Raw genomic sequence first — 57,671 nt, 5'->3', positions numbered from 1 at the left:
GCCGTTATTAGGCTTCTTTGCATTGAGCTGGTGGCTGGATTTTGCCGCGACTTACTGGGGCGGTGTAAGTGATTATTGCCTGACCCCGGCTTATATATTTCTGTTACCAGCTTACGTTTCTTTATGGTTCGCTGGCCGCTGGTACGAAGAACGCCATCAATTCACATGGAGTACTCTACTGCCACTCTCTATCAGTGCCATGGCCGGCTTAACCTTATGCCAATTATTTTCGAGTGGTGGTTTCTATTTCTTTTCCGGTCGCATCGCTGAAGCAAATTTCAATGAATTTGGTGAGCAACTCATCAAATACTTCCCCCTCTATGCTGAGACATTTGTGTTTTATCTGGGTATAACCATTGTAATTCACATGTTCCTAATATTCATTTCTCAGCAATTCAATTCAAACAATGCCGCAGGATAGCAGTATGATTGAATCCGGTCGTGCGGAGCGCTACCGTGCACGCATGCAGCGTAAAAAGGAAGTCATTGATGAAGCAATAGCACGCGCGGATCGTGAACAAGGTTTACTTCTGATTCTTACAGGTAACGGTAAAGGTAAATCGAGTTCGGCTTTTGGCATGCTTGCGCGAGCACTCGGACATGATATGCGTGTAGGGGTGGCGCAATTTATTAAAGGTCGCTCAGACACAGGCGAGGAAGCATTCTTCCGGAAACAGAACAATGTCGTCTGGCATGTATTGGGAGAAGGCTTCACCTGGGATACGCAAAATCTTCAGAGAGATACCGAGACAGCGCAACGTGGCTGGATTATCGTACAGAAAATGCTGCGTGATCCGTCGATAAATTTGATTGTGCTGGATGAATTGACTTATCCACTAAAATTTGGCTGGTTGAATTTAACTGCTGTGCTAAACGATTTAAAAAATCGCCCGACTATGCAGCATGTTGTTGTTACCGGACGCGGTGCGCCTGCTGCCCTATGCGAAATAGCCGATACAGTTACTGAAATGACCGACGTTAAGCATGCTTTTCGTAACGGTATCCAGGCACAAAAGGGCATTGATCTATAGTAAGTACTACGAACACACAAGGACTAAAGATAGAGAACTATAAAAACATGCGGGGAAGACATGTTATCCCGCACCACTTGCTTTCAGTATACAAAGCTAAGTATAGATTCTAATGTGATGTCAATTACTGCTGAATGTATTAATAAAATTTAGAACCTCTTGCACGTGCCCAGGTACTTTAACTCCGCGCCATTCTTTCCTCAGAATACCTTGTGTATCAATTACAAAAGTACTACGCTCAATACCGCGAACTTGTTTTCCATACATATTCTTCATTTTCATTACACTAAACAAATTACACACTTTCTCATCTTCATCACTCAGCAATTCAAACGGAAACTGCATTTTCGCTTTAAAATTTTCATGTGATTTGATGCTATCGCGAGACACGCCAGCAATAATACAATTCATCTCGGTAAACAAATGCCAATTATCACGAAAATCTTGACCCTCTGTTGTGCATCCGGGCGTATCATCTTTGGGATAAAAATAGATAATCACATTTCTGTCAATGCAATCAGACAATAAGAATTCCTTGTTACCGGTTGAAGGTAGCTTGAAATTTTCTACCGCATGATTAATTTCCAGCATTTTCTATGGTATTTGCTTATCGATCACTATTGCAATATTTTCGCTGCCAAGCTTAACTGGTTTGCTAAATCCTTGCAAATCGCCACTCGAAGGAACTGCCTGCCCAGATTTAGAAATTCTTGCTTCAATAACAATTTCTGGGAAGCTGGACATTTTCATTGTAGGCATCATCGCCATATCGTCTGTCAGTGTAAAAGTTGCCGGAAGATCGCTGGCTTTCAAGCGCAGAATTGCTAACGGCATCTTAGGCCCGGTGCTCGCACGGGCATAAATAAACAAAGTATCACTAGGTGTTACTTTCGAAGCCAATTCAGGTTGAATGTTCACCTGTCCTGATACTGAAAGTGCGATTGTTTCTGTGGTATCAGTTGCTGAAGTATTATTAACAGGCTGAATATCAGTTTCCACTGTTGATTCATCCGCCACAACATGCTGATCCGAAACATTCCCTTTATCGCTTGACGCCAATAACTTGGCTTCGGCAATACTATCCTTGACAGATTTCGCCAACGGAGAATCGGAAGGTATCGTCGTCAGTAATTTCTCCCAATGTACCGAGGCTTCATTATATTTTTCTTGCTCAAATTCTGCATGGCCCGCAAGCGCTAGTGCCGGTGGATATTCCGGATCAATCCTAAGTGCTTCATAAAGCAGTTCGGTTGGTTTTCCAGCCAGGGTTCCTTGATTTTTCAGTCCCAATACACGTGCATAATCGCTCAAAATTTGAGGGTTATTAGGTATCAATTCCACCAGTTTTGCGTAGGTATTACTCGCTTCCGTATAGCGCTCCATTGCTGTGTAGGTGCGACCTAGCATTATCCAGCCCTCAATATCTTCTGGATTATTACTCAATCTAGCAATCAAGGCTTCCAATGCAGCTGAGAAATCATGCCCTGCGAGATCATCGCCACTGCTACCTCGATTCATTTGTGTTGCACTGGCAAGTTGTTCTTGCGGTAATAATCCGCGCGTATCACCAATGTTCAAATACAAAAAAACTGCACCTAGCGGGAACATCAGTGCAATCATTACTGAAAGTACAATATTGTGATTTTTTTTATTTTTTTGAAGAACGACTTCGTCATGTTCAGTAACGTCCTGCAACATACGTTGCTGGAGTTCCTGCTTGCTCTTACTATATTGTTCTTGACTTAGGATGTCATTTTCCAAGTCTTTATCGAGCTCAGCAAGCTGATCACGATACACTGTGATGTTAATCGCATCATGTTCCAGGTTTTTAAGCTGGATGTCCTTATTTCGTAATAAGGTTGGAATAATAAATAATAGTGCTGTAACAATAAAAATTCCGGAAATAACCCAAAAAGCCGTCATACGTTCTTACCTTTTTTATCCTCATTCAGTAGTGCTTCCGCTTCATTAATCTGCTCTGGTGAAAGCGCTACATCCTCTATTTGTAACCGTCGACGCCTTAAATAAACAACCAACGAACCTAATCCGATCATAAACAAAATAACCGGGCCAAACCATAAAAGGATTGTCGTGGGTTTCATAGGGGGATTATAAAGAACAAAATCCCCGTATCGATCAACCAGAAACTGCACAATCTCTTTATCCGTTTTGTTGGCTTTTATCTGCTCGCGAATTTCACGGCGAATATCATTGGAAAACTCCGCTCTGGAATCTGCAATGGATTCATTCTGACAAACCAGACAACGCAAATCCACCGTCAATGCCAGCATTCTTTTTTCAATCTCTGGATCCTCAGCGACGGGTATAGCTTCTTTTGCCCATGTGTTAAATGGAGAAACTAAGAATAGTACCAAAGTAAAGATGATAGCTCTTACTACATTACAGAACTGACATATCATGAAAATAGACCCTTCTTACATTTAACTTAAAAATTTTTATGCTTGATTCTGTAATTCTTTAATTAAAGGAAGAATTGTCTTTTCAAGTGAATCTACTGTTACCGGCCCAATTTGCTTGTGTCTGATGATTCCTTTTTTATCGATTACATAAGTTTCCGGAACACCATAAACGCCATAATCAATCCCAACCTTTCCATCGACATCTACAATACTTATGGCATAAGGATCGCCATAGCGTTTTAACCATTGCAATGCTGTATTGCGTTCATCTTTGTAATTGAGACCATAAATTGGAATAATCCCCGAATTTGCCAATTGCACCAACAAAGGATGCTCATCTCGACATGCAACACACCAAGACGCCCACACGTTGAGCATCCAGACTTTGCCGAGATTATCATCTGAAGACATTATTTTTTCTGGTTCATGCAATTGATTGAGCTGAAACTTTGGTGCCGGTTTATCAATCAGTGGTGAAGGCACTTGCCGGGGATTTAATGTCAATCCAACCAGCAAAAAGACTGCCAACACCATGAAAATAGCTAGAGGCATCAAATACCGCATCATAACTTTGTGATCTCCGTAGCCAATTCAGCTTTAGCTGTTGCAGATGCAACCGTTGCGGGCGTACCTTCTGTTTGCTTCTCCGATTCAATATCGCTCGTAGTAGCAGATTTCTTTTTAGTAATCTTCAGACGATAACGCCGATCGGTAATTGAGGTGATACCTCCCATTGCCATCAATATACACCCAAACCATATCCAATCCACGAACGGTTTATGGTAAGCACGAACCACCCAGGCACCATTCGATAACGGTTCTCCTAAAGCAACATAAAGATCACGAAAAAAACCCGTATCGATCGCCGCTTCAGTCATTGCCATACCTGAGGCATTATAAGTACGCTTTTCCGGATATAAAGTACGAATAAATCGATCATCTTTGAAAACAGAGATATCGCCTTTCACTGCTTTATAGTTTGGGCCAACGACATCACTGGTGCCATTAAACTGAAAAACATAGCCACCAACCGTTACTTTACTGCCAATTTCCATACGTACATCTTTTTCAGTTTCATAACTGTTTACTAACGTTACACCGATAATAAATACCGCCACTCCGATATGCGCGCAATGCATTCCGTAATAGCTTCTTGACTGCTTAGATAGTTTAGTAAGCAAACTACCTTTTCCGGAGTTATTCAGTCGATGCTTTAAATTAACAAATGCACACACAATAATCCAGAATGCAAGCAGCAAACCGAAACTCACCATCGGTTTCCATTCGCCCATAAAAAATGGTGTTATCAGGGCAGAAACCACACTTACTCCAAACGCCCAGCGTAAACGAACTGCTAGTGCTGGCAAACTCATTTGTTTCCAACGTGAAATAGGTCCAACACCGATCAAGAAAATTGCCGGTGTCATGATAGGCACAAAAACTGCTTCAAAGAATGGAGGGCCTACCGATAATTTACCCAAACCAAGAGCATCGATGATCAATGGATAAAGTGTTCCCAGTAATACACTTGCTGCAGCGACCAGCAACAATATATTATTAGCTAACAACATCGATTCGCGCGAGAGCAAATCAAATTTTCCTCCTAAACCAACCTTTGGCGCACGCCATGCAAACAATAATAATGCACAACTAATCACGATCACAAGAAAAGCAAGAATAAATACACCCCGGGCAGGATCGGTCGCAAATGCATGAACAGAAGTTAAAACGCCTGAACGCACTAAAAATGTTCCCAGCAAACTCAACGCAAATGTGCTAATTGCCAATAAAACTGTCCAGCTTTTGAAACTACCACGTTTCTCAGTAACCGCCAGCGAATGAACTAAAGCCGTACCAACGAGCCACGGCAGGAACGATGCGTTCTCTACCGGATCCCAGAACCACCAGCCACCCCAGCCTAATTCATAATATGCCCACCAACTACCGAGCATAATTCCAATTGTCAGAAATACCCAGGCAATAATCGTCCACGGACGTGACCAGCGCGCCCACGTCGCATCCAGCTTCCCGCTCAATAACGCGGCGATAGCAAAAGCAAAAGCAACAGAAAACCCTACATATCCCATATAGAGCATAGGCGGATGCACTACCATACCAAAATCTTGCAACAGAGGATTCAAATCACTCCCTTCCATTGCAGCAGGTAATAAACGATCAAATGGATTTGAAGTAAACAACATAAATACCAAAAAACCGATACTAACAAGGCCTAAAACCCCAATTACTCTTGCAACAACATCATCTGGCAACTGCTTACTAAAGACACTGACCGCAACGGACCAACTGGCAAGCATCAAAACCCATAACAATAAAGAACCCTCATGAGATCCCCACGTTGCTGCCAATCGAAAATGGAAGGGTAATTCTGTATTCGAATTGTTAGCCACATTTAGAACAGAAAAGTCGCTACTGACAAAGGAATATGCCAAACAAAAGAATGCAATCAGTACAAATACAAATTGCCCCTGAACTATAGGTCTCGCCAATGCTATCCAAGAAGGAATACCACGCGCTGCGCCAATAATAGGCAATGTTCCTTGTAAAGTAGCCAATAGGAGAGCAAGTATTAAAGAAAAATTACCAATTTCTGGAATCATGATTTTATTTAAGAATTAAAATTATTCAGGATTAAAAAACTGAACTTCCCTGAGAAGTATTAGCTTTTCAGGGAAAATCTTATTGCACCAGAGATGCTTTCTGTGCTTTAGCAGCTTTCTCTAGAGCTTCGGCAGCTTCAGGAGGCATATAGTTTTCATCGTGCTTGGCAAGAACTTCATCAGCCAAAAAAACACCTTCAGCAGATATTTTTCCTTGTGCAACAACGCCCTTACCTTCCCGAAACAAGTCAGGCAGAATGCCCGTATACACAACAGGTATTGTTTCCGCTGTATCTGTCACCGAAAAATGTACCGTAGTCGACCCATCATCACGCTTAACGCTGCCATCTGCAACTAATCCGCCAATGCGAAAACTTTTACCGATTGGCGCTTCGTTCGCGATAACTTGAGACGGACTAAAGAAAAACACCAGATTACTTTGAAAAGCGTTTAATACCAAAATAGCGGCGACTCCCAATGCAGTAACTCCAGAGGCTATCATTACAAGCTTCTTATGACGTGGTTTCATTTTTTGTCTCATTATTATCTAAGTCTTCGATGTGACTATATTGCTTTTCTAAAGTTCGTCGACGATTTGAAATTAACAGAATTTCACCAGCTATACACATAAAAGTTACAATGTATGATCCCCAGACATAGAGTCCGTATCCTCCCATTGAGAAAAACTCTGACCAACTTGACCAAATCACAATATAGCTCCTTTCTTTTGTAGCTCTGCCACCCAGGCCGTATGACTTTCTCGCTCAAGAATAATAACGCGTGTACGCTTTAATATTACTGCAATGGAGTACATCCAGCTAGCGAGTACCATAATCAGCATACCGGTCAACATGGTCGTCGCCATCGCAGGTGCTTGATTAATGCTTACCGATGCACCTTGATGCAGAGTATTCCACCACTGTACTGAAAAATAAATAATCGGTATATTGATAACGCCAACCAACGCAATGATTGCACCAGCTTTATCAGCGCGTCGTGGATCATCAATCGCTGCCTGTAAAGACATAAAACCAATATAGAGAAAAAACAAGATTAATTCAGAAGTTAATCGCGCATCCCATACCCACCATGTTCCCCACATGGGTTTCCCCCATAACGCACCCGTCCATAACGCGATAAAAGTGAACATGGCACCGGTTGGTGCAATTGCAGTTGCAAGCATAGAGGACAATCGTGTATTAAAAGCCAATCCGATACCCGCCCAGAATGCCATCACGACATATAGAAACATTGACATCCAGGCTGCGGGTACGTGTATGAAAATAATCCGATAAGCCTCACCTTGTTGAAAATCGGTGGGCGCAACAAAAAAACCGACATAAAGCCCTGCCACCAGCAATACCACAGAAACAAAAACAAATACCGGAATCATTTTTCCCGCCAATGAGTAAAAGCTGGCAGGAGAAGAGTACTTAAACCAATTAATTGCCATATTTAATATCAATAAAATTCTTCATGTTAATTTTTATCTCTCGACTATCCTAACTTGCATAGCGTGCAATTTTATACCAAAAAATCAGAAATTATATAAAAGGCATAATAAATTGCCCTTAATTGATCTCGTGAGATTGAAACAAATTTAAAAACAACGCTTCGATTATTCTAAAGAAACTCGCAAGGATGCAGCCGCAGCCCAAGGCGCTAATACAATCGAAGCCAGTAAAAATGCACCAATCAATGATAAATGCGCGTCAAAATCCATCCCTGCCATATTGGCTTCAACCGCACCAGCTCCAAAAATCAGTACAGGAATATAAAGAGGCAGTACTAATAACGAAACCAATACCCCACCTCCTCGCAAGCCCAGAGTCAATGCTGCGCCAATTGCTCCGATCAAACTTAAAACCGGCGTCCCCAATAATAAAGCAGCCGTTAAAACAAATAGCGCATCAGCTGGCAAATCGTACTGAATCCCCAATACCGGCGCCATTAAAACAAGCGGCACCCCGGTCACCAGCCAATGCGCAAAAGCCTTACCAAGCACTAACAGTGATAGCGATTGAGGCGATAACAACATCTGCTCCAACGTGCCATCAACATAATCATTTGCAAACATTCTTCCTAAAGATAACATCGAAGCCAACAAAGCTGCGACCCAAACAACACCGGGTGCCATCGTTCGTAGCATATTCATTTCAGGCCCAACACTTAGAGGAAACAAGCTCACCACGATGATAAAAAAAAATAACGTAGTCAATACATCGGATTGGCGCCTCATTGCCAATAATAAATCGCGTTTAATTATCCACATAAACATATTAAGCCAGATACAATTGCATAATTGATGCTGCGGCCACCTCAATTTCCTGATGCGTTGTCATCACAATCACACCACCTCGCTGCAAATGTTGCTCCAGCAATCCTTGAATCAATTTAACGGCCATGACGTCCAGTGCAACTAATGGCTCATCGAGTATCCATAAAGTAGTACTGCAGACCAGCAATCTCGCCAAAGCAACACGACGGCGCTGTCCTTGCGATAGAACCTTGACGGGCAATGCTTCTCTGCCTTTCAGTCCCATATGTTTCAGCGCTTCACCCGCCTGGTTAGCGCTAATTTCAAAACCGGCCAGCGCACTTGAGATCCGCAAATTCTCGATAACCGTCAAATCATCTTTGGTGCCACTCAAATGGCCAATATAAGTGACATCCGCAAAATAATCTCCATCTAGCGATCGGATCGCAGTACCGTTCCAGAAAATCTCACCTGCAGCGGGATTTGATAAGCCGCATAACATGCGTAATAAGCTGGTCTTGCCACTGCCATTTGGGCCGCGCACTTGCAGCAAGCTACCAGTCTCGAGAGAAAAATTGATATCCTTGAAAAGCTCGCGATCACCACGAACACAAGCAAGATTAACACCCTGCAACATTATTTGAACCTTTCAGCCGCATAAACATGAAATTATAGCGTATCGAGGCTGAGTCCGCTTAATCAAAAGAATCGATATAACTTCAAATATGCCTGGCTTTGCAAAGTAGTAGCTTAATTATGCAGTATGTGAACAAATTTCCTGAAAATCCTGCTTAAAACTTTATTTAAAGGTAACTTGCAAAGTCTAATTGCATATCAGTAAACTTTCAATCACGCATAAAGAATCTGTGTCACTTACAAAAAATATTCTAATAAACGATAATAACTTACTGAATATTAATAATCCCTATAACCAAAAACTTATAACGTGAATTCACACAACTAATATTAGGAGTCAGCCATGATAGAAAAACACGATTTACACCACGAATTTCCTGAATATTACGATCGCATTCATGAATTAAAAACTCACGATAGTCACTTTGCTCGCCTGTTTGAGGAATACCATGACCTCAACCGCGAAATACTCAGGATTGAAGAAGGTATCGAAAACACCACTGACGAATATCTGGAAGAATTGAAAAAGAAGCGCTTGTTACATAAAGATAAGCTCTACAGTATGATTACCAATAATTAACAACCTTTTTGTAGTCAACATGCTATCGGAGCAAAAATGAAAGCAGTTTATTTTAACGCAGGCGGTGCAGCAGATATTCTGTGTTTTGGAGATATCGCACTATCCGATCATTGTAATGAAGGTCAAGTTCTAGTGCGCATCAAGGCAATCGGCATCAACCCGATTGACTGCAAAATTCGCACCAATCCGGAACGATTTCCTGTCACTTTCCCGGTGATTCCGGGATGTGACGGAGCCGGCATTATAGAAGCCGTAGGCGCGCAAGTCGATAATTTCAAGCCGGGCGATGAAGTTTATTTTTCGCAACCCGCTTTTAACAATCGCCAAGGCACTTATGCCGAATATGTAAAGGTCGACGCCAGCTTACTCGCTTTAAAACCCCGCTCATTATCCTTCGAACAGGCGGCCGCTGTCCCACTGGTTTTTATTACCGCATGGGAAGCATTGCATGATCGCGCGCGCATCGCTCAAGACCACATTGTATTGATCCACGCCGGTGCCGGTGGCGTTGGCCATGCCGCTATTCAACTGGCCAAACTGGCCGGATCCCGCGTCATCACTACAGTGAGCACAGAAGCTAAAGCAAATTTTGTAAAGCGCCTGGGCACGGATCTAATCATCAATTACCGCTCGCAGGATGTCGTCGCAGAGGTATTACGCTGGACAAACGATAACGGCGTCGATATTGTGTTTGATACTGTGGGGCCGGAAATATTGCAAAGCTGTTTTCGCTGCGTCAAACCCTACGGGGATGTCGTAACCATTCTGCAATCCGCGCCAGATACTGACTGGAGCGAGGCTCGCAAACGCAATGTCCGTTTCAGCCTTGAATTAATGCTGACGCCGGTTTTACTCGAACTGGAAAACGCCAAGCATCATCAAGGTGAAATACTGCAACAATGCGCGGCATTGTTCGATACTCATAAACTACAGGTGGAAATTGCGCGTACTTTTACGCTAAGAGATGCCGCTGCAGCGCAAAATTTTCTTGAACAGAACCATCCCACTGGAAAACTTGTACTGACAGTGGATTCATAGTGCAAATAAAGTTTTTCTCAAAATCAGGGTAAACGGTCAGGTTCTGAGATCGCGTTAAAGTGGAGCTATGGAATGCATAAAAATATCAGCAAGAATAATATCTTAATCGATTCAAAGCAGTATCTAATACTGAATTACGCGCCCAGAATAACATAATCCAAGGGAACTCATATCGTCAACAACCGCAAGGCCTTCTGATATTTCTCCATCGTCTGCCGTAAAATATCATCCGGCAGTTCCGGCGCAGGTGCTTTTTTATTCCAATCCTGTTTTTCCAGCCAGTCGCGCACGAATTGCTTGTCAAAACTGGGTGGATCCTGTCCTGCCCGGTATTGATCCGCAGGCCAGAAGCGGGACGAGTCGGGCGTCAATACTTCATCGATCAGATACAATTCACCGGCATCGTCCAGGCCGAATTCAAATTTGGTATCGGCGATGATGATGCCACGCTGCAGCGCATAATCTGCGGCTTCGCTGTAAAGTTGAATGGCCTTTGCGCTGACCTTCTCGGTGAGTGCTTTGCCCAATTGCTGCTCCACTTCCGTTAAGGCAATATTTTCATCATGCGCACCGGCTGGAGCCTTGGTGGAGGGCGTAAAAATTGCGCCACCAGGCAATTTTTCGGCGAGCTTCAGTCCGCGAGGAAGGGGGATACCACAAATCGCCCCGGTTTGCTGATAATCCTTCCAGCCGGAGCCAGCCACATAGCCGCGCACAATGGCTTCGATTGGCAATGGCTTTAAACGTTGAATAACAAATGCGTGGTCGCGTACTTGTTCACGTTCACTCTCAGCCACCACCGACTCCGGTGCGATACCAGTCAGGTGATTGGGTAAGATATGCGCGAGTTTCTGAAACCAGAAACGAGATAACGCGGTGAGGATTTTCCCCTTGCCGGGCACAGCGGTTGGCAGAATCACGTCGAAAGCGGATAAGCGGTCAGTTTGCACGATCAGCAGTTTATCGTTACCGACGACGTAAATATCCCTGACTTTGCCGCGATGTAAAAAAGGCAAGCTTTTGATCGTCGTTTCAAATAAAGCGGATGATTGCGTCATAATAAGTATAAGTAGCGAATTCAGTGATGCTCAAGTTGTTTTTTGATGTGCCTCGCTTCTCGTAATGCGTTGTCAATATCATTACTCAACACAGTGTAGTGCCCCATTTTACGACCCGGCCGTGCTGCAGTTTTGCCGTATAAGTGTAATTTAACCGATGAATGTTGCAGAACCCGTTGCCAGTCGGGTTTTCCATTGCGCCATAAATCGCCGAGCAAATTAACCATCACCGCAGCACTGTGTTGCGTGGTGGCTCCCAACGGAAGTCCGCACAAAGTTCGCACTTGTTGCTCAAATTGCGACGTGATGCAGGCATTGATGGAATAATGCCCGCTATTATGCGGACGCGGTGCGATTTCATTGATTAATAATGTATCATCCTGCAGCACAAAAAACTCGACACACAATACTCCCTGGTAGTTCAGCTTCTCAACCAACCGGCAAGCCAGGTCTTGTGCCTGCGTTGCAAGTTGCGGCGCGATCCTGGCCGGCACAATGCTGATATCGAGAATACCGTTGACATGCTGATTCTCGGACACCGGAAAGATCTGCACTTCCCCACCGCTGCTCCGCGCCACTACGACCGATAATTCTCTTTTGAGCGGCACGAATTTTTCCAGCACGCACACCGCATGATCGAGTTGATCATAAGCAATCGCCAATTCGTCAAAGCTGGCAACCGGCATCTGCCCTTTGCCATCGTAACCAAACTGACTGATTTTCAGAATACCGGGAAGTAATTGCGCAATATCCGGAGTAACCAAATCCTGTTGATGAGCGATGCTGGCAAACGGTGCGACGGAAAAACCATTGTCCGTCAAAAATTGCTTTTCCAGCACGCGATTCTGTGCAATGGCTACACTGTATGTATCCGGTCTGACGATACAGGATTCAGCGAGCTTTTGCAGCGATTCTACAGGGATATTTTCGAATTCGGTGGTAATCGCCGCGCATTGATTGCCGAGTTTCTCCAATGCAGCATGATCGGCATAATCCGCACAAACAAAATCATCCGCCACTTGTCCGGCAGGGCTGTCCATTGCCGGATCCAGCACGGTTACCCGATACCCCATCTGTTGTGCCACTTGGACGAACATGCGCCCGAGCTGTCCGCCCCCGAGGACACCGAGCATGGCTCCAGGCATGATGCGCATTATCCTGGCAACTCGGAAGTCAGTACAGATTCAGTCTGCTTCTGCCGGTATTGGTTTAGCTGATCACTCAATTCACTGTCATAAACCGCCAGTATTTCAACCGCAAATAACCCGGCATTGGCCGCACCCGCTTCACCGATGGCAAACGTAGCGACAGGAACTCCTTTGGGCATCTGCACAATCGAAAGCAATGAATCCAGTCCTTGTAAGTGCTTGGAATTGACCGGAACACCCAGAACCGGCAAGGTGGTTTTTGCCGCAATCATGCCGGGCAGATGCGCCGCGCCCCCTGCTCCTGCGATGATGCACCGGATGCCGCGCGCTTTGGCTTCTGCAGCAAATTGAAACATCAAATCCGGCGTGCGGTGCGCTGAAACCACTTTGGCTTCATGTGCGATATGGAATTCATCCAGGATGACTACCGCATGCCGCATCACGTCCCAATCGCTTTTACTGCCCATGACAATGCTCACTAATGGTTTAATCATATAACTTCAATCTAGTCTAAGGTTTCCTAATAGCACGTTACACAATGATGTTTTGAAACACGGCTGGCTATTTTATAAGCCTATACAATAATCGTGTAATCTATTTTGATCGCTTCAATAAAAATTATAACTGGTATTATACTAAGCATATTTACAGTTGCACTTTTACATTGATGTCACTATTCAATGTATTAAGCTTGGAACATTACTTTTTCTTAATGACGGCTTGACCCTGAATGAATTTTCAACGCAGAAAACATAGCGACGAACCGGAAATCAATCTGGTACCCATGATCGACGTGCTGCTGGTAATTTTGATCTTTCTGGTGGTAACGACAACCTATTCGAAATTCGCCGAACTTGAAATCAGCCTCCCGCAAGCCAGTGCTGAAGAAGTCGACAAAAATATCAATAAGCCAAATAGTATAGACATAACCGTCAACGCACTGGGAGATTACACCATCAATCTGATTCCCATCAAGTTTTCCAGTATTGAGAGCTTGCGTGATGCTTTGCAGTTCGCAGCCAAGGACCGTCCCGATCCATTTATCATCATCAGTGCGGACGCCAAGGCTACGCATCAATCGGTGATTACTGTAATGGAAGCCGCCCGCTTGGCAGGTTACAATAAAATCACTTTCACCACGGAAACGAATAATGCAAACTGATCATCATTCCGGATCGTGATTGAATTCGGTAACAATTATTACCATAAACCCTGATATCCCATTTAATAAGGAGAGCACTATGACGAATGTCAATCTTGACAACTTTTCCCAAGCGGCACAATCCGGGTCGCAGTATGTTCTGGCCCCATTACCTTATTCGGATACCGCGCTGCAACCCGTGATATCTTCAAATACACTGAGTTTTCACTATGGCAAACACCACAAAACCTATGTCGACAACTTGAATAATCTGTTGGCAAACAGCGATCTGGCAGGGCAATCCTTGGAGCAAATCATCAAAGCAACCGCCGGGCAAGCGGAAAAAGCCGCGATTTTTAATAATGCTGCACAAGTCTGGAACCATATGTTCTATTGGCATAGTTTGAAACCCAATGGCGGCGGGGAACCATCATCGACACTGAAACAAAAGATTGAGGCTTCATTCGGCAGTCTGGAAGCTTGCAAAAAAGAGTTTGCTCAAGCTGCATTGACTCAGTTTGGAAGTGGTTGGGCATGGCTGGTTCAGGATGGCGATAAAATCGCCTTAGTCAAAACCGGCAACGCCGAAACCCCGCTGACAAAAAATGTCCGGCCATTGTTAACGATCGACGTTTGGGAGCATGCTTACTATCTGGATTATCAGAATCGCCGTGCCGATTATGCGAACGCAATTCTGGAGAAACTGATCAATTGGGATTTTGCTGCAGCCAATCTCGGATAATTCCACTTTTTATGACTGATATCACCATCGCCCTGTCAAAAGGGCGAATCTTTGATGACACCGCACCTATACTTAATGCCGCAGGGATTAAGGCGCTGGATAATCCGGAAACATCGCGCAAACTAATTCTCTCCACCAATCGGGCAAATGTACGCTTGATCATAGTGCGCGCATCGGATGTGCCGACATATGTGCAATATGGCGCTGCCGATCTTGGCATCGCCGGTAAGGATGTACTGCTGGAGCATGGAGGCGCAGGGCTTTATCAGCCGCTGGATCTGAATATTGCGCGGTGCCGCATGATGGTAGCCGCACCTGAAGATTTCGATTACGACTCTGCGGTTCGGCAAGGCGCGCGGTTACGCATTGCCACCAAATATGTACAAACTGCGCGCGAACATTTTGCTGCCAAAGGTGTGCATGTCGATCTGATCAAATTGTATGGTTCGATGGAATTAGCCCCTTTAGTGGGCCTGGCGGATGCCATCGTCGATCTCGTCTCAAGCGGCAGTACCTTGAAAGCTAATCATCTGAAAGCGGTGGAAGAAATCATGGCCATTTCGTCAAGATTGATTATTAATCAGGCAGCCTTAAAACTGAAGAGAGATGCCATTCAACCGGTATTGGATGCATTTTCTGCAGCTGTCAAACCATAATTTTCCGGCATTCATTCTTCTTAACCATGATAGAAATAAAACGATTTAATTCAAAAGACTCTGATTTTGACTCCAATCTGGAGAAACTCCTAGCATTCGAGAATGCTCAGGACGATGCAGTCGAATTAACCGTAGCCAGGATTCTTGCAGATATCAAGCAGCGCAAAGATGCTGCCTTGATCGAGTATACCAATCGGTTTGATAGATTGTCAGCAGTTTCCGGTAGAGATCTTGAGCTTACGCAGGATCATTTACAGCAATCGTTGACCGCTTTGCCATCAAACCAGCGAACTGCCCTGGAACAGGCAGCCGAGCGGGTTCGCAGCTACCATGAAAGACAGTTGATGCATTCATGGCAATATACCGACTCGGAAGGTACGTTGTTAGGTCAGAAAATAACGCCGCTGGATCGTGCCGGGCTCTATGTTCCCGGTGGGAAAGCCTCTTACCCCTCTTCGGTTCTAATGAACGCCATTCCGGCTAAAGTTGCGGGCGTAAAAGAATTGATCATGGTCGTTCCGACACCGAATGGCGAAAGGAATCATATGGTTCTGGCGGCGGCGGCCATCAGCCGGGTGGACCGTGTATTCACTATCGGTGGTGCCCAGGCTGTCGGTGCATTGACGTATGGTACTGAAACCGTACCATCCGTGGATAAAATTGTCGGCCCGGGCAATGCTTATGTTGCAGCCGCCAAACGCAGGGTGTTCGGTATCGTCGGCATCGACATGGTCGCCGGACCATCTGAAATTTTAATCATTTGCGATGGCCGCACCAATCCGGATTGGATTGCCATGGATTTGTTTTCCCAAGCCGAGCACGATGAACTAGCCCAATCGATATTATTATCGCCTGATGCTGCTTTTCTCGACCAGGTAATGCACAGCTTGAATTGTTTGCTGACAGAAATGCCCCGCAGAGATGTCATTCGTGCTTCGCTGGAAAATCGCGGCGCTTTGATTCAAGTGCACGATCTGGATGAAGCCTGTGCAATCGCCAACCGCATTGCACCTGAACATCTTGAGTTATCCATCGAGCAACCAGAAAACTGGGTTGATAAAATCCGCCATGCCGGCGCTATTTTCATGGGCCGCAATGCTTGCGAAGCATTAGGGGATTATTGCGCCGGCCCTAATCATGTGTTGCCGACATCAAGAACCGCACGCTTCTCTTCTCCGCTGGGCGTGTATGATTTTCAAAAACGCAGCAGCTTGATCCAGGTTTCGCAGCAAGGAGCGGCAAAATTAGGGGAAATTGCATCGGTGCTCGCGATGGGAGAAGGGCTACAAGCACATGCTTTATCGGCGGAATACCGCTACAAAAATCAATAATTGCGAAGTCTTGCTGCAATAGCTTCGATACTTGCGGGATTTATTTATGCCAGTTATCACTTCACGTGATCATCCGCTTATCAAACGACTGATCAAGCTGGAAGAATCATCGCAGTATCGCAAGAGAACCGGTCTGACACTCCTTGACGGCATTCATCTCATTCAGATTCATTGTTCGATATTAGGCAAACCCGAGAATCTGATCGTTAGCGAATCTTATTTTTCAGATACCGATAATAAACATTTTATGGACATAATTTTTGGATATAAACCTCCAAAAATAACTATTGTCGATGACTCGTTATTTCGCGCAATATCTCCAGTTAAGACACCTACGGGCATTCTCGCACTTATCTCAAAACCTGCATTGCAAGAAAAAACTCACGCCAGGAAAGAAGTCCTTAGCGTTCTGCTGGAAACGATCCAGGATCCTGGAAATCTTGGCTCGATATTGCGCTCGGCAGCCGCCGCCAATGCCAGTCATATCTATCTGTCAAAACATTGCGCGGATGCCTGGTCACCCAAAACATTACGGGCTGCCATGGGAGCGCATTTTTTTTGCATATTTATGAAAATAGCGATTTAAAACAGATTGCACAACAGTTTCCGGGAACTGTCATTGCCACATCGATACAAGCCACGAAGAATCTGTTTGAGATTTCCTTGGCTGGACCGACAGCTTTTCTATTTGGCAATGAAGGTGCAGGATTATCCGCAGAAATGATACAGGCCGCACACGTGAATATTGCCATCACCATGCCCGGCAAAACTGAATCTCTGAATGTCGCGGCGGCTGCCGCTATTTGCTTTTTTGAAAAAGTACGTCAAGATAAGTACTCATCATTATCTTCCACTATTGGCACTAAATAATACCGAGGTGTATCATACTGCCACCGAACAACATCTTCACTATGGAGCGTCATGAAAATTTCATTTTTATCCCTCATCATCCTTCTCGGATGTTCGTTATTCAATTCTGCCAATGTCATGGCTTTACACCACGAGCCGCAGAACGCACAAGAATCCAAAGAAAAGATGCCTGACGATGAAGGAATTGTTGTCGATACGATGGATGCCGCCGGTTATACCTATATGGAACTGGAGAATAGCGGACATAAGTTCTGGATTGCCGCGCCCACGACCAAGGTGAGTAAAGGAGATCACATCCGCTACTCTGGAAGCATGGTCATGAGCAACTTTACCAGCAAGACTTTGAACCGCACATTCAGCACGATTGTGTTTGTGACCTCTACGCAGATTAAAAAATAACGAGGTTATGTCATACCGGAATAACCGATCAGCAGTTTATTCTTCAGACTTTTCAGTTCATCCCGATAAAGTGTTGCTTGTTCAAATTCCAAGTTCTTTGCAGCGTTGAGCATTTTCTTTTCAACCCGCTGAATCTCCTTGGCCAGTTGCGATTCACTCATGGCATCATAGCGCGCCTGCGCCTGTGCTGCCTTGAGGTTTTGCTGCGATGACTCATAGCTATAAACGCCATCAATGAGATCTTTAATTCTTTTATGCACCGATCGGGGAATAATTTGATGTTGCACGTTATGGTCTATCTGCTTCTGACGCCGGCGATCAGTCTCATCAATCGCAACACGAATGGATCTGGTCATGGTATCAGCATACAGAATGGCCGTGCCGTTGATATGACGGGCAGCACGGCCAATAGTTTGAATCAGTGACCTTTCCGAGCGTAGAAAGCCTTCCTTATCAGCATCCAGTATCGCGACCAGTGAAACTTCAGGAATATCCAAGCCTTCACGTAACAAATTAATCCCAACCAGCACATCAAATTGCCCCAAACGCAAATCGCGAATAATTTCAACGCGTTCTACCGTATCGATATCAGAATGCAAATACCGTACCTTGATTTTGTGATCCGAAAAATAATCGGTTAAATCTTCCGCCATGCGCTTAGTGAGTGTAGTAACCAGTACACGCTCATTCTTGGCAGTGCGCAAGTGAACTTCAGACATTAAATCATCGACCTGAGTCGTTACCGGACGTACCTCAATTATCGGATCAACCAATCCTGTAGGCCGTACCACTTGCTCGACGACCTGTCCGCTGTGCTGATGCTCATAATTCGCTGGTGTTGCCGATACGAACACAGTCTGCGGCATTCTCTTTTCAAATTCTTCAAAGCGCAATGGACGATTATCCAGAGCAGACGGCAGGCGAAAACCATAATTCACCAGATTTTCCTTGCGTGAACGATCACCTTTATACATTCCCCCGATCTGCGGCACAGTGACATGGCTCTCGTCAATGATCATCAATGCATTGGATGGCAAGTAGTCCAACAGGGTCGGTGGCGGCTCACCTGGCTTCTTGCCGGAAAGATGACGTGAATAATTTTCAATTCCTTTGCAAAATCCCAATTCATTAAGCATTTCCAGATCAAACCGGGTTCGCTGCTCAAGACGCTGAGCTTCAACCAGACGATGCTCCTGATAGTAATATTCCAGCCGTTCACGCAGTTCATCCTTGATGGTTTCCATTGCGCGCAATGTGGTGCTGCGCGGCGTAACATAGTGACTGGAAGGATAAACGGTAAATCGCGATAACTTTTGCAGCATGCGGCCGGTCAGCGGATCAAATAGAGACAGGCTATCCACTTCATCATCGAATAATGACACCCTTACTGCAGCCTCGGAATTTTCCGCCGGGAAAATATCCACCACATCACCCCGGACGCGAAATACCCCGCGCTTGAATTCCAATTCATTGCGTTCGTATTGCATCTCGGTCAAACGCTTTATGACATCACGCTGAGAAATCTTCTCACCGCCACGCAGATGCAGAATCATGCCATGATAATCTACCGGATCACCGATACCGTAGATACAGGACACCGTAGCCACGATAATTGCATCATCGCGCTCCAGCAAGGATTTTGTCGCAGACAGGCGCATCTGTTCGATATGCTCATTGATGCTTGAATCTTTTTCGATAAACAGATCCCGTGCAGGCACATAGGCTTCCGGTTGATAGTAGTCGTAATAAGACACAAAGTACTCAATGGCATTCTCCGGGAAGAATTCGCGCATCTCGGCATAAAGTTGTGCGGCCAGAGTTTTGTTTGGCGCAATAAGAATTGCCGGACGCCCTGAGTGGGCGATCATATTGGCGATCGTGTAGGTTTTCCCCGAACCGGTAACACCCAGCAATGTTTGAAACGCAAGACCATCGTTTATCCCCTCAATCAGCTGCGCAATAGCTGCAGGCTGGTCGCCTGCGGGTGCAAATGCTTGATGTAATTTGAATGGACTATTGGGGAAGGTTACGATCACAGGTATAATTCCGGCTGAACATTATGTTTTTGTACCATTCTAGCATGCCGGTCTATTTATTTTAGTGCGAGGATTTTTTGTGGAACTCTCTAGTCGCGTTCAAGCTATCAAGCCATCTCCCACTCTTGCTGTTACTGCCCGTGCCGCCAGGCTTAAATCCGAAGGTAAGGATATTATCGGATTGGGTGCGGGCGAGCCTGATTTTGATACGCCCCAGCATATCAAAGATGCTGCGATTACTGCAATTAATAAAGGCCAGACGAAATACACCGCCGTCGGTGGCACACCCGGACTAAAAAATGCGATTGTCGCCAAGTTTAAACGCGAGAATAATTTTGATTTTGACACTAAGCAAATCTTGGTTTCCTGCGGAGGCAAACAAAGCTTTTTTAACCTGGTATTGTCTGTAATCAATCCGGAGGATGAGGTGATTATTCCGGCGCCTTACTGGGTTTCCTATCCTGACATTGTGTTAATCGCTGAAGGTAAACCCGTGTTTATCAGTACCGGTATCGAACAGAATTTCAAGATTTCCGCACAGCAACTGGAAGCGGCCATTACGTCCAAAACAAAAATGTTTGTTATCAACAGCCCCAGCAATCCCTCCGGAGCAGTCTATACTTTGGATGAACTCAAGGCATTGGGTGAGGTTTTACGCAAATACCCCAAAATTCTCATTGCCACCGACGACATGTACGAGCATATTATGCTTACGGGGCAACGATTTGGGAATATTGCCAATGCCTGTCCGGACTTATTTCCCCAAACCATTGTTCTCAATGGCGTTTCCAAGGCTTATTCAATGACAGGATGGAGAATCGGCTATTGCGGCGGACCTGCATACATCATTTCAGCGATGGAAAACATTCAGTCACAAAGTACATCGAGCCCCAGTTCCATTTCACAAGCAGCTGCTGAGGCGGCATTAAATGGGGATCAATCGTGTATCCACCCAATGGTAACAGCGTTCAAAGAACGTAATATTTTTATAACCGAACAATTAAATCAAGTAAACGGCGTGCAGTGTTTATCTTCGCAAGGTGCATTCTATGCATTTGCGGATGCCCGTCAATCAATCAATACGTTATATGAGAAAAATCTGATAAGTACACAAAATGACATCGCGTTTAGCGAATATCTACTGGAGAAAGCCGGTGTTGCCGTGGTTCCAGGCTCTGCGTTTGGATGCGAGGGGTATATGCGGCTATCTTTTGCCACTTCGATGGAAAATCTTAAACAAGCATTAAGCCGGATGAAGAATCTGCTGAAATAAACTCACCTGATTCAGCAGATTTATATTTTTTATCTTAATGAAGCGCGGCCATTGCTGCTTTTTTAGTTTTTCCTGCCCGTGAAGGTATATTACACAAACCGCATACGTGATTCGAGTGAATTTCCAGTGAATGCACCACATATTTGCCATGGCAATTTACACAAGGCGCAATGCACAACACACCACTTTCAACAAAACGCGCTAAGGTCCACGCACGCGTTAAGCTTAAGACCTTTTCTAATTGATTGACTTTAACATGCTCATCATAGAGCCTATAACTTTTAATTAATGCATCAATGCCTTTAATCCCTGTATTCTCAGTTACATAATTGTATATGTTGATAAACAGCGAAGAATGCATATTAGGTTGCCAACTTATAAACCAATCTTCTGAATAAGGTAACATGCCCTTAGGAGGCGATACCCCTCTAATTTCTTTATATAACTTCACTAATCGTTCCCGACTCAGATCCGTATTCATTTCCAATACCTGTAATCGAGCCCCTAATTGAATCAATTCAGTTGCCAGTTGAATTTGCTTGGCCTCGGTGATAATGCTTCGATTGCGCATGGGATCAGCCCTCTTTTCTTTATATACTTGTTCTTACGCTACAGCTTCTGCAGGCTTTCCGGCCATCAGAATCGCCACATGCGACTTAGAAACGGATTGCTCACGACTATCGTTGGATAACATTTCGGCAATCAAGCGATCATCAAAGCGGAAACGACAAAGCAGCATATTTGACGCAGCCATTTTAATTAATTGTGCAGAAGTTAACTTATCCAGAATATCAGCCAGATCCTGATTAATGCCCAACCGGTACATAGCGGATACTCTATCATCATGCAACATTTGCTTTGCAAGCAATAGATAGCTTAAATTAATATCCCGGATTTCATCCAACATTTGATCTATTTGCATTTAATCACCCCTAAAATAAATAAATTTTTAATCGAAAACACGTATTCGTGTAGCTGAGATTTTCAATTATGATGCAGTGGAAGTAAATGGAAGTTAGACTTAAACGAAGCTAGGTAATCTTCTTATCGCAATGTAGGAATTCGGCCTACACCGAAAGATTCGTAATTAATTGAGTATTTGATATTTTTATTACTCAAGGAGATATTGCGATGCATCAGCTACTTGTGCTCTGGCAACCGGAAGCAAGTCTCGTGCACTATGGCTATATCGGGTAATGATAGCGATCAAGTGAGCACAAAGCAAACACAGGTACTGTGCCCTATTTGCTGTGGATTTCCGCATGCTGAATGATCGATAAAATTCATAATATCATGAACCCAAGAACTACCCATCTTGAGAATATCGATAAAAAAACACTTTAAATAGGATCAGTTGGAAATTAATTCATTTGCAATGCGGTGTTCCATTAATCCCCCAATCTGCTCTTATGTTGAGCCCAAGAACAAATCTGGTGCCATTTCTCTGTGTTGCAGCAAACTCCGTTTCACTATACGCAATTTATTGAATAGAATGGTCAATTGTAAATAGAATTGATCACTGGCCATTAGTTGGTGCCATTCATCGCCATCCGGATCATCTTCATCAAGATTACGCCAAAAAAGATTGCAGAAGCTATGAAATGAAACCGGGTGTCCCGCAGTTAAGGCGGATTTGACCTTATGATCTAGCCAACGCTGCCGCCTATCAATTAAACCCTCAACCCCATCACAAACAATAACCGACAAATAATCATGCAGATCTGTAGTGCTGCGTATGCTTTCCAGCTCAGGAAATTTTTGTCTATTAATGGCGTTGGTAATCAATTCTTGTAAAGCAAAGGTTGAAATTTTGAGACTTACGCCTGTCTGTAGCCTATAGATTTTATCGAAATACATAAATCAATCGTTATTATGTAAGTAAGTAAAGCCAAAGTTAATGAGCGATTCGATTAATAATTACGGTTATGGTTCACTCCGGCAAATTCACATCAATGTAATCATCGGCAATTACAGCTAATTCATGGCTGATTTAGTTGAACTTGAATTGACAAGGCAAAGCGATTACTTGCCGGAAATTCAAATAATACCGACTAACCATATAGAAATTCGACGGAGATGGCAATACACTTCACTCCACGCCATCACTTGGCGATCAGAAAAAATCATGAAGTACTTCTAGCGTAATAAAAGCATGAATCAGTGTCAATCAAACTGCTATGGCTTGCCTGCAATAATAATTTTCTATTCTTCCAATAAGTTACAGAATCAAAATGCAACGATAACCTGGAATTGATAACAAGCACTTCTGAAATGCTTGACAAAATCATCAAAGCGATCAAGATGTACTGGCAGTATTAATCATATTAATAGGTTTTTTATCCAATGAAAATAAAAGGCGGCGTCATATCCAAATTAAATTTGTTGCTTCAAGGAAAGTTGATCATAAGCACGAAAAACATACTTCCGCATATGAAGCTTCATTTTAAAAAAAATAGAAAACCCGAATATCCATATTTATCAGGCAGAAAATTTTTTACACGCTCATTGGTTGCATTAATCGATCCATGCAGCTGTTTTATTCAGATAACAAGAAAGGAGAGCATAAAATGACCATCGGTGAAATTTGTAATCGTGAAGTAATTGTGATTCAACGAGATGAAACCGTTCAAGAAGCCGCCAAACTAATGCGTCAGTTTCATGTGGGCGCTGTCATAGTAATCGACAAACCCAATGGTCGCGCAGTGCCTGTGGGAGTGGTCACGGATCGTGATTTGATTGTCGAAGTCATGGCAACAGAATTGGACGAAACAGTAATCACGGTCGGCGATATTATGTTACCCGATATATTTACTGTAAAAGAAAACATCGAGATACATGAGGCGATAGAATTAATGCGTCGCAAAACCATCCGGCGCTTGCCGGTAGTGGATGATGTCGGCGAATTAATCGGCATTTTAACGTTAGATGATGCCCTGCAATGGCTATCCGAGTCATTGCTTGATCTCGCCAAACTGGTCAAGTACGAGCAGAAAAAAGAAGTTCGGCATCGTCCATAGTGAATGAGTGATTTCAATCAACCGGGAATAATAGGCGTTACCCGGTTGATTGGCATGATTCTAAAAAATACTTCGCAGGTTCTTAATCATGTGTGGAAATGAAAGGCGATAATTTCGCACATTATAGTTTTACCGTATTGAAGATATCGTAAATACCAAAAAACTGGATTATATTCTGTTATATCCTTGTCATATATCCTTGCTATTCTGGATGCTATCACCTTACACAAGGAACATCCCAGATGAAACAACTCTCAACTGCAACCCAACGCAATATTAATTATCAGTTAAATCGGCGCAGAAATAACTCTCAGTTTTATGAAGCTGGCCAGCTAAGACGTGCAAAAATGCATGCGGCGCGCCTCATTGAAACATTGGATGGCAAAAAATTGCTGGCACCATTCCTGCGTGAATTACTGGAAGCGAGTTTCACTCTGGAAACAACAGATACTCGGATTCTTGCTGCATACTTAAAAAGATCTCCTGCCAGTATCCGTAGCGAATTTCAGAAAATCTGTACTACATTAGGAACGTATACGAAATTCTGAAAAGATTACCAGAAGCAGTCTTCATCCATGGTTAGGGAATCTGCTTAAAACAAATACCGTGTGCGCAAGCACAGGCGAAGTATTTTATTTACTTTCTCAGCAAACATTGATTCATATCAAATCGATTACTAATGGCTTTTATTAAAATATACATCGACGAATAACACACAGATTTTATTTTTGTTATGTATCTAAAAATTGCTGGGAAGCATTTTGATGCAGGTTCGAGGAAAGGCGAAAAGTACAATTCGTATTTCGCTCATCAGTATCTTGACAGCGATTTTAATGCCATAGCAGCAACAAAGATAATTTCCCAGCCCCTTGCTGAATTGGATGAGTAACATGAAATGCTATCAGAGAATATGTCCGTTGCTCAACAAAATAAAGGAGAATCTTCAAATGCAGAGCAAACTGAACGAAACAGTAAGCAAGAAATCCCGTACAAAATTATCTAAAAATGAACAAAATATACCGGCCAATCAGATAACCCATAAAGATCAATTAATGGATCGCGAAGAAGCCATTGCAACCTCAGCCTATTACCGTGCTGAGAAACGAGGGTTCAGCAATAATGATACCGATATGGTACAGGATTGGTTAGAAGCTGAAGCCGAGGTAGACAATGCGTTAGAGTTGGATGACCTGAATGATGCAGGGTTTCAATTCATGATCGATAAAACCGAATAACACAGATAAGATAAATATCGGTAGTATCTTTAACGCTAATATCCAGTACGGTGGTTAGCTGTACTGCAATATTAATCTTGCGGTACATCGGCGATTTTGCTTGCTTGGAAATTCATCCGAAGCAGCCGAATCTTAGCATTGTCATACCGTCGTTCCGATTCTGACCGGAATACGCTGTCTGCCGAATTGACCGGAAAATTGATCATAATGACCTGCAATTGCGGCATTGCAATTGGCGCAACGTCCACCAGATGTTAAATGATATTGCTTAATTTCATACCAATCGCGCACGATTAATTCACCTTTGCAGAACGGACAAAAAGTGGTATCGCCCTCGATAAAATGCACATTCCCGGTATACACATAGTTCAGCCCGGTATCCAATGCAATGTTGCGCGCTCTGATTACGGTTTCGGCCGGTGTCCGCGGTATATCCCTCAGTTTGTAATCCGGATGAAAAGCGCTAAAGTGCAGCGGCACATCAGTACCCAATTCTTTAATGATCCACTCGCTCATCGCGCTGATTTCCTGATCTGAATCATTTAAACCGGGAATCAATAACGTCGTCAACTCAAGCCATACATCGGTTTCATGCCTCAAGTATTTTAAGGTATCTAATACAGGCTGCAGATGCGATCCCGTCTGCTTGACATAGAATTCCTCGGTAAATGCCTTGAGATCAACATTGGCTGCATCCATTTTGGCAAAGAAATCCCGGCGCGGTTGAGCATGAACATAGCCTGCGGTCACGGCAACTGTTTTAAGACCCACAGCATGGCAAGCATCGGCAACATCCATCGCATATTCGGCAAAAATCACTGGATCGTTGTAGGTGAATGCAACACTTTTGCAGTCATGCTGCTTGGCATAACTTGCAATCGCTTCCGGGCTGGCCTGATCCTGCAATTTATCAAAGCTCCGCGATTTGGAAATATCCCAGTTCTGGCAAAATTTGCATGCAAGATTACAACCTGCCGTGCCAAAAGATAAAATACTGCTACCGGGGTAAAATTGATTCAATGGCTTTTTTTCAATGGGATCAACGCAAAAGCCGGATGAACGTCCATAAGTCGTCAGCACCATAGCAGCACCGACGCGCCCGCGAACAAAACACGCTCCACGCTGCCCATCGTGCAGCTTACAATCACGCGGACATAAATCACACTGAATCCGGCCATCGTCAAGCAAATGCCAATACTTGGCCGGATGTTGCTGAATCTCACCAATCGGCTCATCCATGTGCGCACTCCTTGGAATTATCTATTTCCCGCCATTTCCTGACGGTATATCGAGATAACCGAATCTGTTCAGACCAGAAATCTTCAGATAAATGGGCTTTCAGTTTTAGCTTGGCAAGAAATTGCTGAGGTTCAGGCAGGTCTTCCCACACCTGAGGCAGAAATGTACTGCGATAAAGCTCGTATTCGAGCACAATGCCATCAACATTCGGACGCAACTGTGCCAGAGCATCGGCTTCACTGCTAAAATTCAGTGATTGTAATTGCGATAACAACGAAACTTCAATCTTTATTGTATCGAGCTCATCCTTCATCAGCGGCAAGAAACGAGAGTCATGCAATGCAGCCAGTACCGCATTATTGCTGACATCTTCAAGCAATGAGTCATCCGCCTTCAGAGAACCGGCACAGCCTCTCAATTCACCATATTGGGTTAAAGTGACAAAAGTTGCTCCTGGCTTGCAAAGCCAAGGCATATTCTCCTCCACGGCTACCGCCGCACAAGGAACATGCAAAGCGCGTGCAATAGATGTACGTGCAATTTGCAGCAAAATCCTTCCTTGTTGATCGTTATCACACAACATGATTACCTTCCTTGAGCAAATGCAATAGCTGCGTAGCCGACTACCTGATCACGGGTTCCCGCGGTATCTCCGGAATTCCTCAAATCCAGCAAATGCGGTATCAAGCCGTGTTTCTGCGCCGCAATTATCAAACCGTTGATAGCTACGCTACCACAGGCATGATCGGGTGCAATCGGCTGCTGCAATTGCAATATGGATTGCACCGTTTGATGATCGATATGCTGTGCAGTTGCATAGGGTAAAAAATGCGACAAGTCGGAACTGATCACAATCAACGTTTCTTCACCACCCCAGAGATAATCCAACACTTCAGCAACCTCTTCGGCTGAAGCCATACTAATCGCCAATGGCAGTAAGGTGAATCCATTTAATACACTTTGCAGGAATGGAAGCTGCACTTCCAAAGAATGCTCCAATGCATGGGCTGCTTTGCTAATACTGATTTGCGGCAAGTGAGCGATTGCATTGACCAAATCGGTATCCACGTTTACACCGCCCAGTGGTGTAGTAAAAACATCCGCGCCCGGCAAAGCCATACCATGTATGGCTACCCGATGCGCTGGCCCCAACAGTACTACGCGCTGTATATTTGCAGCGGCCGCGCGCAAACTGGCATAAGCCGTTGCCGCGATGGCGCCTGAATATTGATATCCGGCATGTGGAACGATTAATGCTTTTGGTTTTAAATCATGCCAGCCTGCTTTTTCAAGCAGGAATTGCACATCCTGCCTCAGCTGCTGTTCATCAGCAGGATAAAAAAGCCCGGCGACTGCGGGAGAACGAATAATTGTCAAGCGTATTCCCCTGTTCCCTGTTGATTCATGACATCGTTATCAGACAAAGAATCAAGCAATAAATTGCAACTATCCGGCTAATTTATAGCCAGTTATGCTATTGAGCACCCTATCATTGCGTGAAATCAATTACACATTTCCAACAAAGTAACGCGTTGCTAAAGGGCGGGATTTCAATGCTTGAAGTAATCGCTGGTTACCATCCTTCCTGATAAATAGCCATGAGCTTGGCCGCATTATCGGCAAGCCTGGCAATACTATGGCGGCCAAATCTCAAATTTTCCAGATCTACACCGCGATTAGGCAAAACCTCTTTCAAATCAAAATTAAATTGAATCAAGGGTGTGACATGATGAGAATCCAAATATATTTTTCCGGTTTCATCGGTATTGGAAACCGGGTCATGGATATCGGCAATCACATGAATTAATTCTTGCAACTGTTCATTTGTTACGGAAATAGGATAAGTATCAAAAAAATGATCCGGAACGGGAGAGGAATTGAATGCAAATGTTTTCAATCCCAGAACAGCCCCAATCGCTTGCGCTAATCCACCACCTAAAGAATGCCCCGCTACCGTGATTTTTACACCGGGATTCCGCTTGACCACATCCTGAGCAAACCTAAAGGCATCTTTAAATTGATCACTCACCGTCCCCGTGCCTATGGCTATATCAGCTATGGCGTCACGTGCGGTATCTTCCAGCTCCTTAAATGAACATGGAAAATCGCACGTTTCCGTACCACGGAATACCAGCGCCAATTCGCCTGTACCTCGATCTATAAAAACACCCGCATCCATCCCCGAATTCGTTCCAGTAGATTCAATCAGTTCCCAGGAACCGACTGCAACATTATCAAAATCGTATATGGCATCAGCGAGCTGCGCATAAGGAACGGACTGTGCCAGCAAATCAACCGCACGCCGTTCTTCAGCAAACAACATGCCATAGGGTTTCCAGGTAACATTGGGAACATAATCGGGATTGTTGTATAGCGCGACCGAATTCAGTTCAAACACCGAAACGGCATCCACTGTCGCATCATCGGCATCGGTCACCCAGGTCAAGCTCACCGTATAGCGCTCCGTCCCATAACGCTTGGGAAAATCAACCTTAGGCAAAGTCAGCACACCTGTGAGAAAAGAAAACGTTGGGCTATGCGCCTCGGGAGCATCGTCAAACTCTGCATTCAGCAATAAAAATCGGTTCGGATTATCCGCTCCCAGCCACTGTAACGAGGCTTTATATAATTGCTCGCCGAATGAATCGGCCACGATGATTTTTTGCAAACACACTAACCCATTGGATTCAATCAATGTAACCGGTGCTGTCAAATTAGCGCACTCTTCCGGTTGTGCTTTGACAGTAGACACAGAAAAAATCAGCGTTGCAACGCTGGTCAGTATGGTTAAATTAAAATACCCTATTTTCATAAAAGACTCATTGATGAATTTAATTGATCTAGCAGTTTAATCATTTTTCAGAAAATAGGTAGATCCAAATCATATATTTCTGCTCACGCCATCAACGACCCTCCGGATTCCCCATTCACATTTACCCACAAGTGTGGCAAACCCAAAGTATCGAGCCATGCAGCCCCATCTTCTCCTTTCAGCATGCCAATAGTCGACGCACTGCCGGTAACCACGCAAAACTCACCCAGCACACTGACCGCTGCCATATACTGCACCGGCCAGCCGGTTTTTGGATTGAGCACATGGCCATATCGAATACCGTTCAGTGTGATGCACCGTTCATAATCCCCGCTACTCGCCAATGCGCCGGAATGCAGTAAAAGTGTTTGCAATACCTCCTCCGGATTACGCGGATGGCGGATGGCAATGCGCCAAGGGCTGCCGTCCGGATGCGGGCCGATGACTCTGATATCTCCTCCAAGATTAACCAATCCATGATGTATGCCGGCATCCCAACATAGTGAAGCGGCACGATCGACAGCGTATTCCTTGACCACGCCGCCGAAATCAATTTCCATGTCCGCAGCCATAAACCTCAGAACCGGGCGCTGCCAGCTGATTTTATGCCAACCTATTTTATTCAGAAGCAATTGAATTACTTCCGGATCAGGTATATTTCCAGACTTGAAATCCCAGGCGCGCCGCAGAATCCCGGAAGTAATGTCAAACAAGCCATCGCTTTGCTGATAACAAGTGTCGGCATAATCAAGCAATCCGGCAGTTTCATCATCAACACGAATATGACCGCCTTGCTTTGCAATACGGTTTATAGTGGATAAAAAACTGTCGGTGCGGTAACGGGAGTACTTTGCTTCCAGCCGGTACACATCATCCATGATCGATTTGGCGGCGCGCCTGGCCTTTTTCTCATCACGGGCATAAAGCTGGATCGAGCAAGGCGAGCCCATGGCGCTAAAATCGTAGTGATAGTACTTTAATTGCGCCATCACACATAACCATTCAGTAAATTATTATTAAGTAATTCAACCCGTTTAAAACTGATAACTCCAGGTTGCCGACAGCATTCCCTGCCGGTCAAGCTGAAATCCATTGAAATCATTCCTGATGGGTTGTAGCCACTCAACCCCGAACTGGTTTCCGGCAAAACGTCCACCAGGAATTCGGGTATTGACACCAAACCCCATATCAAAAAACTGCCCGCCGTAATTGGATGGAAAATCCATCGGGCCGATACGCGCATTGAATTGATTAAAATCCCGATGTATCGCATCTTGCCATGTGTAAGCGCCCCGTACCGTGGCAGTCAGCCAATGCGTCAAGTCGTAGCCGCCCCAGGTTGTCGCCTGAAACTGGTCACCCAGGCGATAGCCGGATTTATTTTGTGCTTCCAGACGCTTGATACCGCTGAATTGCGCACCCCACGACCAGCGGTTATGGTCACCCGTATAAGTCAGGCTCGGGGTAAAATCCCAAGTACCGCTGCCCAGTTGCATGCCAAAGTGGATCAATCCGCCATCAATCTTGGCCATGCGGCGCAGATCGATATCCACTTTTCCGGTCGGTGCGCTGAATCCAAGATTCACATGCGCACGATGACTGGGAATATCCAGCAATTTTATCAATGATGAAAAGTAAGTATCCCCCACCGCACCGGTTTCATGTCCGGCCGCGCCGGTATGTTCATGCACGCCCGGTCTAGGAGACGGAGCCCCGTCCAGTCTGCGCAAATTCATATCCATATCCATAAATGTCGGCATCAACATGATATTTAACCACTGTGTCGGCGCATACATGAGATCGACCATATGCATGCGCATATCCATGAATGTCGGCACAAACCGGCAAAGTTCGCTGCCGCAACCTTGATCAACAATAGCCTGATCATTCACTTTGTGCGTGCCATGCATCATATTTCCGCCGGTCCAATTGTACATAAACCGATAACCCGCCATGAAATCTCCGGATTTATCGAGCATATGACCAAACATAACTCCTGCGGGAGGCAAGGCGTGATGATGCGGCGCAGCATGCGTATGCGATGAGGAAGATCCTCCGGAGCCAGCCATTGGCAAGGAAGCAACCGGCTCAATATCAAACTTTATCGCTGCATTCGCTACATAGTAATCAAAATCGGCAAAACTGTTATTCCCGCCACCGCCGATCTGCATCGAGCTGGCGCGGGTATAGTATTCAAAACCGGCTTCCAGTGCGACGCCTTTGCCGAGCATTTTACTCAATACCACGCCACCGCTTAATGCGCCAAAACCGGCCAGACGATGATCGCTGGAAAAATGATCGGGTAATTTTCCGGGATCATATGATATTCTTTTTTCACTGGCGCTTACCGCAAATCCATCCACTGGATTACCATTCTGGTCAACCAAACTAAATAGATCGGGACCAAAATACTGAATGGTGGGATTATTGTTATCAATCCAGACTTGTCGCCCAAGGCTATCGACTTCCGGTTTGCTGAAGGTTTGTCGAGAAAACAGATAGGGCCGATAAAAACTTGCAGCATCTTGTGAGTAATAACGAATCCGGGGCGTCAACGTCCATCCACTGCTGCCAATCGGTTGCACCCAGCTGGCGTCAAACGCATGCGTATTGACCCCCCAATCGTCAACCGATAACCGGTAACCCAAATGCATCGCGGCATTAAACGGATTGATATATTGAATGTATTTGGCATTTAATGCGACCTGATTGCGGTTACCGGGACGCTGCTCGATCAACGCGCGTACATCACCCGTAATCAAGCTATTGTTCAGATTAGCCGGATCAATAAAAATGATCGAAGTAGCCTTATAGGGATTTTCCAGGAAACCTGAACTATGCGTATAACCGATATTGGCGTCGATCAATGCGTTTTTGTTCAATACCTGGGTTAAACCAAGATTCGTTACCCAGTCCTGCCGCTCCCCTCGTAAAATTTCCGAACCGCTTCGTCTGACAATCTGCTGTTCATATGCGGTTTTGGTGATATAGGGCGATGAATCATGATCGAGAATGGCACCGATCTTGCTGGATGTATAGCCCCCGCCAAATTTGACACTGGTCAGTTTCTGATTAAAATCCAGACGGCCACCAATAGAACCAAAGCTCGACTGGTAATCTCTTTCCCGGGAAAATCCTCCACCCACATTGATTGCCGCTTCATTCCATTCATGGCTCAAACCAAAGTTGGCCTGACGGCGCGTTTCCGGAGAAGCTGACGACATGACCAATACTGATCGGGTATCCACATCGCCCGTTAATTGCTTGGTGATGGGATCGCGTCCGATAGGATTCAAATCCCGGTCTAACAGTATGTTACTGTTCAGAATGGGGGAAGCACCAACCACTGTCCCATTAACTGTATAGGGACGATTACCTCCATCGGTGGCCAATGGCGTAATAGTGACCGGCGTTGCACCGGACCATGTGTCCTGGGTATATCCAAACGTGAATTTGGTGCGGTCGCTGAGCGAAAAAATCCCGCTGCCATGCAAAACATCAGCGGAAATGGGTTTTAAATTATTGGGTGCGCCAAATAGATTGCGCTCGCCTTCCTGATAACGGCTGTATTGAAAATTGACCCGATCTTTTCCTGCTGCATGCCCCGGCGATAACAACAGGCCGGGCAAAACCAATGCCGCGGAAGTCAATGCCTGGAGTGCATTTCTTGATTTTGCTGATGGAACTAACTCCGTGGTGCTGATGGATGGCCGATATCCGCGTTGACGCTGAGGCTTCTTACTGTTTCGATGCAAATTGTGTTACCTCACTGGCCATTCCAGAAAGAACTTAGCTTTAATAGCAGCCACACCCCCCGCCACCGGAAGAGGATTTATGACTGGGCGCCGCTTCCCGGCTGCTATAGTTGTGGGATTGGAGTTCGCTTTGCAAAGGATGGGGGTCTATTTCCATCTGCATTTTTGCCAGATTGCCGCGCTCCCAGGGCGCCACACTCTTGCAGCCTGACAAAACAGCACACACTGCAAGAATTAAACAGTTCGCAATTATAACGCGATTATTTCGCCTGATCATTGGAGTTGGAAATACGCAAATCTTGAGGCCAAGGACCTACTCTTTCAGTAATTGTGTAATCAGCGCACGTAACTCTTCTGACTCACCCGAACGAAATCCCTGATGAACATGTCGAATGTTTCCATTGCGATCGATCAAATACGATGTCGGCATCGCCATCAGCTCAAATACCTGGGCGCATTGTTTACTGGGATCTGCCACAATCGAAAAATCAACCGGGTTTTTGGCAAGAAATGCTTGCGCATCGGTAACTTTCTCATCCAGGTTGATACCGACCACATGTAAACCTTCATCCTTCAAATCCTGCTCCAATTGATTCAGAAACGGGAAAGATTTTATGCACGGTGGACACCACGACGCCCAGAAATCCATGTATACCACTTTACCTTTCAATTCCTGTAAATCATAAGTGGGTTCACCATCGAGTGTAGTCAAGTGACAGGAAGACGATGCCCGCTCCAGATGCTCCGCGAAAGACGGATTTGCAAACAGGAATAGCAATGCAACAGCAAAGCAAAAGAATTTAATTTTTTTCATAGCTAATACCTCAATAATCCCATAACACTATGATACGAAGTAATAAAAACCATTATTGGAATTGATTAACCTTGATATCCGTGTTCGTATGCTCATTATTAATGGACATACAATGATATGACACAATAAAAGAGCGCGGACCCGGGCCGGTTTTATTCACCAGCAAAAGATATACGCCACCACCGCCCGCTATACTCACTTCGGGACTAGGAACACCATCGCCGGAAACCGGATCGGTCGTGCTGATTGCGTTGATCCCTTTAATCATCTGCAAATTCACCAATAAATTAGCTTGTGGCAACGAAGTATCCTGAACGCTGGCAATCAAACGGTGCGTATCAAGGGAACAGGTAACTTGCGCATATCCGGTAAAACTGGCGATATTACCATCAGGATCCATAGTGGCTCCGGCATCATGCGCATGACCGGCACCTGCAAACCCAAGCGCAGTTAAAGTAAACATAATGGTCACTGCTTTTTGAAAGAATAGTTGTGTCATGATCGCACCTCATCGATAGTTTTTATACTTAAACTAATGCCCTTCATGTCCCAATCGCAGGCGCTTTTACACGCCTGCGTACAGTATGGCGCTTGAATTATTGCGGCCAAATTTGACTACCGTTAAAAATAATCGGCATATCCCGATTGACTTGCGCCGCCGATGGCTTAACTTCAACAACCTGCCCCGTTCCTCCGCAGGACTCCGGCAGAGGATTGGCTTCGCTACGCGTAATGGTCAGTGAAGCCGCGCCATCTTCCGGGCGATCATAAGGCGTACCCAAGCCAGCAAGCGTCCACCGGTTAACTGTTTCATCACTAAATCCGTCAATCGATGTAATTTCACAAATATCGACGATCGGAACATGGAATTTCACACTGGTCGCGCAAGAAGTTGGCTCAATGATCGCGGCACTGGTTCTGAAAGGAATAAAACCCGCCATATCATGCGGCAAGGAATCGCCACCACCAGCCCAGAAACCGGAAGCATTTCCATTGGCATCCGTTTTCTCGCCTTGAAAGGTAAAGACAGCTTTGCTATATATTTTTGTATTCAGATTTCCCCAGTTTTGGATAAAATCGGTCAACGCACCTGCATGCGGCTGACCATCAACCGTAATCGTTGAATCCACGCCATCAGGAAACACCACGCTGGTACCGATGACATTAATTTCCCCGCAGCCATGACCAACGACGACATTATTCGATGTTCGAACACCTTCAACGATGGATGGCACTTCAAGCACAGTATGCGCGAATGCATTTTGCCCGATGACCGCTATTGCCGCAGCAATCACTGAGCCTGCTACAAATTTAATTTTGTTATGATTTGTCATTTCAGTTCCTTTTTTAGTTAGTTCAGATAAATCTGATACTCTGTTTTTTCTGATTTTTGCAACCCAGCGCAATCTTGTCTTAAGCTTCTAGAATCTTGGAACCACAATTTCACGCTGTACTTACGCATTCAACGTATTCTCTCTTACTCTATCTGCTGATTCGATTATCAGGCCCTCGGCCATGAATTTCAATGCGGCAAATTGTCGCACCTTGCAATCAAGGTTCTCGAAGATCAGCTTTTATCGGGCTTTTGTTTAAATTTTGGAGCGATGCGACATTTTGTCGCACTGATTTTGCAGGCATGGAAAACTAATATTGACGACAGATCGTGTTCGACTAGTCATATTTACGAAGCATACTGAGCTGGAATGTACGTGTCGAATTGTTCGCTATTCGATCAGAAGTATCTCATCTGGTTTACTTGAAGCATTCCTCCCTTCACCTCCGGTCTATACCGGAGGTCTATTTTACTAATTTTCCAATTGGAAATACTGCGATTATTATTTATCGCTAATGAAATCAGCGTGTTTATATTGCATCACTGGTCAATTGTTACAATGAAACGCCGCTATCCGCATCAAAAAACCAATGATCACAATATAAATTGTGTTATATATTTTTTTATTATAAAGAAATGAATAAATAATATTTCTGTTTATATTAAAAAATTGCTATCTTTCACCTTGTCAATTTTATGACTATTCGATGTAGATTGAGTTATGCAGCCGAATAGTCAACTGAATATCGTTTAATTTACCAAGAAAATAAAAATTTTAGTGATCGCATTACAAGGTAATTCATACAGGAGAACAAAGTGAAATTTATTTGGTTTTTTTTACACATCGTGGCATTGAGTACATTTATCGAACCCATTCAGGTTGCCTCAAGCAATCCACCATTGATTGAGGGCGGAATCGATAAATCAGGAGCTGTGCGGATTGCTCAAACAGGCGCCGCAGATTTAAAAACAGTTGCCGACAAATCGGTCGATCACTCAAAATCATTGCCCGCCATCGTGCCGGAAACAAAGCCGGATGCAAATGAGCAATTAACCAGTTATTATCGGCGACCCGATGGTTATGCAGCCAATCCGGAATCGGATCCGCCGCGTTATGTACGCCGCTTAAGCGATATCGGCATTAGTGATTTAACCTGGCTGAATACCGGCCTGGAACACCGCACGCGCTACTGAATGGCGCAATAATCACACTCGGCGCATTGAAGATGGCGAGGATAATCCGATGTTTCTTCGGCATCGAGCGTGAGCAATAACGATTCCTGTATTTCGAAGTATTGATCAGCTTGCTGCAAACCACCCCGGGAATCTTTCAGATCCAGACATCCCTGAACCAAGTCAACATTTATGTAAAAATCAGTTTATCCGAAAATTCGCTATGAGCAATCTTTTCCAGGTATTTTCTGGCCCTTTCACCCACACCCGCACCATGTTGCAAATAAGAACGCGCGGCCAATTTAGGTGAATAATTACTGACGATATAACCTTGATCTTTAATCTCTGCTGAAGAAAGTGAAGTTACCGCCAATTTTCCTTTACCCAATTTAATGACGAGCAGTTTCTTCCCGCTTGAAGCAACAATTAATGCTGTATTCCGATGCTGATTGATAATAACAGTAGGTTGCATAGCAATAAAAAGCTTTGAAGTAATCAATAGCTACGAATCAGATTCATCGAATCGAATTATCAACAATGTTAAAAATTTTCATAACGGTTGATATCGAATATACCCGCCATCAAGGGTTGTCTCTCGCTCTGCCAGGCAGTAAAGTCATGTAGAATTTCCCAAAATTGCGGATGTGTACGCCGCACCCCCCAGGTTTCTACAATATGCTCGAAATGCTCCATTTTCCCGGCATTGCCAAGCAATGTGACAAATTCCCCAACTTGGGCGACAGGCACATCAAAGATAAAATTAGGATAGCTTCCAGTGATGCCCGGATATATCGTAAGCTGATCCTTATCTGGCTGATACCTTGATTCCTCCCCCAGAATAAAAGCAACATTGCTATGTGCGCGATCTCGCAACAATGTATATACAGTGCGCTCATCTTTCTCATTGGTGACACGTATAAATGTCACCTCCGGCAATTGCTTGATGCCACTCAACCTGGCTGCAGGCCGTGCTACAAGGGTAGATAAAGCTGCGTCTGCGCTTTGTACCCACCGCGGCTCATCCGGCCGGTTGCAATTTGCGTTCTGGCAACGATTCAATGGATCGGACGGCACGGCATTAACAGATTGAAAACGGGAAAGAATCCTATGCGCCAATTCTTGTTTCGGATTTTCGGTGGTGAAAATTTCGGCCGATGGCGATTCATCATCAATCTTTTCATAAACAATTCCGAATTTCAGTTTACCCAAATCCTGATACCAGTCATGCAAAATGGTTTCACGTTGACCGGCAGGCATCAAGCGCATGAAGTTATGTTCCGAACCGTTACGTATCAGATCAAAATACAGCCGGGTCAATAGCTGATGCGCAACGTTACCGAATACATCGAAATTGACCACGAGCTCATAGTAAGTTCGCTCAAGCAATGGATAATCCATTAACCATAGCGTCTGTGGAATATCTCCAACAAGTCCTCCAACCACCGAAGCGCTATTGTGGTGACGAAAAATGGTCAACAGAGCATTCTTATTCTTACCCGAGCCATCCCATATATGCGCGAGTGAAGCGCCTTGTGGTTGTTGCGATACATACTGATTCTGCCGCAACGCCTGATAGTCATTATGCCGTTTAAGATAACGCAACCAGTTTTCGCCCATTGCGAGCAGGTCATCATTTTGTCCTGGCATTGCCAGCAAAGGAATAGCTTCGCGTTGATAAGAAGCATCGGTTACAAAAAGATCGGACTCCGGATCCTGAAACAATGCCCAGAAATGGTCTCGTATCACATCGGTAGCAATCTGTCCGCGGCAAACCGGACCATGAATGAAAGTACGCACGAAATATTCCGCATCATCCAGCATAAACTGATAGCGGGCGTGAGCTGGAATATCGGCGAACGTCACAAATGGATTGGCGCGCTCTGTATAACTGTAACCTGGTAAATTTCCCATCGGCCAGGGCTTATTAAAAAAAAGCGCATTGATTCTCTGTTGTTTTTTCTGGTGCAAGGGATAAGGAATACGCCGCTTGTGCGCGATGCTGCCGGTGATTGGACGCAGGCGGTAAAAGAACGGTACCACGGGATCGTCATTCGGACTGACGGTGGCAATCGGTTCGATATCCGCATCAGATGGTGTCGATGAGCGTAATATCTCAAAGAAACGCAGCTCCCCCTCCAGTTCAGGAAAGTACAGAGATGCCACAAACAGGTGTTCGAACAACCAGCGCGCCACAAGCTTGTGGCGATTTCCATCCTGGTTGAAAAACGCCTCCCACTCCTTAATGACCTTTTTTTCATCACTTGTAAGCATGATAGGCTCATCCGGAATCACCGCACCTTGCTTGACCCATCCAGCCAGGAGGGAATACTCCTGATCGCTAAGGCCGGTTACTGCAAATGGCATGCCACTGAGTGGGCGTTCATGCGCATAATCCGCAAATTTTTCACTAGAGACACACTGATTCTTCCGGTTAATGCCCAATTCAATGGAATCCGGCAATTTACTGTTCGGTGGAAAAGGAAACTGCTTCGCCAGAGAAATCATGCCGGATATTAACGCTTCCGACCGTTCATTCCCAGCTTGCAGCACAGAATAAAAACCGCGCTCACGCCAACCGGAAATGGTCTGTTCATCAACACCCAATCGGGTGGGTTGCATCGCCTCGGTTCGTGGTCCGCCGTAGATTGATTCACGGAAAGCGCCGCGCAACAACCCTTCTGTGCCTTCCAGGTTAAGCTGGCACGGCGCGTCGTAGCAACTGTGACATGTCACGCATTTTTTCTCAAGAATCGGCCGGATTTCTTCAGCATAGGAAACCGGATTGTCGACGGGCGCTGGCAAAGCAATCGGAATTGGCGCGGGCGCAGGCGCAATGCTGGGAAGTAGAGTGTTATTAACTTGACATGCAGACAATAAAAAAAACAAACTTACAAAATACATGCATGGACGAAACACCCGCATGAATAAACCCCATATGGTGAGTTAATCGAAGAAACCCTGATTTATCGTTTATTTAAAGGAATCGTTAATCACGCTTCTGACGATTCCAGAAGGTCATATCTGACACAACTTCATAAGCTTAATAACGTTATGAGTTGAATAGTCAGCAATGGCGCTCAAGCCGTAAAACTTAATCCAATACAGCCGTCGCAGGCGTGTATTCCAATTTCAGATCGCGCGCCACTGCTTCATGCGTCAATCGGCCCTGATAAACATTCAAGCCATTGCGCAAATGCACATCTTCCATGAGTGCCTTACGGTAACCTTTATTGGCAAGTGCCACTACAAATGGCAAGGTTGCATTATTCAATGCAAAAGTTGAAGTCCTGGCAACCGCTCCCGGCATGTTGGAAACACAATAATGCACCACGCCATGGATGGTAAAGATGGGATTGGCTAACGTAGTCGGTTTGGAAGTCTCAAAACACCCTCCTTGATCAATCGCAACATCGACCAGAACAGTACCACGATTCATGCGTTTAACCATTTCATGCGTCACCAGCTTGGGCGCCGCGCCTCCCGGCAGTAACACGGCACCGATAACCAGATCGGCACTTGAAACATGTTCTTCCAGCGCATCCACGGTTGAAAACACGGTATTGATTCTGGAACCATACTGGAAATCCAGTTGCTGCAAGCGATGGATCGATTTATCCAGCACTGTGACATGCGCCTCCACACCCATGGCAATGCGTGCGGCATTGGTGCCAACCACACCTCCACCAATGACTACGACACGCGCAGCAGGAACACCGGACACGCCCCCGAGCAACATACCGCGGCCCCCCTGATCCAGCTCCAATGCATGGGCGCCCGCCTGAATCGCCATACGTCCGGCTACTTCACTCATCGGTGCCAACAGCGGCAAGCCGCCGAAGCTATCGGTAACGGTTTCGTAAGCAATGGCAATACAGCCGGAATCCATCAATCCCTGGGTTTGTACTGGATCAGGTGCAAGATGCAGATAGGTGAATAGTACTTGACCTTGACGCAGCAGCGGAATCTCAGTGGACTGCGGTTCCTTGACCTTAACAATCAGATCCGCTTTGGCGTAAATCTCCTGCGGCGTCTCCACGATCTCCGCGCCTGCGCTTTGGTACTTGCCATCGTCCAAATCAATCTGTATTCCGGCATTCTTTTGCACCATGACCTGATGGCCATGCGAAACCAGCTCGCGCACCGCGGTTGGTGTCAGCCCTACACGGGATTCATGAATTTTAATTTCCTTAGGTACGCCGATACGCATTTGATTTACCGATCCCATTCACTAAATGATTCCACCATTGACAGCAATATTCTGCCCTGTAATCCAGCGTGCTTCATCACTCGCCAGAAACAACACCACTTGGGCAATATCATCCGTTGCGCCGATTCGCCCCAGCGCAGCCATTCCGGACATACGCTCTATGTCTGCTGCAGTTTTTCCCGCGCGAAACAACTCCGTATCGACAGGGCCGGGCGAAACGATATTGGCGGTAATGCCGCGCTTTCCCGTTTCACGAGCGAAAATACGCGTTAACTGTTCTACAGCAGCTTTGGTCGCGGCATACGCACCGTATTTAGGCAACATCAAGCGCGTCACGGTACTGGAGATGGTGACAACGCGGCCATGATCCGCCAGCTTAGCGGCGGCCTCACGCAAGGTATAAAAAACGCTCTTGAAATTGATATCGACGATGCGCTCGAATTCTTCGTCGCGGATTTCAGAAATTTCCTTAAACAACAGGATTCCGGCGTTATTGATGAGAATATCGACTTGATTAAACTGTTCAGCGGCTGTAGTGAAAAGCTTTTGTACCGCCACCGGATCGCTGACATCGGCCTGCACTGCACTGCATTCGCCGCCTGCCTTGGCAATAGCCGCGCAAACTTTATCCGCCGCCATTTTGTTTTTTACATAATTGACGACAACTTTTGCACCCGCCCCAGCCAGTGTAAGCGCAATTTCCGCCCCGATTCCTCGGGCGGAACCTGTGACAATAGCAACTTTTCCATGTAAGGATTGCATCGCAAATTTTTACCAGGATATAGTACGAGTACGCACAACAGATTTACTTGGATTCGCCATAGCTTTTAAGGAGTTTCACGATTTTCTGATGATTTTGTTTCTCAGCCCAATCCAACGCACTATCGCCATGCTCATTTTCAGCCGTCAAATCTGCTCCATTCTCCAGTAACAAGGCAACCACATCCAAGTGATTTTCTCTGACCGCCATCATCAAAGCCGTCGTTCCATTATCTGTTGTCGAATTAATATCGGCACCGCCACTCAACAGCAACCGAATGACCTGTAAGTGTCCGCCGGATGCGGCATAGATGATAGGATTCCATCCGTCATGATTGATTTTCGCACCCTGAGTATAGAGTTGCTTTACTAATTCGGTTTGGCCGTGATAGCTGGCCAGCATGATGGCGGTTTCGCCATAATCGTTCCGAATGTCCAGTTTGGCGCCCGCTTCAATCAAGATTTGCGCAAGTTTCAAATCCTTGTTTTTTGCAGCAATCATCAATGGCGTGTTGCCTTCATTATCGGAAATATCAGGATTAGCGCCTTTGTTGAGCAATTTAGAAACTTCGAATGTGTTGCCCTTTTCTATGGCCCAGATCAAGTCTTCCTGAATACCGGCGGAAACAGTCAGCGGCCAACTGAGAAATGCGATTATGAATAAAGTCAGAATATGTAATCTAAGTGGATAAGCCATTTCTAGGAATTTTAAATAAGTTGAAAAAATTATTTGTGGTAGCGATAGCAATGTCATTTAACTCTGCTGCGCGTAAACGTGCGATTTCTTCCGCGACATGCCGCACAAACGCAGGCTGATTCTGTTTGCCGCGAAATGGTACTGGAGCGAGATAAGGCGAATCGGTTTCGATCAACATTCTATCTAACTGAATGCTCTTGGCAACTTCTTTTAATGCAACCGCGTTTTTAAATGTCACGATACCTGAAAATGAAATGTAAAAATTCATTGCAATCGCCTGTTCGGCAACTTCCCGGGTTTCGGTAAAGCAATGCATTACACCCCCGACCTGGCTAGCCCCCTCCTCCCGCATAATGCGCAAAGTATCTGCAGCAGCGGAACGCGTATGAATGATCAAAGGCTTATTTACTTCCAGTGCGGCGCGAATATGCTGGCGAAAGCGCTCCCGCTGCCATTCCATATCTCCTTGCAGGCGAAAATAATCCAAACCGGTTTCACCGATAGCAATGACTTTGGGATGATGAGCCAACTTTGCCAATTCATGCGCTTGTGGCTCAATCTCATCTTCGTAATCAGGATGCACACCCACTGAGGCAAACAGATTGTGATGCGTTTCCGCCAACGCGCGTACCCGTGGAAAATCAGGCAAATTGACACCGACGCATAACGCATGCGTAACCTGGTTCTTCTGCATGTTAACTAATAGTTGATCAAGATCTTTGGCAAGATCGGGGAAATCCAGATGACAATGTGAATCTATAAACATGGCAGTAAAAGAATTTAAAAGTTACCGTGCTCCGCGCACTGCATCGGCCCAGCAATTGGGCGTTTCAAACAAGCGCACCTGCTCTAATTGCAGATGATTGCCATAGCTATCCTGGTAAGCGCCATCTAAAATGTTAAAAGCGATCAGCGCCAGATTCTCCGCGGTAGGCTGAACATCCAGCACAACCGTTTTATGGTCTTCAATGGATTGCAAGAATTGCAGCACTTTCTTATCCCCGGAATAAACCAGAAATGCATGATCCCAATGGTCTACCAAAGTGGATTTTGCAATTTGCTTTACTGCGGCAAAATCCATGACCATACCTTGCTGCGCTGCACCTTCATCAGCGATAATGTTACCCGACAAGGTAATTTCAATACAATAGCGATGTCCGTGCAAATGCCGGCACTGGCTGTTATGCGTTGAAATGCGGTGGCCCGCGTCAAATTCCAACTTGCGTGTGATTAACATAGGTACAATTTTACTAGTGCTAAATAAATGAGATTGTAACATTGCAACCAAAACCCAACTTATTGAATACCATTAATCACAGCCGCGACAGCGCCGGGTTCACCTATGTTTATCCGGTAATATCGCGTCGTGCCGGTGGCGTCTCAATCGGAATTAACCTGAATCCTAATAATGCCTGCAACTGGCGGTGTGTGTATTGCCAGGTGCCGGAACTTACACGCGGCTCAGCGCCTCGCATTGATCTGGGCAGACTGGAAACCGAATTGCGATCATTCCTGCGCGATTTGATTCATGGCGATTTCATGCACAAGCAGGTCCCCCCCGAAGCCAGAAAAATCCATGATATCGCTTTATCCGGCAACGGCGAACCCACCAGCGCGAAAGAATTTGATCAAGTCATCGAGTTGATTGGCCGCGTCAGAAAAGACTTTGCATTACCGGCAGATCTGAAAACCGTATTAATAACCAACGGCAGCCTGATTTACCGGCCTACTGTACAAGCGGGTCTGAAACAGATGGCTGAATTGAATGGTGAAGTCTGGTTCAAATTCGATCGTGCATTGGCAGCGGCAAGACAATACATCAACAATACATCGATCAGTCTGAGGAAAATCAATGATCATCTGCGGATAGCCACTTCATTGTGCCCCACCTGGTTGCAAACCTGCGTTTTCCAAATAAATGCCACGCCTCCTTCCGAAGAAGAAATAGCCGCTTATTTGAACTTCTTGCAACAATTGATTAATAATAAAATTCCACTCAAAGGCGTTTTATTGTACGGCATAGCGCGACCATCCCTGCAACCTGAAGCAGCGCAACTATCAACGGTGGATGAATCCTGGTTAAAAGCTTACGCAAAAAGAATTGAAGCGCTGGGCATGGCAGTAAAAATTAATCCATAGCATCATCATTCAAATTTTTTGCCGTGACGGCATTTATCTGAATGTAGCCAATTTACAACAGAATGAAATCCCTTGATATTAATCAATACTTATATTCTATATAACTGATATTAATATAAAACACGAGTAAGTATCCGATCAAAATCCATAAAGAGATTATATCCAGGCTTTAAGAAAAGAGCTTATCGCTTATAATGGCAACCCAAGTTGTTCAAAAAGTACTCTGCCAGCAACGATGTTTGCCTCTGTAACACTGTATTCACCCCAATAACAGGAGTTTTGTAATGAGTTCATCGCGCATGTCTTCTTTTTCAGCAGAGCCTTCCGCTGAGCTAAGAATACATTGGATAAAAAAAATGCAACACAGATTATTCAATACCGGCTTTAGTATCGTGGCGGCTGTGTGCTTGGTTTCTCAGGCCTATGCCACAAATCCGGCACCCGCAAGCACCAGTTCGACTCCCGTTGCAGCACCGCAAACTGCTACGAGTCAATTCGATATGTCGAAGGTACCTCCGGTTTATCCGGCATCACGCCCCGGCTTATTTATGCTTCCTCCCGCAGGCCCTGGCTATTTTTCATTATGGGATTTAATTACCGGCAATAAGCGCGAGAAACCACCCGTTGCACCCTATGCACCGTTTGCGCTCTTAACCACGCCGGCCTATGACATCGACTTTCGTTATCTGGACAATCCGGAGCATGAAAAAGACCTGTTTGATCCGGTCAAGAGAATTCATTTAGCCAGTGATTGGCTGCTATCCTTCGGTGGAAGCTTCTGGTATCGCTATACTCATGAAACCGACAGCCGCTTGAATGCGGAAGGTACCAATAACGATTTCCATCTGCTGCGTACACGTTTTCATGCGGATTTATGGTACCGCGATCGTGTGCGCTTATTTGCGGAACTGATTGACGCACGCGCTTTTGGCTCTGAACTGCCTCCGCTGGTAACGGACAGGAATCATGCCGATATTTTAAATATGTTTGCCGACATCAAGCTGGCCACCGTTAATAATGGCCCGGCATACATTCGTGTCGGCCGGCAAGAGCTTATGTATGGCTCGCAAAGACTGATCTCTACGCTGGATTGGGTTAATACGCGTAGAACATTCCAGGGTGTGAAAGCTTTTTGGCGCACGGCGGAATGGGATCTGGATGCATTCTGGACGCGCCCGATGATTACTGAGAAAGGTAATGTCGATAATTGGGATACGCAGCAAAACTTTTTTGGCTTGTGGGCTACGAATAAGCCAAAACCCGGACACTTAATCGATCTTTACTTTCTGAGCTTAATCAATGATCGCAATCTTGCAGCCACTAATGTACTTGCAGGAAATATTCTGCAAGGCAATGCGGATACGCATACAATAGGCGGCCGCATTGCTGGGAATTTTGACAATCTCCTGTACGAACTGGAAGGAATGTATCAGTTCGGTCAGCGCTCCAATCTGGATATTTCCGCTTTTGCCGTAGCAACCGGTCTCGGCTATCGTTTACCGTTGCCGATGAACCCGCAGGGCTGGATACGTTATGATTTTGCCTCCGGCGATAGCAATTCCAAAGATGGCAGAAGCAACACCTTCAATCAGCTGTTTCCATTCGGCCATTACTACCTGGGTTTCCTGGATCGCATCGGACGCCAGAATATACATGACATCAACGCCCAATTTACTATGCAACCGATGCCATGGATAACATTCATCACGCAATACCATCGTTTCTATTTGGCTAATAATCGCGACTACTTATACAACGCTGCCGGTCAGGCAACATTGCAGGATGTTACAGGCCAGTCGGGCAGTCATATCGGGGATGAACTTGATTTCCGCCTGAATCTCCACGTAAATCGTCACCAGGATGTATTGGTGGGTTATTCAAAAATGTGGCGCGGTGAATTCCTGGATAAACAAAGACCGGGAATTTCCCCTGATCTTTTTTACGTTCAATATAATATTCGTTTCTAGTTTTTTATCGAACCCTAACGATAACGTCAGTGGGATTTAGCTGCCGTTATCGTTAAAATATTTCTTATTACGATCTGCTTGATGTAGAAATTCAAACCATCAGAAATCCTAATGCGCCAGAACTGGAAATTCAAACTGCGTCACCACGCTCATTCAAAATAAAATCCCGCACGATCTTAATCTGGTTATCATCCATCAGCATGGGAGCATGACCGATACCCGGCAATTCAACTACCTTGGCCTTTGCGCCACGAACTTGCATCTGCGCAGCCGTTTCTGCCGATAGGATATCGGATTCCATTCCGCGCAATACCAATGTAGGAACATTGAGCTGATCCCATTGTGCCCACAAATCAATATCGGTGATCTCATGCGTTTGAAAACTCACTGCAATTTTTGGATCGTAGCGAAAACCATATGAGCCATCAGGATATGCACGAGCACTATGAATCGCCATATGAGTCCATTGCTCGTCGGTTAAAGGACCAAACGAAACTGAAATCAGTTTCATGTAATTCTTAAATTCCTCAAAACTAGCAAAGCGGGGATCTTTACCCACATATTCGGCTATTCTTTTTAACGCTACCGCAGAAATCAGCGGGCCCAGATCACTTATTACCAGCTTGTTCATCGGTACGGGTAAATTTTGCTGCAAAGCCAGCACGATACCAATCAATCCGCCCATGGAGACACCCACCCAATCCAACACTATTGCCGTTGTGTATTGAGATTTAAGATGATTCAGCAGGAATATCGCATCCGAAAGATATAAAGGATAATATTCATAATCCTGTGCTTCCTGCAGCCAATCACTCTGACCACGACCCACAACATCAACACAAATCACCCTGCAATCCGCTTGCAGCGCGTGCGCGAGATGATCGAAATCACGGCAATTACGCGTCAACCCATGAACACAGATCACAACATGTGGATTCTCGCGGTCTCCCCAGTCAGTATATGCAATATGGTGCGGCTTTCTTGGTTTGTCATCAGCTGACAAGGTAGGTACAAGTAATCGATTTACAGGTATTTTCATAAGCTTAATATGTATTATTTCTTTATTTAAAAAATACTGCATTAACTGCAATAGCAATACAATATGCAAGATTTCATACAATTATCCCGGTCATCAGGACCAATAACATCTGTTTAACAGGCTGTAGAAGCTGGTTTTTTAACGATTTGCTCATGACCTGTTCACAATTTTTGTTGCACGCGGAATATCAACCATGTAAAAATTTTCACGCAGCATTGGATCATTTTCCTAAATTACCAAACCACCTTAAACAAATCTTGAGTAGAAGTAAAATATGAAATTATCTGACCTCTATTGGTATCGCATTACTCCTCTGCATTTTCTTTTGTGGCCGATAAGTATTCTCTATGGTTTCTTCTTGACACTGAAAAAACTGTGTTATTGGTTGGATATTTTGCCTTCGGTCAAACTACCCGTCACTGTTATTACGATCGATAGTATCAGTATCGAAGATGGCAACAAAACGCCCTTATTGCTTTGGTTAGTGGATTGCTTGACAACTCAAGGCTATCAACCAGGAATTATAACGCGCGACAGCTCCGATAGTTCCGGCTTGCCACGTGAAATAACTTCCGAGAGTGATCCATATAGTGTCGATGGAAAAACATTTTTGCTGGCCCATCACTGCCGGGCATCCTGCCCGGTGTGGGTTGGAAACGATAGAATAGCCACCGCCCATGCACTACTGAACGCCCACTCGGAATGTAATATCATCATCTGTAATGGCGGCATGCAATATTATCGGCTTGAACGCGATGTAGAAATCATAATGGCCGATTTTAGTGAACATAGTTTTGGCAATGGACTCCTGGTACCCGCAGGGCCGCTACGTATCAATCTTAATCAGTTAGAAAAATCCGATATTCTCGTAACCAATGAGAAACCCGATCATCATCGAGATATTAGCAAGTGGGGTAAAACCCACACTATGCAGCTGGCAAACGAAACAGCGTATAACGTGCTTAAACCGGAGATCCAGCAATCCGTTTCCCATTTTAAAAATGGGCAGCTACATATTGTGACCGATACTGATAACTCCCGTTGGTGCTTTGATCTCATACAAAACAAATCCCTCAATGCACAATTGCATTCTTATGCTGAAAATCATCGGTTTAGTCAGCACGAGATTAATCTCGCAGAAGCCGACGCTATCCTTATGCCGGAAGAAAATGCACTGCAATGCAGAAAATTCGCCAATGACAAGCTCTGGGCTTTACCAAGGAAAGCCTGGATTGATAGCGAGTTGCTAGAGGTTTTAATAAAAAAACTTGAAAATAAGCACCAACAAGATAAAACAATTTAATTTCATTAAGTCACAATAAGAATTAAGCTGCAAGAAATTGCGGATGAGGAATTCTGATACGTTTGAAGTTTGGAAAAATTCAAACCGGGGCACTACCCAGAAAAGCAAAATCTGGTTTTCTTTGAAGGAAGTGTGTAAAATCTTGCGGTTTTCCGATTCAGAAATTAAGCGAGATTATTAATCTGTGGCATTCTACGTACAAAAATATGGCGGCACATCAGTCGGAAGTACCGAACGGATAAAGAATGTTGCCCGTAGAGTGGCAAAATTTCACGCACAAGGACACCAGATTGTAGTTGTTGTTTCAGCCATGAGCGGTGAAACGAATCGCTTGATCGCATTGGCCCATGAAGTGCAAGCGAATCCGGACCCGCGCGAACTAGATGTCATGATCTCCACTGGCGAGCAGGTATCCATTTCATTATTGGCAATGGCATTAATGGAACTTGATATCCAAGCTAAAAGCTACACAGGATCACAAGTCAAGATCTTAACTGACAGCACACATACGAAAGCTCGAATATTAAACATCGATGAAGACAGGATTCGAGCTGACCTTGCTGCGGGCTATGTAGTAGTCGTAGCGGGATTTCAAGGTGTAGACGAGCAAGGCAACATCACAACGCTTGGCCGCGGCGGATCTGATACAACCGGAGTCGCACTGGCCGCGGCTCTAAAAGCGGATGAATGTCAGATTTATACTGATGTAGATGGAATTTACACTACGGATCCGCGTGTTGTAGCAGAAGCGAGAAGGTTAAACACCATAACCTTTGAAGAAATGCTCGAAATGGCAAGCCTTGGTTCCAAGGTCTTGCAGTTAAGATCTGTCGAGTTTGCAGGAAAATATAAAGTGAGACTGAGAGTTTTATCAAGTTTTGAAGATGAAGGCCAGGGCACTTTGATTACTTTTGAGGAAGATGAAGATATGGAACAAGCGGTTATTTCAGGGATCGCATTTAATCGCGACGAAGCAAAAATTACTGTATTGGGTGTTCCAGATCATCCTGGAATTGCTTATCAAATTCTTGGTCCCGTAGCAGATGCCAATATCGATGTGGATATGATCATACAAAACGTTGGTCATGATGGCTTAACAGACTTCTCATTCACCGTTCATCGTAATGAATTTAACAATACGATAAATATTTTGAAAGAAAAAATTCAACCTCATATTGGCGCACGTGATGTACTCGGAGGTGATAGAATTGCAAAAGTATCGATTGTAGGTGTTGGGATGCGTTCGCACGCTGGCATTGCAAGCAAAATGTTCCGCGTGTTAGCGGAAGAAGGAATCAATATACAAATGATCGCCACTTCTGAAATAAAAATTTCGGTTGTCGTCGATGAAAAATATATGGAGCTGGCCGTCCGGGTTCTGCATAAAGCGTTTGATCTTGAGCAAGCACCTTAAATCAAATCACAAGAATTGATCAACAAATTATTGTACGGCTGCATTCAACATATTAACGGAGAGATGGCCGAGTGGTCGAAGGCGCTCCCCTGCTAAGGGAGTATAGGCACAAAAAGCTTATCGAGGGTTCGAATCCCTCTCTCTCCGCCAGCACATCAATAAAATCAACAAGTTACAAACTATTTTCTGACTTGTCCCTCATAAAATACCACAACAAATAATCTGTTTTTTTAAGTGATTGCGTATTTAATTCGTTGTCACTTCGAACAATTAAAAACCTGCCTGCAGGATATCCAAGCCTCGTCGTTAGTGCGAATAATCAAAAAGCCCAGCTAGCCTAAGAAATTGACGGAGAGTATGTTGTATTCTTAAAAATTAGTAAGTAAATTTACACCAATTAATCTAATTGGCGAATATTCATACTTTTAATTTATAGGATTTAGCGAATGCGGGTAATGCTCATTATAGGGGTAGGTTTAGTTGAAGGAATATTCATAATTTATTTTAGCGAGAATTTAATTTCGTGGTTTAAAGAATTTGATAATACGAAATACTCTTGGACGGGGCCTTTTTTTACTATGTGTGTAGTTTTCAGTTAGCAGCAACAACTTAGGCCGTTAGCCCATTTCAGACGCAATATTTCTTTTATCTTACGCATGGATAACCTCTTTGCTGGCATCTCAATCCTCTTCACGATGATGAAAAGAATCAGGATGCCGTGTTTAGTTATCCTACGTCGGTTTCGCTATGCCTCCCTAAAATCAGGGTGGCAGGAATCAATGGATTGGGTGGCAGCTTTCGTTTGGAATGGGTGGCAGCTTTGCCGTGGAATCAGTGGCAGCTTTGGTCTGGAATATGCAAGGAATATCATCGATACTAAAACAGGCAAAGATGGCGATTCCAGACGATTACAATCATTCCCATTTACACGGTAACGAGAATCAAAGAAGAGTTCTGGACGGATTCTAATTTACATGGCAATCATACAAAATCATCTGCAACTATTATGGTGCTATGATCAGTTTAGCTAAATAACTACCTGTAGCGCACCTCAATAACTAGATAGCTTCGTGTTATTCTGAGAAAAATTCTCGCGCTTTATCCATCCATGATTTAGCACGAGGACTGTGACGAGGACCGTCTTTGAGACTGATTGACTCCAACTCCTCCAACAATTCTTTTTGACGCGCGGTCAACTTAACCGGGGTTTCCACAACGACATGGCAAAGTAAATCACCTTTATCATGGCTACGCACACCTTTGATTCCTTTACCGCGCAAACGAAAAATCTTACCCGTTTGAGTTTCTTCCGGTACCTTAATCTTGGCGTGTCCATCAAGTGTGGGCACTTCTATTTCTCCTCCTAATGCAGCCACGGTAAAACTGATAGGTATTTCGCAATGCAGATTATCACCATCACGCCGAAAAACCGAATGCGCCGACAAATGAACCACGACATAGAGATCGCCCGGTGGACCGCCATTGACGCCGACCTCACCCTCTCCAGAAATGCGAATTCGATCACCATCGTCGACACCTTCCGGAATTTTTACATTGAGTGTTTTCTGTTGTTTGATGCGCCCATTCCCATGACACGATGTGCAAGGATTCACTATTACCTTTCCACTTCCGTGACATTTAGGACAAGTTTGTTGAATGGAAAAGAAACCCTGTTGCATTCTTACCTGTCCATGACCGTTGCAAGTAGGACAAGTTTTGGGCGAGCTACCCGGCTTGGAGCCGCTGCCATGACAAGTCTCACAATTTTCCATGGTAGGGATACGAATTTTTGTTTCGGTTCCATGAGCAGCTTGCTCCAGAGTAATCTCCAGGTTATAGCGCAAATCGGAACCACGATGCATATTTGATCGAGAGCTACGGCCACCAAAAATATCCCCAAAAATATCGCTGAATGCATCACTGAAACCTTGCGCACCACCTCCACCTGCTGCATTTGCATCGACGCCAGCATGGCCGAATTGATCATAAGCCGCGCGCTTATTGGAATCAGTCAATACTTCATAAGCTTCTTTAGCTTCTTTAAACATCTCTTCCGACTTAACATCGCCAGCGTTCCGATCCGGATGGTATTTCATTGCCAGCTTACGATAAGCTTTCTTTATTGTATTCTCGTCAGCGTCACGACTGACACCGAGAACATGATAGTAATCGCGCTTACTCATATTGATTTTCCGCTACCGTGATTAATTTATGGAGTTTAGGTTTATACGATGTTTCTTATTCCGCATCAAATATTAAAGCGCAGAATGCGCAAAAGAGATTCAACATCCTCTTCATGCGCTTCTGCGCTCCATATGCTTTGAAGAAAACTATTTTTTGTTCTTAACTTCCTCAAATTCTGCATCAACCACTTCGCCTTCGACTGGTTTCTCACTGTGACCAGACGTAGAGTCAGATCCAGATTGCGCTTGCGGTTCCTGCGGCTCTTTTTGTTGATACATCTTCTCAGCCAGCTTATGCGCCGCCTCGGTCAAAGCCTGTGTTTTTGCATCAATCTCGTCTTTATTATCAGCTTTGAGCACATCTTCAGCATCTTTCAATGCAGCCTCAATTTGAGCTTTCTCCTCACTACTTAACTGATCACCATGTTCCTTCAAGGATTTCTTAACGGAGTGGATCATCGCATCACACTGATTACGGCTGGAAATCAACTCTAAAGCTTTGTGATCTTCTTCCGCATGCGCCTCCGCATCTTTCACCATCCGTTCAATCTCATCATCCGACAAACCTGAGCTAGCCTGAATCTTGATTTTATTCTCTTTACCGGTTGCCTTGTCCTTAGCCGATACATGCAAAATGCCATTGGCATCAATGTCAAACGTCACTTCGATCTGCGGCATACCCCGTGGTGATGGTGGAATATCACTCAAATTAAATTGCCCCAGGCTTTTATTGCCGGAAGCCATCTCACGTTCACCCTGTAGTACATGAATCGTTACCGCAGTCTGATTGTCTTCCGCAGTAGAAAATACCTGTTGCGCTTTGGTCGGGATTGTCGTGTTCTTATGAATCAACTTGGTCATTACACCACCCAGTGTTTCGATACCAAGCGACAGAGGCGTCACATCGAGCAACAGTACATCCTTCACGTCGCCTTTCAATACCCCGCCTTGAATAGCCGCGCCAACTGCCACTGCTTCATCAGGGTTCACATCTTTACGTGGCTCTTTACCGAATATCTCCTTGACCTTATCTTGAACTTTCGGCATGCGAGTCTGCCCACCGACCAAAATCACATCATCAATATCCGAAGCAGTCAGGCCGGCGTCTTTAATTGCCGTGCGGCAAGGTCCGATAGTGCGCTCTATCAGGTTTTCCACCAGGCTTTCCAGTTTGGCGCGCGTTATCTTGACAGCCAGATGCTTCGGTCCGGACGCATCAGCAGTGATGTAAGGCAAATTGACTTCAGTTTGCTGGCTGGATGACAATTCGATTTTGGTTTTTTCCGCGGCATCTTTTAAACGCTGCAATGCCAGCATGTCCTTTTTCAAATCAATACCGCTTTCTTTCTTAAACTCATCTACCAGATATTCAATCACGCGTGAATCAAAATCTTCGCCCCCAAGAAATGTATCGCCATTGGTTGCCAGCACTTCAAACTGATGTTCGCCCTCGACTTCGGCAATCTCAATAATGGAAATGTCAAAAGTACCACCACCCAGGTCATACACTGCGATCTTCCGGTCGCCTTCTTTCTTGTCCAACCCGAATGCCAACGCGGCAGCGGTTGGCTCATTAATAATTCTCTTCACCTCCAAACCGGCAATTCTTCCCGCATCTTTTGTTGCCTGGCGCTGCGAATCATTAAAATAAGCGGGCACCGTGATCACCGCTTCGGTCACCGCCTCACCCAGATAATCCTCGGCGGTTTTTTTCATTTTCATCAGCACTTGCGCAGATACCTCGGGCGGTGCAATTTTCTTACCGCGCACTTCCACCCATGCATCATTGTTATCAGCTTTGACAATGCCATACGGCACCATCTTGATATCCCGTTGAACCATTTCTTCATCAAAACGGCGGCCAATAAGCCGTTTCACAGCAAACAAAGTATTTTTGGGATTAGTAATCGCCTGACGTTTGGCTGAAGCGCCCACTAGCACTTCATTGTCTTCAGTGTAAGCAACAATAGAAGGCGTTGTCCGCGTACCTTCCGAGTTCTCAATAACTTTTGGCTTGCCATTCTCCATCACAGCGACACAAGAGTTGGTAGTACCCAAATCGATACCAATAATTTTTGCCATATTTAGATCCTTTTAAAGAGGTTATTCTGTTTATCAATTAGTTTGGAAATGGAGATGCCTGATAAAAATTCAAGAACCCTGAGCTTTCGAAACCGACACAAGTGCGGGACGGATAATGCGTTCATGCAACTTATAGCCTTTCTGCATGACCTGAACAATCGTATTGGGAGCCAACTCCGACTCGACGATACACATTGCCTGATGTTGATGAGGATCAAATTTTTCTCCGGCTGGGTCGATCACCTTTATGTTGAATTTATCAAACACACTCATCAGCTGTTTCTGGGTCAACTCAATTCCATTCTTAAAATTCTCTACATTGGCATTTTCAACTGCCAATGCGGCCTCCAAACTATCCATTACGGTTAGCAATTCAGTAGAAAAATTCTCGATGGCATATTTATGTGCATTGGCAATATCATTTTGGGAGCGCTTGCGAATATTTTCAGTTTCAGCTTTTGCGCGCATCCAGGCATCATGATGGTCGGCCGCCTTGGTCTCGGCTTCTTTCAACAAATCCTCGAGGCTGGGTTGCGAACTTTTGATTTCGCCTGTTTGAATGGTTGCATCGCCGGTTATACCAGTAACATTAACTTCTTCTTTAATATCAGTCATATCAGGTCGACTGTTTTCCGGGTTGTTTGTATTTTCTGAGCTTTGCATCATACCTCCTATGAATGTGCAGGCAATATTGGGATTGCTGGATAAAATTTCAAGCCTTGAACGGAACTTTTTTACGCTGCAAGCAAATTTACTCGAATCAATCTGTCAATTTGCTTCATATTTCCATCCGGAACTGGGATTAATTCTTTATTCTTAAGGCCAGCCTATTGGCCATACCGATATAATCCCGTGGAGTCAATGCCAGCAGACGAACCTTCTCGGGTTCCGGAATATTCAAAGCGCCGATAAATTGATGCAGTGTTTCTGGTGTGATTCCATTCTTGCCTCGTGTTAAAGCTTTCAACTGTTCATAGGGATTAACTACGCCATAACGCCGCATCACGGTTTGAATCGGCTCCGCCAAAACCTCCCAGGCATTGCTCAGATCAACCATTATTGCAGGAGTATTAACTTCCAGTTTGCTTAATCCTTTGATACATGAATCATAAGCTAACAGGGTGTGCCCTAACGCCACGCCCATATTGCGAAGTACCGTGGAATCAGTTAAATCTCTTTGCCAGCGCGATATCGGTAATTTTTCGCTCAAATGACGCAATAACGCATTAGCAATGCCCAAATTACCCTCCGAGTTTTCAAAATCAATCGGATTGACTTTATGCGGCATCGTCGAAGATCCGATTTCATCCGCCTGGGTTTTTTGTTTGAAATAACCCAGCGAAATATATCCCCAGATATCGCGATTCAAATCCAGCAAGACCGTATTAATTCTTGCATACACATCAAACAATTCCGCCATTGCGTCATGAGGTTCGATTTGAGTCGTATAGGGATTAAATTCCAGCCCTAACCTTTCAACAAACAACTGCGCAAATTTCTCCCAATCCAAATCCGGATAAGCAGACAAGTGCGCATTATAATTACCTACCGCGCCGTTAATCTTTCCCAGAATCGCGACCGATTCCAGTTGTTTTTTCCCGCGCTGCAGGCGATAAGCCGTATTTGCGACTTCTTTACCCAATGTTGTCGGCGTAGCGGGTTGTCCGTGAGTACGAGCCAGCATTGGGATATCAGCAAACTGATGCGCAAGCTCGATCAATCGGTTAATAACCTTATCGAGAGCGGGCAGCATTACCTGCTGCAAACTGGTTTTAAGCATCAGACCATGCGATAGGTTATTAATGTCCTCGGAAGTACAAGAAAAATGAATGAATTCACTCACTTTTCTCACTTCGGCATTGTTTGCCAGCTTCTGCTTTAACCAATACTCAACAGCTTTTACATCATGATTAGTCGTCGCCTCAATGGCCTTAATCGCTTCGCCATCCTCAAGCGAGAAATTTTCCACCAGATTGTCCAGCTGCGCGTGAGTTTGATCTGAAAAATTAGGTACTTCGATGATTCCGGGTTGTTCGCTCAGCCCCCTAAGCCATGCAATCTCAACCTGTACGCGAAAACGAATCAAAGCAAATTCGCTGAAATAAGATCGTAAAGCGTCAACTTTTGTGTGGTAGCGCCCATCCAGTGGAGATAGCGCTGTAATAACAGGAAAATTCATAGTGTTTTCAATTCTTTTGAAGTTTGAATTTTAGCATGCCTACTTTGAGCTGAAGTGATATTCAGGAGATCTCTGCATAATTGTATTTTAGAGTTTTTCTGTGTAGGGATATCGTCAGATATGGAATCTATGTGATTAAGTGGCAAGCAGATTTACTTAGAATCACTGCACAAATTGTGCTGGCGACAAATAATACAATCTTTTCTATTTTGGCTGTCGGTTATAGAAAATTCGATATTTCGGTAATCTCCTACATGGCTTGTGCTTGCTTTAGTTTCCTGCTTTATAACGCAGCAGTTCGGCTCCAAGTATCCTTCAGAAACTTCTCATCAAGATATTATCTTAGCAGCTACCTTTCCGACTTATGAATGCAATCATGCCGAATTGTTGTAATAAATTCTGACATAGGCATAGTATTCTCCTAATCAGTTAATAAAATATGATTAACTTATCTGCTTATAAAATCGACCCTACCTCAACAATTGTTGGCGCCACCTCCACAGGATATATTTTATCCGCAACAAAGTATTCATTTTGACATTAGTTCGCTAGCGCACAGATTAAGTTTAGCAGTACATATATTCTGATAAAGAGTGAAGAGAGACATGACTTCATGTTCTGGTCATCACTTGAAGTTAAATGTCAGGAGACAAGCATGAACAAAGATCAAGTACAAGGCCGTTTCGAAGAAACTAAAGGCAAAGTCAAGGAAGTTGCAGGCAAGATACTGGACAATAAGGAAATGGAAATCAAAGGCAATGTCCAAAAAAATATCGGCAAGGCTCAAGTGGGCGTGGGTGATGCTAAAGAAGATATTAAAGAAGCAAAAAAGACTTGCTAGCAAAACACAGATGCTATCACTACCTCAATCTTGATAGCAGTCTAGTCAGAATATTTCCGGGCTGCCACATGGCCACAATAAAATAATTTTTAATATTTATTTAACTGGAGTTTCAGAATGAACATCAAAACCAACGTGTTATATAGCATTATTCTAATTAGTCATCCCTGAAAAAAGTACCCAACAATTGTTGTTGAGAAATTGAATCTGATATTTCCATTCAATGTGGAGAATAACTTTGGTTGGTTG

59 protein-coding genes, 1 tRNA gene and 1 pseudogene (1 of these 61 running past the window's edge) are annotated in these 57,671 nt (G+C 44.7%); 22 read left to right on the top strand and 39 right to left on the bottom strand.

Annotated features, from left to right (window positions below; translation table 11 throughout):
- Both C4S39_RS09835 and cobO read left to right on the top strand, forming a co-directional pair.
- Positions 1-421, top strand: partial view of a hypothetical protein gene (locus C4S39_RS09835; protein WP_103966843.1) — the 3' portion only. The gene continues 158 nt to the left of window position 1, outside the view; the window shows 421 of its 579 coding nt (coding positions 159-579); its start codon lies beyond the left edge, outside the window; the stop codon is at positions 419-421.
- Positions 422-425: 4 nt separating this feature from the next.
- Complete coding sequence (gene cobO / locus C4S39_RS09830) at positions 426-1,031, top strand: cob(I)yrinic acid a,c-diamide adenosyltransferase (protein WP_103966842.1); 606 nt, start codon at positions 426-428, stop codon at positions 1,029-1,031.
- Between the two features lie 120 nt (positions 1,032-1,151).
- On the opposite strand, the gene C4S39_RS09825 is transcribed toward cobO, so the two are convergent.
- The 10 genes from C4S39_RS09825 to ccmA form a co-directional block, all read right to left on the bottom strand.
- Positions 1,152-1,622: a peroxiredoxin gene (locus C4S39_RS09825; RefSeq protein ID WP_103966841.1), complete on the bottom strand. Its 471-nt coding sequence runs from the start codon at positions 1,620-1,622 to the stop codon at positions 1,152-1,154.
- A 3-nt stretch (positions 1,623-1,625) separates the two neighbouring features.
- Positions 1,626-2,954, bottom strand: a complete 1,329-nt coding sequence (ccmI, locus tag C4S39_RS09820) for a c-type cytochrome biogenesis protein CcmI (RefSeq protein ID WP_103966840.1) — start codon at positions 2,952-2,954, stop codon at positions 1,626-1,628.
- Complete coding sequence (locus C4S39_RS09815; RefSeq protein WP_308457312.1) at positions 2,951-3,406, bottom strand: cytochrome c-type biogenesis protein CcmH; 456 nt, start codon at positions 3,404-3,406, stop codon at positions 2,951-2,953. The genes ccmI and C4S39_RS09815 overlap by 4 nt, the downstream gene beginning before the upstream one ends.
- 81 nt (positions 3,407-3,487) lie before the next feature.
- Positions 3,488-4,018 carry a DsbE family thiol:disulfide interchange protein gene (locus C4S39_RS09810; protein WP_103966838.1) on the bottom strand — a complete coding sequence of 177 codons (531 nt, stop codon included), beginning with the start codon at positions 4,016-4,018 and terminating at the stop codon, positions 3,488-3,490.
- Entirely contained in the window at positions 4,015-6,069 is a 2,055-nt protein-coding gene (locus C4S39_RS09805; RefSeq protein WP_103966837.1) for a heme lyase CcmF/NrfE family subunit, read from the bottom strand. The genes C4S39_RS09810 and C4S39_RS09805 overlap by 4 nt, the downstream gene beginning before the upstream one ends.
- A gap of 79 nt (positions 6,070-6,148) precedes the next feature.
- Positions 6,149-6,598 carry a cytochrome c maturation protein CcmE gene (gene ccmE / locus C4S39_RS09800; protein WP_103966836.1) on the bottom strand — a complete coding sequence of 150 codons (450 nt, stop codon included), beginning with the start codon at positions 6,596-6,598 and terminating at the stop codon, positions 6,149-6,151.
- The gene (ccmD, locus tag C4S39_RS09795; RefSeq protein WP_256216470.1) at positions 6,582-6,746 is read right to left on the bottom strand and encodes a heme exporter protein CcmD; all 165 of its coding nucleotides are present in this window, start codon (positions 6,744-6,746) and stop codon (positions 6,582-6,584) included. The genes ccmE and ccmD overlap by 17 nt, the downstream gene beginning before the upstream one ends.
- Before the next feature lie 29 nt (positions 6,747-6,775).
- On the bottom strand, positions 6,776-7,522 hold the full coding sequence (locus tag C4S39_RS09790; RefSeq protein ID WP_103966835.1) for a heme ABC transporter permease: 747 nt from the start codon (positions 7,520-7,522) through the stop codon (positions 6,776-6,778).
- A 165-nt stretch (positions 7,523-7,687) separates the two neighbouring features.
- Complete coding sequence (ccmB, locus tag C4S39_RS09785; RefSeq protein WP_103966834.1) at positions 7,688-8,347, bottom strand: heme exporter protein CcmB; 660 nt, start codon at positions 8,345-8,347, stop codon at positions 7,688-7,690.
- A 1-nt stretch (position 8,348) separates the two neighbouring features.
- A complete protein-coding gene (ccmA, locus tag C4S39_RS09780) occupies positions 8,349-8,963 on the bottom strand; it encodes a cytochrome c biogenesis heme-transporting ATPase CcmA (protein WP_103966833.1) in 615 nt (204 codons plus the stop codon).
- A 342-nt stretch (positions 8,964-9,305) separates the two neighbouring features.
- Between ccmA and C4S39_RS09775 the strand changes: the two genes are divergently transcribed.
- Both C4S39_RS09775 and C4S39_RS09770 read left to right on the top strand, forming a co-directional pair.
- On the top strand, positions 9,306-9,542 hold the full coding sequence (locus C4S39_RS09775; RefSeq protein ID WP_013647476.1) for a YdcH family protein: 237 nt from the start codon (positions 9,306-9,308) through the stop codon (positions 9,540-9,542).
- A 36-nt stretch (positions 9,543-9,578) separates the two neighbouring features.
- The gene (locus C4S39_RS09770) at positions 9,579-10,580 is read left to right on the top strand and encodes a zinc-binding dehydrogenase (RefSeq protein ID WP_103966832.1); all 1,002 of its coding nucleotides are present in this window, start codon (positions 9,579-9,581) and stop codon (positions 10,578-10,580) included.
- 167 nt (positions 10,581-10,747) lie between these two features.
- Here the strand turns inward: C4S39_RS09770 and C4S39_RS09765 are convergent, their stop codons facing one another.
- The 3 genes from C4S39_RS09765 to purE are packed head-to-tail and all read right to left on the bottom strand — an operon-like array spanning position 10,748 to position 13,280.
- A complete protein-coding gene (locus C4S39_RS09765; RefSeq protein ID WP_103966831.1) occupies positions 10,748-11,638 on the bottom strand; it encodes a phosphoribosylaminoimidazolesuccinocarboxamide synthase in 891 nt (296 codons plus the stop codon).
- A 20-nt stretch (positions 11,639-11,658) separates the two neighbouring features.
- Positions 11,659-12,792, bottom strand: coding sequence for a 5-(carboxyamino)imidazole ribonucleotide synthase (locus C4S39_RS09760; RefSeq protein ID WP_103966830.1), 1,134 nt, complete (start codon positions 12,790-12,792; stop codon positions 11,659-11,661).
- Complete coding sequence (purE, locus tag C4S39_RS09755; RefSeq protein ID WP_103966829.1) at positions 12,792-13,280, bottom strand: 5-(carboxyamino)imidazole ribonucleotide mutase; 489 nt, start codon at positions 13,278-13,280, stop codon at positions 12,792-12,794. Before purE ends, C4S39_RS09760 begins: the two co-directional genes overlap by 1 nt.
- A 236-nt stretch (positions 13,281-13,516) precedes the next feature.
- On the opposite strand from purE, the gene C4S39_RS09750 reads away from it, so the two are divergent.
- From C4S39_RS09750 to C4S39_RS09725, 6 genes and pseudogenes are all read left to right on the top strand, one after another.
- Positions 13,517-13,948, top strand: a complete 432-nt coding sequence (locus tag C4S39_RS09750) for an ExbD/TolR family protein (RefSeq protein ID WP_103966828.1) — start codon at positions 13,517-13,519, stop codon at positions 13,946-13,948.
- A gap of 79 nt (positions 13,949-14,027) precedes the next feature.
- On the top strand, positions 14,028-14,669 hold the full coding sequence (locus tag C4S39_RS09745) for a superoxide dismutase (RefSeq protein WP_103966827.1): 642 nt from the start codon (positions 14,028-14,030) through the stop codon (positions 14,667-14,669).
- A gap of 11 nt (positions 14,670-14,680) precedes the next feature.
- Positions 14,681-15,325 carry an ATP phosphoribosyltransferase gene (hisG, locus tag C4S39_RS09740; RefSeq protein ID WP_103966826.1) on the top strand — a complete coding sequence of 215 codons (645 nt, stop codon included), beginning with the start codon at positions 14,681-14,683 and terminating at the stop codon, positions 15,323-15,325.
- Positions 15,326-15,351: 26 nt separating this feature from the next.
- Positions 15,352-16,656 carry a histidinol dehydrogenase gene (gene hisD, locus C4S39_RS09735; protein ID WP_374953028.1) on the top strand — a complete coding sequence of 435 codons (1,305 nt, stop codon included), beginning with the start codon at positions 15,352-15,354 and terminating at the stop codon, positions 16,654-16,656.
- A 46-nt stretch (positions 16,657-16,702) separates the two neighbouring features.
- Positions 16,703-17,526 (top strand): annotated as a pseudogene (locus C4S39_RS09730) (TrmH family RNA methyltransferase).
- Between the two features lie 117 nt (positions 17,527-17,643).
- Positions 17,644-17,925 carry a hypothetical protein gene (locus C4S39_RS09725; RefSeq protein WP_258039390.1) on the top strand — a complete coding sequence of 94 codons (282 nt, stop codon included), beginning with the start codon at positions 17,644-17,646 and terminating at the stop codon, positions 17,923-17,925.
- Positions 17,926-17,930: 5 nt separating this feature from the next.
- Here the strand turns inward: C4S39_RS09725 and uvrB are convergent, their stop codons facing one another.
- Positions 17,931-19,961, bottom strand: a complete 2,031-nt coding sequence (gene uvrB / locus C4S39_RS09720; RefSeq protein WP_103966824.1) for an excinuclease ABC subunit UvrB — start codon at positions 19,959-19,961, stop codon at positions 17,931-17,933.
- A 79-nt stretch (positions 19,962-20,040) separates the two neighbouring features.
- Between uvrB and C4S39_RS09715 the strand changes: the two genes are divergently transcribed.
- Positions 20,041-21,234, top strand: a complete 1,194-nt coding sequence (locus C4S39_RS09715) for a pyridoxal phosphate-dependent aminotransferase (RefSeq protein ID WP_103966823.1) — start codon at positions 20,041-20,043, stop codon at positions 21,232-21,234.
- Between the two features lie 34 nt (positions 21,235-21,268).
- Here the strand turns inward: C4S39_RS09715 and flhC are convergent, their stop codons facing one another.
- From flhC to C4S39_RS09700, 3 genes are all read right to left on the bottom strand, one after another.
- Positions 21,269-21,805 carry a flagellar transcriptional regulator FlhC gene (flhC, locus tag C4S39_RS09710; RefSeq protein ID WP_103966822.1) on the bottom strand — a complete coding sequence of 179 codons (537 nt, stop codon included), beginning with the start codon at positions 21,803-21,805 and terminating at the stop codon, positions 21,269-21,271.
- A gap of 33 nt (positions 21,806-21,838) precedes the next feature.
- Complete coding sequence (gene flhD, locus C4S39_RS09705) at positions 21,839-22,156, bottom strand: flagellar transcriptional regulator FlhD (RefSeq protein ID WP_103966821.1); 318 nt, start codon at positions 22,154-22,156, stop codon at positions 21,839-21,841.
- A 485-nt stretch (positions 22,157-22,641) separates the two neighbouring features.
- A complete protein-coding gene (locus tag C4S39_RS09700; RefSeq protein WP_103966820.1) occupies positions 22,642-23,091 on the bottom strand; it encodes a hypothetical protein in 450 nt (149 codons plus the stop codon).
- 710 nt (positions 23,092-23,801) lie between these two features.
- On the opposite strand from C4S39_RS09700, the gene C4S39_RS09690 reads away from it, so the two are divergent.
- The 3 genes from C4S39_RS09690 to C4S39_RS15835 all read left to right on the top strand — a co-directional run bounded on the left by C4S39_RS09690 (position 23,802) and on the right by C4S39_RS15835 (position 25,486).
- A complete protein-coding gene (locus C4S39_RS09690; protein WP_103966818.1) occupies positions 23,802-24,251 on the top strand; it encodes a CBS domain-containing protein in 450 nt (149 codons plus the stop codon).
- Between the two features lie 242 nt (positions 24,252-24,493).
- Positions 24,494-24,799, top strand: a complete 306-nt coding sequence (locus C4S39_RS09685; RefSeq protein WP_103966817.1) for a hypothetical protein — start codon at positions 24,494-24,496, stop codon at positions 24,797-24,799.
- Between the two features lie 399 nt (positions 24,800-25,198).
- On the top strand, positions 25,199-25,486 hold the full coding sequence (locus tag C4S39_RS15835; protein ID WP_258039389.1) for a DUF2934 domain-containing protein: 288 nt from the start codon (positions 25,199-25,201) through the stop codon (positions 25,484-25,486).
- A 141-nt stretch (positions 25,487-25,627) separates the two neighbouring features.
- Here the strand turns inward: C4S39_RS15835 and amrS are convergent, their stop codons facing one another.
- From amrS to C4S39_RS09630, 10 genes are all read right to left on the bottom strand, one after another.
- Positions 25,628-26,725: an AmmeMemoRadiSam system radical SAM enzyme gene (amrS, locus tag C4S39_RS09675; protein WP_103966815.1), complete on the bottom strand. Its 1,098-nt coding sequence runs from the start codon at positions 26,723-26,725 to the stop codon at positions 25,628-25,630.
- A complete protein-coding gene (gene amrA / locus C4S39_RS09670; RefSeq protein ID WP_103966814.1) occupies positions 26,718-27,308 on the bottom strand; it encodes an AmmeMemoRadiSam system protein A in 591 nt (196 codons plus the stop codon). The genes amrS and amrA overlap by 8 nt, the downstream gene beginning before the upstream one ends.
- A 2-nt stretch (positions 27,309-27,310) precedes the next feature.
- Positions 27,311-28,102 (bottom strand): AmmeMemoRadiSam system protein B, encoded by a 792-nt coding sequence (gene amrB, locus C4S39_RS09665; protein ID WP_103966813.1) that lies wholly within the window; start codon positions 28,100-28,102, stop codon positions 27,311-27,313.
- Between the two features lie 196 nt (positions 28,103-28,298).
- Positions 28,299-29,537 carry a lipase family protein gene (locus C4S39_RS09660; RefSeq protein ID WP_103966812.1) on the bottom strand — a complete coding sequence of 413 codons (1,239 nt, stop codon included), beginning with the start codon at positions 29,535-29,537 and terminating at the stop codon, positions 28,299-28,301.
- 83 nt (positions 29,538-29,620) lie between these two features.
- Positions 29,621-30,526, bottom strand: coding sequence for an FAD:protein FMN transferase (locus C4S39_RS09655; RefSeq protein WP_103966811.1), 906 nt, complete (start codon positions 30,524-30,526; stop codon positions 29,621-29,623).
- A gap of 45 nt (positions 30,527-30,571) precedes the next feature.
- Positions 30,572-33,292 carry a DUF3570 domain-containing protein gene (locus tag C4S39_RS09650; RefSeq protein ID WP_103966810.1) on the bottom strand — a complete coding sequence of 907 codons (2,721 nt, stop codon included), beginning with the start codon at positions 33,290-33,292 and terminating at the stop codon, positions 30,572-30,574.
- Between the two features lie 40 nt (positions 33,293-33,332).
- The gene (locus tag C4S39_RS09645) at positions 33,333-33,488 is read right to left on the bottom strand and encodes a DUF4266 domain-containing protein (RefSeq protein ID WP_258039388.1); all 156 of its coding nucleotides are present in this window, start codon (positions 33,486-33,488) and stop codon (positions 33,333-33,335) included.
- Positions 33,489-33,605: 117 nt separating this feature from the next.
- A complete protein-coding gene (locus tag C4S39_RS09640) occupies positions 33,606-34,106 on the bottom strand; it encodes a TlpA family protein disulfide reductase (RefSeq protein WP_103966809.1) in 501 nt (166 codons plus the stop codon).
- Positions 34,107-34,158: 52 nt separating this feature from the next.
- The gene (locus C4S39_RS09635; RefSeq protein WP_258039387.1) at positions 34,159-34,569 is read right to left on the bottom strand and encodes a hypothetical protein; all 411 of its coding nucleotides are present in this window, start codon (positions 34,567-34,569) and stop codon (positions 34,159-34,161) included.
- 133 nt (positions 34,570-34,702) lie between these two features.
- Positions 34,703-35,440, bottom strand: coding sequence for a hypothetical protein (locus C4S39_RS09630; RefSeq protein WP_103966807.1), 738 nt, complete (start codon positions 35,438-35,440; stop codon positions 34,703-34,705).
- An 815-nt stretch (positions 35,441-36,255) separates the two neighbouring features.
- Between C4S39_RS09630 and C4S39_RS09625 the strand changes: the two genes are divergently transcribed.
- Positions 36,256-36,633, top strand: a complete 378-nt coding sequence (locus tag C4S39_RS09625) for a hypothetical protein (RefSeq protein WP_181023800.1) — start codon at positions 36,256-36,258, stop codon at positions 36,631-36,633.
- 169 nt (positions 36,634-36,802) lie between these two features.
- Here the strand turns inward: C4S39_RS09625 and C4S39_RS09620 are convergent, their stop codons facing one another.
- The 7 genes from C4S39_RS09620 to queD all read right to left on the bottom strand — a co-directional run bounded on the left by C4S39_RS09620 (position 36,803) and on the right by queD (position 43,512).
- Complete coding sequence (locus tag C4S39_RS09620; protein ID WP_103966806.1) at positions 36,803-37,084, bottom strand: hypothetical protein; 282 nt, start codon at positions 37,082-37,084, stop codon at positions 36,803-36,805.
- A 68-nt stretch (positions 37,085-37,152) separates the two neighbouring features.
- Positions 37,153-39,513 carry a fatty acid cis/trans isomerase gene (locus tag C4S39_RS09615; protein WP_258039386.1) on the bottom strand — a complete coding sequence of 787 codons (2,361 nt, stop codon included), beginning with the start codon at positions 39,511-39,513 and terminating at the stop codon, positions 37,153-37,155.
- 190 nt (positions 39,514-39,703) lie between these two features.
- Positions 39,704-40,819 (bottom strand): alanine dehydrogenase, encoded by a 1,116-nt coding sequence (gene ald, locus C4S39_RS09610; RefSeq protein ID WP_103966849.1) that lies wholly within the window; start codon positions 40,817-40,819, stop codon positions 39,704-39,706.
- 21 nt (positions 40,820-40,840) lie between these two features.
- Positions 40,841-41,581 carry an SDR family oxidoreductase gene (locus tag C4S39_RS09605; protein ID WP_103966804.1) on the bottom strand — a complete coding sequence of 247 codons (741 nt, stop codon included), beginning with the start codon at positions 41,579-41,581 and terminating at the stop codon, positions 40,841-40,843.
- A 43-nt stretch (positions 41,582-41,624) separates the two neighbouring features.
- Positions 41,625-42,275 (bottom strand): ankyrin repeat domain-containing protein, encoded by a 651-nt coding sequence (locus tag C4S39_RS09600; protein ID WP_103966803.1) that lies wholly within the window; start codon positions 42,273-42,275, stop codon positions 41,625-41,627.
- Positions 42,259-43,041, bottom strand: coding sequence for a TatD family hydrolase (locus tag C4S39_RS09595; RefSeq protein WP_103966802.1), 783 nt, complete (start codon positions 43,039-43,041; stop codon positions 42,259-42,261). The genes C4S39_RS09600 and C4S39_RS09595 overlap by 17 nt, the downstream gene beginning before the upstream one ends.
- A 21-nt stretch (positions 43,042-43,062) precedes the next feature.
- Entirely contained in the window at positions 43,063-43,512 is a 450-nt protein-coding gene (gene queD, locus C4S39_RS09590) for a 6-carboxytetrahydropterin synthase QueD (protein WP_103966848.1), read from the bottom strand.
- Positions 43,513-43,553: 41 nt separating this feature from the next.
- Between queD and C4S39_RS09585 the strand changes: the two genes are divergently transcribed.
- Complete coding sequence (locus tag C4S39_RS09585) at positions 43,554-44,414, top strand: radical SAM protein (protein WP_103966801.1); 861 nt, start codon at positions 43,554-43,556, stop codon at positions 44,412-44,414.
- A gap of 284 nt (positions 44,415-44,698) precedes the next feature.
- On the top strand, positions 44,699-46,381 hold the full coding sequence (locus C4S39_RS09580; RefSeq protein WP_103966800.1) for an alginate export family protein: 1,683 nt from the start codon (positions 44,699-44,701) through the stop codon (positions 46,379-46,381).
- A 130-nt stretch (positions 46,382-46,511) separates the two neighbouring features.
- Here the strand turns inward: C4S39_RS09580 and C4S39_RS09575 are convergent, their stop codons facing one another.
- The gene (locus C4S39_RS09575) at positions 46,512-47,420 is read right to left on the bottom strand and encodes an alpha/beta fold hydrolase (protein WP_103966847.1); all 909 of its coding nucleotides are present in this window, start codon (positions 47,418-47,420) and stop codon (positions 46,512-46,514) included.
- Positions 47,421-47,694: 274 nt separating this feature from the next.
- Between C4S39_RS09575 and lpxK the strand changes: the two genes are divergently transcribed.
- The 4 genes from lpxK (at position 47,695) to C4S39_RS15330 (ending at position 51,017) form a co-directional block, all read left to right on the top strand.
- The gene (gene lpxK, locus C4S39_RS09570) at positions 47,695-48,723 is read left to right on the top strand and encodes a tetraacyldisaccharide 4'-kinase (protein WP_103966799.1); all 1,029 of its coding nucleotides are present in this window, start codon (positions 47,695-47,697) and stop codon (positions 48,721-48,723) included.
- Positions 48,724-48,907: 184 nt separating this feature from the next.
- Entirely contained in the window at positions 48,908-50,137 is a 1,230-nt protein-coding gene (locus tag C4S39_RS09565) for an aspartate kinase (protein WP_103966798.1), read from the top strand.
- Positions 50,138-50,194: 57 nt separating this feature from the next.
- Positions 50,195-50,287: transfer RNA gene (locus tag C4S39_RS09560), tRNA-Ser, on the top strand.
- A gap of 568 nt (positions 50,288-50,855) precedes the next feature.
- Positions 50,856-51,017 carry a hypothetical protein gene (locus tag C4S39_RS15330; RefSeq protein WP_181023799.1) on the top strand — a complete coding sequence of 54 codons (162 nt, stop codon included), beginning with the start codon at positions 50,856-50,858 and terminating at the stop codon, positions 51,015-51,017.
- Positions 51,018-51,210: 193 nt separating this feature from the next.
- On the opposite strand, the gene dnaJ is transcribed toward C4S39_RS15330, so the two are convergent.
- From dnaJ to purB, 4 genes are all read right to left on the bottom strand, one after another.
- Positions 51,211-52,320, bottom strand: a complete 1,110-nt coding sequence (gene dnaJ, locus C4S39_RS09555; RefSeq protein ID WP_103966797.1) for a molecular chaperone DnaJ — start codon at positions 52,318-52,320, stop codon at positions 51,211-51,213.
- 147 nt (positions 52,321-52,467) lie between these two features.
- The gene (gene dnaK, locus C4S39_RS09550; protein WP_103966796.1) at positions 52,468-54,402 is read right to left on the bottom strand and encodes a molecular chaperone DnaK; all 1,935 of its coding nucleotides are present in this window, start codon (positions 54,400-54,402) and stop codon (positions 52,468-52,470) included.
- Positions 54,403-54,471: 69 nt separating this feature from the next.
- Positions 54,472-55,065, bottom strand: coding sequence for a nucleotide exchange factor GrpE (grpE, locus tag C4S39_RS09545; RefSeq protein WP_103966795.1), 594 nt, complete (start codon positions 55,063-55,065; stop codon positions 54,472-54,474).
- A 139-nt stretch (positions 55,066-55,204) separates the two neighbouring features.
- Entirely contained in the window at positions 55,205-56,581 is a 1,377-nt protein-coding gene (purB, locus tag C4S39_RS09540) for an adenylosuccinate lyase (RefSeq protein WP_103966794.1), read from the bottom strand.
- Positions 56,582-57,236: 655 nt separating this feature from the next.
- Between purB and C4S39_RS09535 the strand changes: the two genes are divergently transcribed.
- Complete coding sequence (locus C4S39_RS09535) at positions 57,237-57,422, top strand: CsbD family protein (RefSeq protein ID WP_103966793.1); 186 nt, start codon at positions 57,237-57,239, stop codon at positions 57,420-57,422.
- Positions 57,423-57,671: the final 249 nt, after the last annotated feature.

The organism is Nitrosomonas ureae, assembly GCF_900108305.1.
In the GTDB taxonomy this organism is placed as follows: domain Bacteria; phylum Pseudomonadota; class Gammaproteobacteria; order Burkholderiales; family Nitrosomonadaceae; genus Nitrosomonas; species Nitrosomonas ureae_B.
This window is presented reverse-complemented; position numbering and strand designations above follow the sequence as displayed.

What these genes read in the sequence shown, in the direction of transcription:
- C4S39_RS09750 (WP_103966828.1), top strand. Translation starts at nt 13,517, where the DNA reads ATGAATTTTCAACGCAGAAAACATAGCGACGAACCGGAAATCAATCTG.
- C4S39_RS09605 (WP_103966804.1), bottom strand. Translation starts at nt 41,581, where the DNA reads ATGCAATCCTTACATGGAAAAGTTGCTATTGTCACAGGTTCCGCCCGA.
- C4S39_RS09725 (WP_258039390.1), top strand. Translation starts at nt 17,644, where the DNA reads ATGGCTTTACACCACGAGCCGCAGAACGCACAAGAATCCAAAGAAAAG.
- C4S39_RS09765 (WP_103966831.1), bottom strand. Translation starts at nt 11,638, where the DNA reads ATGACGCAATCATCCGCTTTATTTGAAACGACGATCAAAAGCTTGCCT.
- C4S39_RS09760 (WP_103966830.1), bottom strand. Translation starts at nt 12,792, where the DNA reads ATGCGCATCATGCCTGGAGCCATGCTCGGTGTCCTCGGGGGCGGACAG.
- purB (WP_103966794.1), bottom strand. Translation starts at nt 56,581, where the DNA reads ATGAATTTTCCTGTTATTACAGCGCTATCTCCACTGGATGGGCGCTAC.
- cobO (WP_103966842.1), top strand. Translation starts at nt 426, where the DNA reads ATGATTGAATCCGGTCGTGCGGAGCGCTACCGTGCACGCATGCAGCGT.
- lpxK (WP_103966799.1), top strand. Translation starts at nt 47,695, where the DNA reads ATGAAATTATCTGACCTCTATTGGTATCGCATTACTCCTCTGCATTTT.
- dnaK (WP_103966796.1), bottom strand. Translation starts at nt 54,402, where the DNA reads ATGGCAAAAATTATTGGTATCGATTTGGGTACTACCAACTCTTGTGTC.
- C4S39_RS09630 (WP_103966807.1), bottom strand. Translation starts at nt 35,440, where the DNA reads ATGACAAATCATAACAAAATTAAATTTGTAGCAGGCTCAGTGATTGCT.
- grpE (WP_103966795.1), bottom strand. Translation starts at nt 55,065, where the DNA reads ATGCAAAGCTCAGAAAATACAAACAACCCGGAAAACAGTCGACCTGAT.
- C4S39_RS09640 (WP_103966809.1), bottom strand. Translation starts at nt 34,106, where the DNA reads ATGAAAAAAATTAAATTCTTTTGCTTTGCTGTTGCATTGCTATTCCTG.
- C4S39_RS09775 (WP_013647476.1), top strand. Translation starts at nt 9,306, where the DNA reads ATGATAGAAAAACACGATTTACACCACGAATTTCCTGAATATTACGAT.
- ccmI (WP_103966840.1), bottom strand. Translation starts at nt 2,954, where the DNA reads ATGACGGCTTTTTGGGTTATTTCCGGAATTTTTATTGTTACAGCACTA.
- C4S39_RS09745 (WP_103966827.1), top strand. Translation starts at nt 14,028, where the DNA reads ATGACGAATGTCAATCTTGACAACTTTTCCCAAGCGGCACAATCCGGG.
- dnaJ (WP_103966797.1), bottom strand. Translation starts at nt 52,320, where the DNA reads ATGAGTAAGCGCGATTACTATCATGTTCTCGGTGTCAGTCGTGACGCT.
- flhC (WP_103966822.1), bottom strand. Translation starts at nt 21,805, where the DNA reads ATGCGCAATCGAAGCATTATCACCGAGGCCAAGCAAATTCAACTGGCA.
- purE (WP_103966829.1), bottom strand. Translation starts at nt 13,280, where the DNA reads ATGATTAAACCATTAGTGAGCATTGTCATGGGCAGTAAAAGCGATTGG.
- C4S39_RS09580 (WP_103966800.1), top strand. Translation starts at nt 44,699, where the DNA reads ATGAGTTCATCGCGCATGTCTTCTTTTTCAGCAGAGCCTTCCGCTGAG.
- ccmA (WP_103966833.1), bottom strand. Translation starts at nt 8,963, where the DNA reads ATGTTGCAGGGTGTTAATCTTGCTTGTGTTCGTGGTGATCGCGAGCTT.
- C4S39_RS09690 (WP_103966818.1), top strand. Translation starts at nt 23,802, where the DNA reads ATGACCATCGGTGAAATTTGTAATCGTGAAGTAATTGTGATTCAACGA.
- C4S39_RS09700 (WP_103966820.1), bottom strand. Translation starts at nt 23,091, where the DNA reads ATGTATTTCGATAAAATCTATAGGCTACAGACAGGCGTAAGTCTCAAA.
- C4S39_RS09615 (WP_258039386.1), bottom strand. Translation starts at nt 39,513, where the DNA reads ATGTATTTTGTAAGTTTGTTTTTTTTATTGTCTGCATGTCAAGTTAAT.
- amrS (WP_103966815.1), bottom strand. Translation starts at nt 26,725, where the DNA reads ATGGATGAGCCGATTGGTGAGATTCAGCAACATCCGGCCAAGTATTGG.
- C4S39_RS09685 (WP_103966817.1), top strand. Translation starts at nt 24,494, where the DNA reads ATGAAACAACTCTCAACTGCAACCCAACGCAATATTAATTATCAGTTA.
- C4S39_RS09805 (WP_103966837.1), bottom strand. Translation starts at nt 6,069, where the DNA reads ATGATTCCAGAAATTGGTAATTTTTCTTTAATACTTGCTCTCCTATTG.
- flhD (WP_103966821.1), bottom strand. Translation starts at nt 22,156, where the DNA reads ATGCAAATAGATCAAATGTTGGATGAAATCCGGGATATTAATTTAAGC.
- C4S39_RS09810 (WP_103966838.1), bottom strand. Translation starts at nt 4,018, where the DNA reads ATGATGCGGTATTTGATGCCTCTAGCTATTTTCATGGTGTTGGCAGTC.
- C4S39_RS09635 (WP_258039387.1), bottom strand. Translation starts at nt 34,569, where the DNA reads ATGTTTACTTTAACTGCGCTTGGGTTTGCAGGTGCCGGTCATGCGCAT.
- ccmD (WP_256216470.1), bottom strand. Translation starts at nt 6,746, where the DNA reads ATGGGAGGATACGGACTCTATGTCTGGGGATCATACATTGTAACTTTT.
- C4S39_RS09620 (WP_103966806.1), bottom strand. Translation starts at nt 37,084, where the DNA reads ATGCAACCTACTGTTATTATCAATCAGCATCGGAATACAGCATTAATT.
- hisD (WP_374953028.1), top strand. Translation starts at nt 15,352, where the DNA reads ATGATAGAAATAAAACGATTTAATTCAAAAGACTCTGATTTTGACTCC.
- C4S39_RS09575 (WP_103966847.1), bottom strand. Translation starts at nt 47,420, where the DNA reads ATGAAAATACCTGTAAATCGATTACTTGTACCTACCTTGTCAGCTGAT.
- C4S39_RS09660 (WP_103966812.1), bottom strand. Translation starts at nt 29,537, where the DNA reads ATGAAAATAGGGTATTTTAATTTAACCATACTGACCAGCGTTGCAACG.
- hisG (WP_103966826.1), top strand. Translation starts at nt 14,681, where the DNA reads ATGACTGATATCACCATCGCCCTGTCAAAAGGGCGAATCTTTGATGAC.
- amrA (WP_103966814.1), bottom strand. Translation starts at nt 27,308, where the DNA reads ATGTTGTGTGATAACGATCAACAAGGAAGGATTTTGCTGCAAATTGCA.
- C4S39_RS09825 (WP_103966841.1), bottom strand. Translation starts at nt 1,622, where the DNA reads ATGCTGGAAATTAATCATGCGGTAGAAAATTTCAAGCTACCTTCAACC.
- C4S39_RS09600 (WP_103966803.1), bottom strand. Translation starts at nt 42,275, where the DNA reads ATGGCTTATCCACTTAGATTACATATTCTGACTTTATTCATAATCGCA.
- C4S39_RS09655 (WP_103966811.1), bottom strand. Translation starts at nt 30,526, where the DNA reads ATGGCGCAATTAAAGTACTATCACTACGATTTTAGCGCCATGGGCTCG.
- C4S39_RS15835 (WP_258039389.1), top strand. Translation starts at nt 25,199, where the DNA reads ATGCAGAGCAAACTGAACGAAACAGTAAGCAAGAAATCCCGTACAAAA.
- ald (WP_103966849.1), bottom strand. Translation starts at nt 40,819, where the DNA reads ATGCGTATCGGCGTACCTAAGGAAATTAAAATTCATGAATCCCGTGTA.
- C4S39_RS09790 (WP_103966835.1), bottom strand. Translation starts at nt 7,522, where the DNA reads ATGGCAATTAATTGGTTTAAGTACTCTTCTCCTGCCAGCTTTTACTCA.
- C4S39_RS09595 (WP_103966802.1), bottom strand. Translation starts at nt 43,041, where the DNA reads ATGTTTATAGATTCACATTGTCATCTGGATTTCCCCGATCTTGCCAAA.
- C4S39_RS09535 (WP_103966793.1), top strand. Translation starts at nt 57,237, where the DNA reads ATGAACAAAGATCAAGTACAAGGCCGTTTCGAAGAAACTAAAGGCAAA.
- ccmB (WP_103966834.1), bottom strand. Translation starts at nt 8,347, where the DNA reads ATGTTTATGTGGATAATTAAACGCGATTTATTATTGGCAATGAGGCGC.
- queD (WP_103966848.1), bottom strand. Translation starts at nt 43,512, where the DNA reads ATGTTAATCACACGCAAGTTGGAATTTGACGCGGGCCACCGCATTTCA.
- C4S39_RS09770 (WP_103966832.1), top strand. Translation starts at nt 9,579, where the DNA reads ATGAAAGCAGTTTATTTTAACGCAGGCGGTGCAGCAGATATTCTGTGT.
- ccmE (WP_103966836.1), bottom strand. Translation starts at nt 6,598, where the DNA reads ATGAAACCACGTCATAAGAAGCTTGTAATGATAGCCTCTGGAGTTACT.